The organism is Spirochaetota bacterium, from assembly GCA_004297825.1.
Classification (GTDB): domain Bacteria; phylum Spirochaetota; class UBA4802; order UBA4802; family UBA5368; genus FW300-bin19.
The window spans coordinates 1-57,671 of record SCSX01000090.1 but is presented as its reverse complement, the minus strand read 5'-3'; the positions used below and the strand labels follow the sequence as shown (position 1 = coordinate 57,671).

General features: G+C 61.2%; 48 protein-coding genes (1 of these 48 running past the window's edge). 15 read left to right on the top strand and 33 right to left on the bottom strand.

Annotation, left to right across the window (positions count from 1 at the left end; translation table 11 throughout):
- The 8 genes from EPN93_20340 to EPN93_20305 form a co-directional block, all read right to left on the bottom strand.
- Positions 1 to 69: the beginning of an MFS transporter gene (locus tag EPN93_20340; GenBank protein ID TAL30175.1), read on the bottom strand. The gene continues 1,305 nt to the left of window position 1, outside the view; 69 of the gene's 1,374 nt are visible here — the first part of the coding sequence; it begins with the start codon at positions 67 to 69; its stop codon lies beyond the left edge, outside the window.
- A gap of 118 nt (positions 70 to 187) precedes the next feature.
- Positions 188 to 784 (bottom strand): hypothetical protein, encoded by a 597-nt coding sequence (locus EPN93_20335; protein TAL30174.1) that lies wholly within the window; start codon positions 782 to 784, stop codon positions 188 to 190.
- A complete protein-coding gene (locus EPN93_20330) occupies positions 785 to 2,191 on the bottom strand; it encodes a Do family serine endopeptidase (GenBank protein ID TAL30173.1) in 1,407 nt (468 codons plus the stop codon). It abuts the gene before it with no gap.
- Between the two features lie 384 nt (positions 2,192 to 2,575).
- Positions 2,576 to 4,096 carry a hypothetical protein gene (locus EPN93_20325; GenBank protein ID TAL30172.1) on the bottom strand — a complete coding sequence of 507 codons (1,521 nt, stop codon included), beginning with the start codon at positions 4,094 to 4,096 and terminating at the stop codon, positions 2,576 to 2,578.
- Positions 4,097 to 4,177: 81 nt separating this feature from the next.
- Complete coding sequence (locus EPN93_20320) at positions 4,178 to 4,648, bottom strand: hypothetical protein (protein TAL30171.1); 471 nt, start codon at positions 4,646 to 4,648, stop codon at positions 4,178 to 4,180.
- A gap of 187 nt (positions 4,649 to 4,835) precedes the next feature.
- Entirely contained in the window at positions 4,836 to 9,047 is a 4,212-nt protein-coding gene (locus EPN93_20315) for a carboxypeptidase regulatory-like domain-containing protein (GenBank protein ID TAL30170.1), read from the bottom strand.
- Positions 8,915 to 12,472 carry a hypothetical protein gene (locus tag EPN93_20310; GenBank protein TAL30169.1) on the bottom strand — a complete coding sequence of 1,186 codons (3,558 nt, stop codon included), beginning with the start codon at positions 12,470 to 12,472 and terminating at the stop codon, positions 8,915 to 8,917. The genes EPN93_20315 and EPN93_20310 overlap by 133 nt, the downstream gene beginning before the upstream one ends.
- 402 nt (positions 12,473 to 12,874) lie before the next feature.
- Entirely contained in the window at positions 12,875 to 13,171 is a 297-nt protein-coding gene (locus tag EPN93_20305; protein ID TAL30168.1) for an anti-sigma factor antagonist, read from the bottom strand.
- A gap of 260 nt (positions 13,172 to 13,431) precedes the next feature.
- Between EPN93_20305 and EPN93_20300 the strand changes: the two genes are divergently transcribed.
- A complete protein-coding gene (locus EPN93_20300) occupies positions 13,432 to 14,055 on the top strand; it encodes a TetR/AcrR family transcriptional regulator (GenBank protein TAL30167.1) in 624 nt (207 codons plus the stop codon).
- Between the two features lie 16 nt (positions 14,056 to 14,071).
- On the opposite strand, the gene EPN93_20295 is transcribed toward EPN93_20300, so the two are convergent.
- The 5 genes from EPN93_20295 to EPN93_20275 form a co-directional block, all read right to left on the bottom strand.
- Positions 14,072 to 14,659 carry a hypothetical protein gene (locus EPN93_20295; protein TAL30166.1) on the bottom strand — a complete coding sequence of 196 codons (588 nt, stop codon included), beginning with the start codon at positions 14,657 to 14,659 and terminating at the stop codon, positions 14,072 to 14,074.
- A 128-nt stretch (positions 14,660 to 14,787) separates the two neighbouring features.
- Positions 14,788 to 16,065, bottom strand: a complete 1,278-nt coding sequence (locus tag EPN93_20290) for a DUF1343 domain-containing protein (protein ID TAL30165.1) — start codon at positions 16,063 to 16,065, stop codon at positions 14,788 to 14,790.
- 363 nt (positions 16,066 to 16,428) lie between these two features.
- Positions 16,429 to 17,166 carry a 23S rRNA (guanosine(2251)-2'-O)-methyltransferase RlmB gene (gene rlmB / locus EPN93_20285; GenBank protein ID TAL30164.1) on the bottom strand — a complete coding sequence of 246 codons (738 nt, stop codon included), beginning with the start codon at positions 17,164 to 17,166 and terminating at the stop codon, positions 16,429 to 16,431.
- Positions 17,148 to 18,572, bottom strand: coding sequence for a cysteine--tRNA ligase (locus tag EPN93_20280; GenBank protein ID TAL30163.1), 1,425 nt, complete (start codon positions 18,570 to 18,572; stop codon positions 17,148 to 17,150). Before EPN93_20280 ends, rlmB begins: the two co-directional genes overlap by 19 nt.
- A 26-nt stretch (positions 18,573 to 18,598) precedes the next feature.
- Entirely contained in the window at positions 18,599 to 19,141 is a 543-nt protein-coding gene (locus EPN93_20275) for a hypothetical protein (protein TAL30162.1), read from the bottom strand.
- Positions 19,142 to 19,336: 195 nt separating this feature from the next.
- On the opposite strand from EPN93_20275, the gene murB reads away from it, so the two are divergent.
- A complete protein-coding gene (gene murB / locus EPN93_20270) occupies positions 19,337 to 20,263 on the top strand; it encodes a UDP-N-acetylmuramate dehydrogenase (protein ID TAL30161.1) in 927 nt (308 codons plus the stop codon).
- 1 nt (position 20,264) lies between these two features.
- Positions 20,265 to 21,092, top strand: coding sequence for a hypothetical protein (locus EPN93_20265; protein ID TAL30160.1), 828 nt, complete (start codon positions 20,265 to 20,267; stop codon positions 21,090 to 21,092).
- A 21-nt stretch (positions 21,093 to 21,113) separates the two neighbouring features.
- Here EPN93_20265 and EPN93_20260 read toward each other — a convergent pair whose 3' ends face one another.
- Complete coding sequence (locus EPN93_20260) at positions 21,114 to 21,416, bottom strand: ArsR family transcriptional regulator (protein ID TAL30159.1); 303 nt, start codon at positions 21,414 to 21,416, stop codon at positions 21,114 to 21,116.
- 83 nt (positions 21,417 to 21,499) lie between these two features.
- Positions 21,500 to 21,814 (bottom strand): anti-sigma factor antagonist, encoded by a 315-nt coding sequence (locus EPN93_20255; GenBank protein ID TAL30158.1) that lies wholly within the window; start codon positions 21,812 to 21,814, stop codon positions 21,500 to 21,502.
- Positions 21,815 to 22,082: 268 nt separating this feature from the next.
- Here EPN93_20255 and EPN93_20250 point away from each other — a divergent pair, with 268 nt between their 5' ends.
- Positions 22,083 to 23,795 carry an aminotransferase class V-fold PLP-dependent enzyme gene (locus EPN93_20250; GenBank protein TAL30157.1) on the top strand — a complete coding sequence of 571 codons (1,713 nt, stop codon included), beginning with the start codon at positions 22,083 to 22,085 and terminating at the stop codon, positions 23,793 to 23,795.
- Positions 23,782 to 24,855, top strand: a complete 1,074-nt coding sequence (locus EPN93_20245) for a hypothetical protein (protein ID TAL30156.1) — start codon at positions 23,782 to 23,784, stop codon at positions 24,853 to 24,855. Before EPN93_20250 ends, EPN93_20245 begins: the two co-directional genes overlap by 14 nt.
- A gap of 67 nt (positions 24,856 to 24,922) precedes the next feature.
- On the opposite strand, the gene EPN93_20240 is transcribed toward EPN93_20245, so the two are convergent.
- The 5 genes from EPN93_20240 to EPN93_20220 all read right to left on the bottom strand — a co-directional run bounded on the left by EPN93_20240 (position 24,923) and on the right by EPN93_20220 (position 34,761).
- Complete coding sequence (locus EPN93_20240) at positions 24,923 to 25,807, bottom strand: hypothetical protein (GenBank protein ID TAL30155.1); 885 nt, start codon at positions 25,805 to 25,807, stop codon at positions 24,923 to 24,925.
- A gap of 96 nt (positions 25,808 to 25,903) precedes the next feature.
- The gene (locus EPN93_20235) at positions 25,904 to 27,973 is read right to left on the bottom strand and encodes a hypothetical protein (GenBank protein TAL30154.1); all 2,070 of its coding nucleotides are present in this window, start codon (positions 27,971 to 27,973) and stop codon (positions 25,904 to 25,906) included.
- 2 nt (positions 27,974 to 27,975) lie between these two features.
- Positions 27,976 to 33,375, bottom strand: coding sequence for a hypothetical protein (locus tag EPN93_20230; GenBank protein ID TAL30153.1), 5,400 nt, complete (start codon positions 33,373 to 33,375; stop codon positions 27,976 to 27,978).
- A 55-nt stretch (positions 33,376 to 33,430) separates the two neighbouring features.
- Positions 33,431 to 34,045 carry an AMMECR1 domain-containing protein gene (locus EPN93_20225; protein ID TAL30152.1) on the bottom strand — a complete coding sequence of 205 codons (615 nt, stop codon included), beginning with the start codon at positions 34,043 to 34,045 and terminating at the stop codon, positions 33,431 to 33,433.
- The gene (locus EPN93_20220) at positions 34,042 to 34,761 is read right to left on the bottom strand and encodes a hypothetical protein (GenBank protein TAL30151.1); all 720 of its coding nucleotides are present in this window, start codon (positions 34,759 to 34,761) and stop codon (positions 34,042 to 34,044) included. The genes EPN93_20225 and EPN93_20220 overlap by 4 nt, the downstream gene beginning before the upstream one ends.
- Before the next feature lie 114 nt (positions 34,762 to 34,875).
- Between EPN93_20220 and zapE the strand changes: the two genes are divergently transcribed.
- From zapE to panB, 3 genes are read left to right on the top strand one after another with little or no spacing between them, the layout of a single operon-like run.
- Positions 34,876 to 35,724 carry a cell division protein ZapE gene (zapE, locus tag EPN93_20215; GenBank protein ID TAL30150.1) on the top strand — a complete coding sequence of 283 codons (849 nt, stop codon included), beginning with the start codon at positions 34,876 to 34,878 and terminating at the stop codon, positions 35,722 to 35,724.
- Positions 35,721 to 36,194 (top strand): 2-amino-4-hydroxy-6-hydroxymethyldihydropteridine diphosphokinase, encoded by a 474-nt coding sequence (gene folK / locus EPN93_20210; protein TAL30149.1) that lies wholly within the window; start codon positions 35,721 to 35,723, stop codon positions 36,192 to 36,194. The genes zapE and folK overlap by 4 nt, the downstream gene beginning before the upstream one ends.
- Positions 36,178 to 36,972 (top strand): 3-methyl-2-oxobutanoate hydroxymethyltransferase, encoded by a 795-nt coding sequence (gene panB, locus EPN93_20205; GenBank protein ID TAL30197.1) that lies wholly within the window; start codon positions 36,178 to 36,180, stop codon positions 36,970 to 36,972. The genes folK and panB overlap by 17 nt, the downstream gene beginning before the upstream one ends.
- Before the next feature lie 103 nt (positions 36,973 to 37,075).
- Here the strand turns inward: panB and EPN93_20200 are convergent, their stop codons facing one another.
- A complete protein-coding gene (locus tag EPN93_20200) occupies positions 37,076 to 37,780 on the bottom strand; it encodes a hypothetical protein (GenBank protein ID TAL30148.1) in 705 nt (234 codons plus the stop codon).
- Positions 37,781 to 37,927: 147 nt separating this feature from the next.
- Here EPN93_20200 and EPN93_20195 point away from each other — a divergent pair, with 147 nt between their 5' ends.
- The 3 genes from EPN93_20195 to EPN93_20185 all read left to right on the top strand — a co-directional run bounded on the left by EPN93_20195 (position 37,928) and on the right by EPN93_20185 (position 39,210).
- On the top strand, positions 37,928 to 38,626 hold the full coding sequence (locus EPN93_20195; GenBank protein TAL30147.1) for a hypothetical protein: 699 nt from the start codon (positions 37,928 to 37,930) through the stop codon (positions 38,624 to 38,626).
- Between the two features lie 5 nt (positions 38,627 to 38,631).
- Positions 38,632 to 38,844 (top strand): hypothetical protein, encoded by a 213-nt coding sequence (locus EPN93_20190; protein TAL30146.1) that lies wholly within the window; start codon positions 38,632 to 38,634, stop codon positions 38,842 to 38,844.
- Between the two features lie 84 nt (positions 38,845 to 38,928).
- Positions 38,929 to 39,210, top strand: coding sequence for a hypothetical protein (locus EPN93_20185; GenBank protein TAL30145.1), 282 nt, complete (start codon positions 38,929 to 38,931; stop codon positions 39,208 to 39,210).
- Positions 39,211 to 39,219: 9 nt separating this feature from the next.
- Here the strand turns inward: EPN93_20185 and EPN93_20180 are convergent, their stop codons facing one another.
- The 5 genes from EPN93_20180 to EPN93_20160 form a co-directional block, all read right to left on the bottom strand.
- Entirely contained in the window at positions 39,220 to 39,720 is a 501-nt protein-coding gene (locus EPN93_20180) for a DoxX family membrane protein (protein ID TAL30144.1), read from the bottom strand.
- Between the two features lies 1 nt (position 39,721).
- Positions 39,722 to 40,225 (bottom strand): rhodanese-like domain-containing protein, encoded by a 504-nt coding sequence (locus EPN93_20175; GenBank protein TAL30143.1) that lies wholly within the window; start codon positions 40,223 to 40,225, stop codon positions 39,722 to 39,724.
- Positions 40,222 to 41,160 (bottom strand): hypothetical protein, encoded by a 939-nt coding sequence (locus EPN93_20170; protein ID TAL30142.1) that lies wholly within the window; start codon positions 41,158 to 41,160, stop codon positions 40,222 to 40,224. The genes EPN93_20175 and EPN93_20170 overlap by 4 nt, the downstream gene beginning before the upstream one ends.
- Before the next feature lie 3 nt (positions 41,161 to 41,163).
- Complete coding sequence (locus EPN93_20165; protein TAL30141.1) at positions 41,164 to 43,209, bottom strand: GAF domain-containing protein; 2,046 nt, start codon at positions 43,207 to 43,209, stop codon at positions 41,164 to 41,166.
- Positions 43,210 to 43,314: 105 nt separating this feature from the next.
- Positions 43,315 to 44,586, bottom strand: coding sequence for a glycosyltransferase (locus EPN93_20160; protein ID TAL30140.1), 1,272 nt, complete (start codon positions 44,584 to 44,586; stop codon positions 43,315 to 43,317).
- A gap of 570 nt (positions 44,587 to 45,156) precedes the next feature.
- Here EPN93_20160 and EPN93_20155 point away from each other — a divergent pair.
- The 4 genes from EPN93_20155 to EPN93_20140 all read left to right on the top strand — a co-directional run bounded on the left by EPN93_20155 (position 45,157) and on the right by EPN93_20140 (position 51,426).
- Positions 45,157 to 46,599, top strand: coding sequence for a flagellar hook-length control protein FliK (locus EPN93_20155; GenBank protein TAL30139.1), 1,443 nt, complete (start codon positions 45,157 to 45,159; stop codon positions 46,597 to 46,599).
- Positions 46,600 to 46,764: 165 nt separating this feature from the next.
- Complete coding sequence (locus EPN93_20150; protein TAL30138.1) at positions 46,765 to 47,397, top strand: hypothetical protein; 633 nt, start codon at positions 46,765 to 46,767, stop codon at positions 47,395 to 47,397.
- A 33-nt stretch (positions 47,398 to 47,430) separates the two neighbouring features.
- Positions 47,431 to 48,804 (top strand): flagellar hook protein FlgE, encoded by a 1,374-nt coding sequence (flgE, locus tag EPN93_20145; protein ID TAL30137.1) that lies wholly within the window; start codon positions 47,431 to 47,433, stop codon positions 48,802 to 48,804.
- A 90-nt stretch (positions 48,805 to 48,894) separates the two neighbouring features.
- Positions 48,895 to 51,426, top strand: coding sequence for a tetratricopeptide repeat protein (locus EPN93_20140; protein TAL30136.1), 2,532 nt, complete (start codon positions 48,895 to 48,897; stop codon positions 51,424 to 51,426).
- Positions 51,427 to 51,551: 125 nt separating this feature from the next.
- Here EPN93_20140 and EPN93_20135 read toward each other — a convergent pair whose 3' ends face one another.
- The 7 genes from EPN93_20135 to EPN93_20105 all read right to left on the bottom strand — a co-directional run bounded on the left by EPN93_20135 (position 51,552) and on the right by EPN93_20105 (position 57,243).
- Positions 51,552 to 52,799 (bottom strand): (Fe-S)-binding protein, encoded by a 1,248-nt coding sequence (locus EPN93_20135; protein ID TAL30135.1) that lies wholly within the window; start codon positions 52,797 to 52,799, stop codon positions 51,552 to 51,554.
- A 2-nt stretch (positions 52,800 to 52,801) separates the two neighbouring features.
- Complete coding sequence (locus EPN93_20130; protein TAL30134.1) at positions 52,802 to 53,518, bottom strand: hypothetical protein; 717 nt, start codon at positions 53,516 to 53,518, stop codon at positions 52,802 to 52,804.
- Between the two features lie 191 nt (positions 53,519 to 53,709).
- Positions 53,710 to 53,952: a sulfurtransferase TusA family protein gene (locus tag EPN93_20125; GenBank protein ID TAL30133.1), complete on the bottom strand. Its 243-nt coding sequence runs from the start codon at positions 53,950 to 53,952 to the stop codon at positions 53,710 to 53,712.
- A 171-nt stretch (positions 53,953 to 54,123) separates the two neighbouring features.
- Positions 54,124 to 54,663 (bottom strand): NADH dehydrogenase FAD-containing subunit, encoded by a 540-nt coding sequence (locus EPN93_20120; GenBank protein TAL30132.1) that lies wholly within the window; start codon positions 54,661 to 54,663, stop codon positions 54,124 to 54,126.
- A 182-nt stretch (positions 54,664 to 54,845) separates the two neighbouring features.
- The gene (locus EPN93_20115) at positions 54,846 to 55,589 is read right to left on the bottom strand and encodes a hypothetical protein (protein TAL30131.1); all 744 of its coding nucleotides are present in this window, start codon (positions 55,587 to 55,589) and stop codon (positions 54,846 to 54,848) included.
- A 6-nt stretch (positions 55,590 to 55,595) separates the two neighbouring features.
- The gene (locus tag EPN93_20110; GenBank protein TAL30130.1) at positions 55,596 to 56,540 is read right to left on the bottom strand and encodes an alpha/beta hydrolase; all 945 of its coding nucleotides are present in this window, start codon (positions 56,538 to 56,540) and stop codon (positions 55,596 to 55,598) included.
- Positions 56,541 to 56,721: 181 nt separating this feature from the next.
- Complete coding sequence (locus tag EPN93_20105; protein TAL30129.1) at positions 56,722 to 57,243, bottom strand: DUF2892 domain-containing protein; 522 nt, start codon at positions 57,241 to 57,243, stop codon at positions 56,722 to 56,724.
- Between the last annotated feature and the right edge of the window lie 428 nt (positions 57,244 to 57,671).

Below are 57,671 nucleotides of genomic sequence, written 5' to 3'. Positions count from 1 at the left end.
GAGCTTGGTGCCGAACGAGACCCTTTCCGCTGCCAGGGTCCGCCCGTTCGACTGGGAGGTTTCCTTCATTATTTCCCGCCTTTGCCTGCGTAGTAGGCGGGAATGCCGAATGGTCCGTGCGCCCCGCCCCGCTCAGCATCGCACGCATCGGCGCGTGTGTCAATGCGCGAAAATCTATGCAGGCGAATCAGACGCTGCGTTCCAGTATCTCGCCGGCAAGGCGCTCCGGCGTGGAGCCGCGCCGGAGCGCCTCCGCCTCGAGAAACGGGCGGAAGCTGAGGACCGCGCACGTGGTGAGATAATCCCAGTCCGCCGCCCGGGAAGCATCCCGCGCCGCGGGACGGAGCCAGCGGAAGGTTCCGCAGCGCCTGCACTGGTAGAGGAGGCCGGCAGGGGAGCTCGCGACAGGGTTCATCTGCGCCCCCGCCTCCCCCGGCTTCATCCCGAGGCAGAGATCGCAGCCGAAGGTTTTTTTCGACGCGATGTAGTCCCGCCCCATGGCGTGAACGATCTCGTCCTCGCCCAGGCCCGACGCGGCGGATTCCGATTTAAGCCATTCGGGGAAGCTCGCCCTGATGTTTTCCGGGGCACACTGCGCGGCGGACGCGTTTCCCCGCGGGTCAACCTCGACGATAACGTGCCCGCCGCACGTGCCGCACGCGACGAGCACCTTTCCGGTCTCCCTGTTGATAGAAACGATTTCGCGGCCCCGCGCCATGGGCCGGGGCCACGGCGCGCCCGGCACGATATCGCCGCAGTCGCAGGGGCGGTACGGAGCCGCCACCTACTTCTCCTCTTTCTCGATCACGATGAACTTGTGGGTTCCCCCGCGCGAGATCAGGAAGAGAAGCTTCTTCTTCTCCTTGAGCGTCTCCACCGCGTCCGCGTATGATTTTGCGGTATCTATGGGCGCGCGCTCGATCTCCTTGATAATGTCGCCCGCGATGAGTCCCGCGCGGTCGGCCGGTGAGCCGCGCTTAACCTGCGTGATCATGACGCCCCGCTTCTCGGTCGAGCGGAACTTGTAGGCGAGATCCTCGTCGATCTCCCTCACCGTGATGCCGATCTCGTCGCCGTTTTCCTGGCTTTCGCTCTCGGCGACGGGGGTCTTGTCGGGCAGGGTGCCCACGGTGAGATTGACAGCCTGGTCCTTCGCGTCGCGGTAGACGGAAAGCTTCACGGTCGCCCCCGGTTTTTTCCCGGCGATGAGCCTGCGCAGGTGATTGATGTCGCGGATTTTTATCCCGTCGACCGAGGTGATGATGTCGCCCTTGCGGATGCCGCTGCCCTCGGCGGGGGCGCCCTTCATGATGTCGGAGACGAGCGCGCCGCCCTCGCCCTTGTACTTGAACGAATCGGCCATGTCCTTCGTCACGTCCTGGATGAACACCCCAAGCCAGCCGCGCACCACCTTGCCCTTCGTGATTAGTTCGCTCAGGATTTCCTTTATCATGCTGGTGGGGATCGCGAAGCCGATTCCCATGTAGCCGCCGGTCTTGGAGAATATGGCGGTGTTTATGCCCACGAGGTTTCCGTCGATGTTGATGAGCGCCCCGCCGGAGTTGCCGGGGTTGATCGCGGCGTCGGTCTGGATGAAGTTTTCGTAGTCGGCCAGGCCCACGCTCTGGCGGCCCGTCGCGCTCACGATTCCCATCGTGACCGTGTGCGTGAACCCGAACGGGTTCCCGATCGCGATGACCACCTCTCCCACCTCGAGCTTGTCGGAGTCGCCCAATTGAATTACGGGAAGGTCGGCCGGGACCGCGCCGTCGATCTTGATGATCGCGATGTCGGTCGCGGGGTCCGTCCCCATCACGGAGCAGGGAAATTCACGCCGGTCGGAGAGCGTGATCTTGATCGCCCTCGTATCCTTGATCACGTGATAGTTCGTGATGATGTACCCGCGCTTGTCGACGATGACGCCGCTGCCGGAGGCCCTGGGTTCCACGGGCGGCTTGAAGGGGAATTTTTTTTCCTGGCGCCCCTGGTTGTCGTATTCGTAGACGTCGTTGTGGGGCGCTTCCTTCAGGGCCGAAATGTTCACCACCATGGGAACGGCCTTTTTGGTAATCTCGATGATCTGGTCGTTGAATTTCTTAAGCGCCTGGTCGTTTTTATCCGCGGCCGAGGCCGGGATGAACCCAAGAGCGGCCGCGAAGCAGACCGCGGCGACGAGGTATTTTTTTGACATTGAAGCATCTCCTTGGAGTGCATGTGCAATTTCCCGCGCGATGGGGCGCCGCGGGCGCGATTCCTTCCGGTGCCGGGCAGTTATTGAGCCACGCGCGTCCCGCGTTCGCGCGAAAGAGCGCTCCGTAATAAGCGCTCCCTGATGCAATTATTGCCCGGGGTCCGCGAGAACTTCAACTACATTTTCCGGGGTCCGATACGACCCCGGCGTATCGGACCCTCCACCGCAGATATACACATTATCCAGAAGTTAAAAAACGCCCCCCATACCCCACGGTGGGGGGCGAACGGCATTCCCGGAGACCGGAAACCGCTTCCCCAACAGGAAACGCGGCAGTGAATTCTGCCGCGTTTTTTCCCGCCCGCCGATACGCTGGTCCGGGGACTATTCTTTTTTATCGGCCCCCTCGTCTTTCTTCCCCGCCTTTTCGGGCTCCGCCTGGTCCGCGGCGATCTGGCTCAGGAGCGAGTCGAACGAGTAGGTGAGCGCGAAGGCGAGCGACACCGGCGTGCTGCCGTCGTTGCCCGAGAGCGACTGCGCGGTCGCGTTGCCCGATACGAACTCCGGGCCCCTCACGAAGAGGTCCACGTTCGCGAGCCAGTCGAGCCGGAGGTTGCCGTATTTGTACGAGAGCCCCAGGTTGAGCTTCGTGGTGGCCGAGTCGTCGCCGTTGATCGTCCGCGTAATGTCCGAGGCCGTCGAATCGTGCGCGCTGGAGTCCTCGCTCGTCGCCGGGTTGTAGATTATGTGCGAGAAGCCGAAGCGCAGGCTCCACCCTTCCGAAAGCCTGGTCTCCAGTCCCAGGAGTATGGGAATGGAAAACGCCGAGGCCTTGTTGGTGTACGTGCTGTCGGACGACGGCGCCACCGTCTGCGTGCCGGTGAAACTGTAATCCATCGCCAGGTAGTTAACGTTCATGCCGATATAGGCCATGAAGTCGCCTGTGAGCCGCATCTCGTCCGCCACACCGAAATTAATTTCCATGCCGGTTCGGCCGTAGGTGTCGCTCGCGTTCACCGGCCCCGCGCCGGTGATGACGTCACTGCCCTTTGTCGAGCGGTTGAGGGAGGTGAACCCGGCCTGGATGTGGAGCTTCTGCATCCTGGTCGCCTGCCAGTTATAGCGCATGGTTCCCCCGATGTCCATGGCCCCGTCCGATTCGTAGCTCATGGTCCTGGCGGACGCCGCGGCCGTCATGTCGTACGTGTTGGCGAGGTCGTACATCGTGAAGCCCAGGACCGTGTCCAGGGTCATCCGTTCGTTGATCCGGAACAGCACGGAAAGTCCCACGTTGTACTGGGTGCTCGAGAACTGGTACTCGTCCTTTTGCGTGCCCGTGGTATTGTCGTAGGTTTCGCCGTTCCATGCCGTGGCGTATCCCAGGCTGAAACCGAGCGTCCAGCGCGAGAACTCGTACGAGAGCAGCGCGATCACGTCCTTGTTCGCCAGGAACTTCCGGTAGGGGGTCGCCCCCGCCCCGTTGCCGTCGGGATCGTCGAGGTCGAGGATCGTGGGGCCGGGTTTCACGAGCGTGGGATTCATGAGCGATCGGGGCGTGTAGTTACCCATGTAATAAAGTCCCGCCGCGCCCGTGGTGTTCCAGGTGCCGTCATCCGCGGCGAGCCCGCTAAAGACGCCCAGGGTCAGTTTTTTCGCGGGGTTCCAGATGAAGCCACCCACGTTGTCGCCCGCGTTCGCGCCGATCCTCTCGAAGAAGATGGTGTTCCTGAACTGTCCCAGGTAGCTCGGGTTCGCGTAGATGTAGCTCTGCAGGCCGTCCACCATCCAGGGATGATCGGCGAGTCCCAGTCCCGAATCGAGCGTAATGGTCGCATGCGCCGGTGCGGCGGCCAACGCGAGTATGCACCCGGCCGCGATGAGCGCCGTAATTAATCGTGTTCTCATGAGATTCCTCCTTGATCGACGAGTCTTGTTCCCCGGGTGCGTCGTGCGGCGAGCGTGTGTTGGCTTCATCGTCATGCCTTCCTAGTCGAACCGGTATCCCGCGCACAGATATGCGCCCAGCGAGGACGAGCCCGTTTTTTCGAAATAATACAGGTATTGCGTTTCCAGACCCACCGCGTATCGGCCCCCGAACGTTTTCCAGATTCCCGCGCCGGCGCCCACGGTAAAGTCGAGCGAGGAGCGTTCGACTGAATCGGTTTCCCGCGCGATGACGGACCGCACGAGGGTCAATCCCGCCGCGGCGCGAAGCTGGATATCGAGCGACGAAACGGGGGTGAATACCAGTGCGAGCGAGGGCAGGGCGCTGATATACGTTATGCCGCCCGCGTTCTCTTTGTCTTTAAGCGGCGCGAAATCGAGTTCGAAGCCCACGGCGAGCGGGTCTCCGGGTTCCCGGCCCTGGATGAAGGCCCTGAACGAATACCCGGGATCGAGCACGCCTCCAATATCGCCTAACGCACGGAAATAGCCGCCGCCCGCGCTCACGAGCATCGTTGCCGCCCTCTCCTCGTCGCGGGGCTTTTCCCCGCCGGCGACCTTGGTGCCCTCGTCTCGTTTTTCCACGCCGCCGAACGCGGCGTCCTGCGCACGGGCGATCGCCGGCAAAAAGAGCGCCGCGCCGATAATTACGAGCGTCAGGAGGAACTTATAAGGGATGGTGTCTGGTCCGGACATATTCCTACCAGTTCATCGAAGATTTCGAGTCGTAGGTGAGAGTTCCGAACTGGTTATACACGGTAATCGTCCTGTTCGCCCGCCCTATGCCCTGGATGTTGATCTTGATCGCCTTCCAGTAGCGGTCCGACGGGGCCCCCGACGGGAAGTTGATCTCGCGCGCCATTCCCTGCGAGTCGTACACGCGCATGGTAATGGGCGAATAACCCCAACTTCCGCCGTTGGCGGACCAGCGGTGTACGGTGTAGGTGTACACGCCATATACGTACTGGTTGCCGCCGTACCGGAAGAGATTGATCGCTTCCGGGCCGAAATAGGTGGTGTCGTCCTGCACCAGGCTGGACGTCGACTGTGTGCCGGTCAGGTCGCCCATGGCTCCGGCGATGTATGCGCCGGTGTTCTCGTTGAAGGATTTACTGTTGCTCCAGTATATGTGGAACCTGTTGTTCGGCGCGCCGTCCACGGATACGGTCTTGTTCGTGGGGCCCACCAGGTGCAGGTCAAGGTCGCTCGGGTCCGTGGGCGAACTCGTTCTGCCTCCCCAGAGGAGGATTACGCGCACCTGCGGCTCGTCCAGGACCTCGCACATCGCCTGGCTTCCCAGGTTGAAGTTGCCGGCCACCGTCGCGTTGTCCGCGGTGAGATCGAAATAGCGGTTCATGGTGATCGTGATCGAATACGTTCCGGGATCGAGCGTGGACGATTCGAACTTTCCCCTGTGGACATATCCCGGGGGATCGCCCGCGGGGTAGGTGTTCGGTTCGGGGTCCGTGGTTGAGCTCGAACTCGTGAGGGTCTCCACGATCGTGTTATCCCAGCGGCGAATCACCACCGTCGCGCCCGCGATGCGGTGCCCGTCGTTCGCGTCAACCACGGTGCCCGTGATTATCCCCTGCGCCGCCGAGGTCGAGACCAGGAAGACGGAGCCCACGTCGGTGACCGCGCCCGCGCTTACCGTGATATTGTTCTTGATTGCCGCGTTGAAACCGCCCGCCGACACGCTCGCGTAATAGGCGCTGGTGCCGATGGGTGCGTTGCCGAAGGTAAAAATGCCGTTTGCATCCGTCAAAGCGCTCGATACGATGGAGTCGTCGGAAACGCGCTTGAGCGTCACGAGCGCGCCCGCAATCCCCGTGCCCCCGCTCGAATTCTTAACCTTTCCCGTCACGCCCCCGGTGACATAAATCCCGTTGGAGGCGTCGCCAAAGCCGGACCAGTTTCCCGCCGCGTCGCGGACCTTCGCGCGCGCGAAATACTGCGCCCCGTTAGCGGGGTTGACGATGTAATTGAAGTTATGCGCGTTCCCCACGGATATCCCGTCATCGCCGCCGTACACCGGCGCGGTGAACGACGGGTTTGTCGAGACCTGGACCTTCGCTTCGACCGTGCCGGCGGGGTTCGTCCAGCTGAACTCCAGCCTCAGGTCGCCGTCGTAGTCGCCCGCGTCCCATGTAACGGGGGCCGATGGAGCAGAAAGGTCGACGGTCCACTCGTAATTCGTCGCACCTGCCTCGCTCTGCCAGTTGCCCGCGAGGTCCCTTCCAATCACGTAAATCCGGTGCGTCGCCTCCGATATACCGGGGATAGAGATCAGCGTGGCCGTGGATATCTGGCTGCTCCAGGATTCATTGTCGAGCTTGTACTTGTAGGCAACCACCCCCGGTCCGCCCACGGTAATGGAGATCGCGGTCTCGCGTGTGGGATCCGACGGCTGCCCGGAAAGGACCCCCGCAGGCGCCGTACGGTCGATCGTCCACGTCCAGGTCGTGGCGTTTAGCTCGGCCTGCTCGGAGCCCGAGTCCTTGCGCCCGCGCACGTAGAGCGTGTGCGCGCTCTCCGCGAGCCCGGTATAATATATGGAGGTCGCGATATCGGTCCACGCGAGCGTCCATTCGCCACCGTCAAGCTTGTACTTGTACTTGGTGATCCCGGAACCTCCCACGTCGATGTCTATCGACGTCGACTGCGTCCAGGTCGAGGGCGTGTTCGAGAGCAGCGCCGTAGGCGCGGAGAAGTTTATGGTCCACAGGTGCGCGGTCGGCGCGCCAACAGGCTGCCAGTTGCCCGCACCGTCCCTGGCGATAACCTCAATGGTGTGATTCGTTTCCGCGAGGCCGGTGCGTGCGATGGGCTGAGCCGTCGTGCGCTCCGCGCTCCAGGCTTCCAGGTCGATCCGGTACTTGTAGGCCGTCACGCCGGTTCCGCCCACGATAATGCCGGTAGAGGTGCTGTTCGTGGGGTCATTGGGCAGGTTCGAGAGCTCCGCCTCGGGGGGTGTGATGTCCACGGACCAGGAGTATGCAGTCGCGTCCGCGATCGCCTGCCAGTTGCCCGCGGTGTCCTTCGCGATCACGAAAAGGGTGTGCGCCCCCTCCGTTATACCGGGCACCGCAATGTGGGCCGCCGCGGAAAATTCCTCGCTCCATACCCCGCCCTCGTCTATCTTGAACTTATACGACACGACATCGCTGCCATTCGCGAGGACGTCGATCGCATCGTCGGAGGTCGGATTCGCGGGCGTCCCGGAGAGCAGGGCCGCGGGCGCGTCGAGGTCTATCGTCCAGGCGAACGCCGTGGCGCTTTGCGCGTCCTGTTCGTTGCCGGCGGCGTCCACGCCGACCACGCGGAGCGTGTGAGCGCCCCCCTCTATACCGTTAAGCGAAATAGGATTGGCGATCGCGATCCGTCCCGACCACAGGCCGCTGTCGAGCTTGTAGCGGTACTGCACGACGCCGCCCGCGCCCGAGACGGCGATGTGCACGCCCTGGTCGCTCGTGGGATTCTCGGGGAGCGACAGGAGCGTCACCGCCGCGGGGGCGGTCGTATCCACCGTCCACGTGTACGCCGTCGCGTCCGCGTCGTCCTGCCAGGTGAAGGGCGGTATCGCCCTGCGCCCGCAGACGTACAGGGTGTGTTCGCCGTCGGCGAGCGCGGCGAGCGAGATGAGCTCGGTGATGCTGGCCTGTGCGGACCAACCGCCCGCGTCCAGCCTGTACTTGTACGCGTTGATCCCCGTTCCGCTTACGGTAACCAGGGCCGCATTTTCGCTCGTGTAGCCGGATGGGAGCCCGGACAGCTGCGCGGCGATCCCGGCGCTGTCCACGGTCCACGAGAAGGTCGTCGCCGCCGCCTCGTCCTGCCAGTTGCCGGCCTCGTCCCGCGCGATCACGTACAGCGTGTGCGCGGCGTCCGCCAGCCCGTCGAGCGCGATGTGCACGGTGGAAGCGGTCTCGTCGCTCCACAGGGGATCCGAGTCCAGCCTGTATCGGTACCCGATGACCTGGGCGCCGCCCACGATGATTTCGGCGGAGGGGCTGTCGGTGAAATTCTCCGGCAGGTTGAAAAGATCCGCGACTGGCGCGGCCGTGTCCACGGTCCAGCCAAACACGGTCGGCTGCGCGATCTCCTGCCATTCGCCGCCCGCCGCGTCGTCCTTGCCGATTATCCTGATCGTGTGGTACCCGTCCGAAAGGCCGTTAAGCGATATCGGAATGCCCGCCGCGGTTTCGCCGGACCACGCGCCGCCGTCCAGGCTGAACTGGTAGGCGATGATCCCGGCGCCCTCGACATGGATGTCCGTCGCGGCGGAATTCGTGTGCGCGGGCGGGGTCCCGGTCAGCTCGGCGACGATGGAACCCTTTCCCGTGAACTGCGAGAGCAGGTTTGCAATCGCGTTGCGTTCCGTGTCGGCGACGTTTTGGACCAGCATCGTGTACTGCTTGCCGTTCAGCATGCGGTGTTCCGTGTCCCCGGCGACGTCGAGCATCACCGTCTTGCCGTCGGCCGCCAGGGCCGCCCCGGTGATCTCGATGCGGTTTGGTCCCTGCACGTAATAATTGGTTATCTGCTCCGCGCTCGTCCTGTCCAGCGCCTCGGAAAACTCCACGTCGATGCGGGTGCGCGAAAGCGCCGTCACCGCGGCGATCGCCGGGGACTCGGTGTCGGGCGTGGGCCCCGTGGTGTCCTCCACGTAGCGTTCCTTCTGGTACTGGTTGAAGGCGTCGCCGCTGCAGCCCCCCAGGAGGGAGGCGGCGAGGAGGAAGACGGCGGTATTTTTCATCGCGTGCATTGCGTACCTTCTCTCTAGTAGCGGCGGACCTTGAGATCGTCGATCAGAATGTTGTTCCCCACGTCGCCCGCGGAAACGGCGCGTATGCGCAGATTCACGACTGCGCGCAATTCGGGCGCCGAAAGGTCGATGTCGTGCGTAATCCATGCCGGCGAGCCCGCGCAATACGCGTCGAAGCGCAGGATCGCCGAGTCCGTTACGTACTGGAAGCCGTTCCCGGTATCGGCCCAGAAATCGATACGGTCCTGCGCGTTGTACATGTTTTCATGAACCATCTGGAACGAGAGCACATAGATACCCGGCGCGCTCATGTCAACGGGAGTAACGGTTTCGAGATACGTCGAATCACCCGGCTGCCACTCGAGCGTCGCCGCGCGGGCCATGAAGCCTCCCTCGGCAGGATCCTTGCGGGGATTGTTGCTGGAATAGGCCTGGTTCCACGCACGGCCGCCCAAGGGCACATTAATAAGCGCGGTAAAGAACGGATCCGCGTAGGATTCGAAAGTCTCGGCCAGGATCGGGGTGGTATCCGTCTCGCTTCCCGTCGTAAAATCGAGCACGCCGTCCGCGAGGACGGGTACGCCGTCCAGTGGATTTCCGGCTGTATCGGCAAAGCCCGAGAGCGTCACCGTGTGATCCGTGTTTTCATCCAAGGTGCCCGATACGGCGAAGCTCACCGTGCGGTTTCCCTCGGACCACACGCCCGCGCCCAGCGAAACTCCGGCGGTTCCCGCGAGCACGGCGCTTCCCGCCGCCGGGTTCATCTGATCGTTGAACCTGATCACGATGCGCGGTATGTTCCTGTTCACCAGGAGGCTTCCCTCCGCGGGGATCGTGGACTTCACCTGGGGTGCGGTCCCGTCCGCGGCGGTGGTGAAGTTCAGTCTGCCGTTGCCCAGGTAGGGCGTACCGTTGAGCAGATTTCCCACGACGTCGGCGAACGAGCCTCCCCAGTACGAGAGGTACACCTCGTATTCCGTGTTCGTGGCAAGTTCGCCAATGATCGGGAAAACCGCGCGCGTATAACCGTTTTCCCATGCCGGGGTGCCCAGGCTTCCCGTTACCTGCCCGCCCGTGCGGTTCATCAATATCGCCCGGCCCTTATCAGGATCCATGGCTTCGCTGAATTCGATCGTGATTTCGGGCAGGTTACGTGAGACTCCACCCGCGCCCTCGGCGGGTACGGTGAGGCTCGTCGTCGGAGGCGTGGAATCGTCGGTCGTGGTGAAATTCCAACTGAGCTGCACGAGCTGGTTCTGGTTCACGGACGTGTCCCGTATGGCGTTCGTAAGCGTGACCGTGTAGACCGTGTTCACCGCGAGGCTCGCGTTCGGGTCCAGCGTCGCGGTTCTCGTCGCCGGGTCGTAGACGACCAGGGCCGGAACCGCCGTGACGCCTTGGCGCAGGTAAAACGAGGTACCGCTCACACCGGAAACAGGCTCGTCGAATGTCACGACGACGTTCGCGCTCGTGCGCACGCCGTTGTAATCCGCCTCGGGCGAGCGTGAGCTCCACATCGGCGGGGCGCTGTCCGCCTGGGTCGTGAAGTTCCACGAAGTCTGGACGAACATGTTGTCGGCCACGTCCTTAATGGCGTTGGTAAGCGTCACCGTGTACTGGGTGTTTTCCTGGAGCGGTTCGTTCGGATCGAGGGTCGCGGTAAGGATTAAATCGTCATAACTTACCCCCGCATTTACCTGCATCCCGTCCGAAGTCTTGACCAGTGTGAAGCTCGTGCCGCTTACGTTTCGAACAGCCTCGTTAAAGGTAACGGTGATGGAATCTTCCAGCGGCACCGCGTCCGCCGGCGGCTCCGGGTATTTGGAATCGATACCGGGCGCCGTGATATCGGCGCGCTGGCCGGTGGTGAAGTTCCACGAGAACGGGACAAGCGCGTTGCCTGTCGTGTCCTTGATGCCCGCGGTAAGCATCACCGTGTACCCGGTGGTTTCGGCAAGATCGTCCCTGGGGTCCAGCACCGCCCTGAATGTACCGGCGTCGTAGGTGATATCCGCGGGAACGGGCTCCCCGTCGCTCACACGCACCAGGGTAAAGGTCGAATCGCTCACGCCGGTCACCGGTTCGGAAAAGGTGACCTCAACGGTCGCGTTGGTGCCCACGTCTACCGCGTCCGTTCCCGGGTTCCGGTCGGTCAGGGACGGGGGCGTCTGGTCGCCGGTCGTGAAATTCCACGTGAGGGGCGCGTTGAGCAGCACGTTTCCGGTCAGGTCGGTGATCGCCCCGGTGAGGGTCACCGTGTACTGCGTGAGCTCGGCGAGCGTGTTCTTGGGTGCCAGTGATGCCTTCTTTTCGGCGTCGTTATACGAAATGGTCGCTTCAACCGGCTGCGCGTCGCTGGTCCGTACGAGCGTGAACGATACCGTGCTCACACCCACGACCGATTCGTTGAATTTCGCGTACACCGGTGTATCGAGCGGGACGTCCGCGGTTTCGGGATAGCGCTCCGTGTCGAAGGGCTGCGCGGTGTCCTGGCTCGCGCCGGTGGTGAAGCCCCAGCTTGTCTGCGCAAGCTGGTTGTGATTAATGGAAGTGTCGCGTATCAGGTCGCTCAGGTAGATCGTGTATCCGGTACTCGGGTCAAGGTCGCTTTCCGGGTCCAGCGTGGCGCTGAAGGTGACCGGGTTGTATGATACGATTGTGCTTATCGGCGCGTTATCCGCCGTTCTCCGGAGCACGAAACTCGCGTTGGTGACGTTCATCACCTGTTCGCTGAAGCTCACAGTGATCACCGTGTTCGTGCCCATGCCCGAGTCGCCCTCGTCCGGGGCGCGCGCGTTTACGAAGGGAATGGTCCTGTCTTCGGTGAGGAACGACCATTGCACGGGGGCGCCCGTCAAAATATTTCCCGCCGTGTCCCTCACGGCCGCCGACAGCCCGGCGGTGTAGTTCGTGTTTTCCTCGAGATCGACGGTCGGGTTGAGCGTCGCCGTGAGGGTCTGCGGGTCGTACGACACCGTCGCGCTTACGGGAAACCCGCCCCCCTCGCGGGTGAGGGTAAAGCTCGCATCGTTCACCGCGCTCACCGCCTCGCTAAACCTGACGGTCACGTCGGTGCCCACCCAGGTATTCTGCGCGGCCGCATCGGGATTCTTTTCGACCACCGCGGGATTTGTAAGATCGGGCGCGGGGCCGGTGGTGAACACCCAGACCACGGGCGCGCCGTCAAGGGCGCTCCCCTCCACGTCCCTGACGCCACCCGTCACGGTCGCCACGTAATGGGAATCGGGTTCAAGGTCCGCGTCCGGATCGAGCGTCGCGGTCCGGGCTGCCTCGTCATAATTCACATGGGACTGCGTGTCGCTCGCCGCACCCAGCTTTTTCAGGGTGAAGGCGCCCCCGGTGTTGTTGATGCCGGTCACCGGTTCGCTGAAGCTGACCGAAATATTGGTGTTGAGCGGAACATCGGTCGCGTTTTCGTCCGGCACGCGAAGATTAAGGACGGGCGGGGTCGCCCGGGGCGCGTCCGGGACGGCCGTGCAGGACGCGGCGGCCAGGGCGATCGCCCACGCGCCCAGAACAGCCTTTAGTCTTGATTTCGTGTCCTTCTTCATAATCTACGTTCTGCCGAAATCGTTTCCTTTATCCAAAAAGGGATTTCCAGATAACCATAACAATATACCATCTATCGGCAGAATTAGCAAACAAAAAAAGCCCGTTTGGGTTTTTTATTTAAAAATTTTCGTTCTCTAATTTAAACTTATTAATTGTAATAGTTTATACTATAAGGGACATAATGCGGGATGTGACAGATTACAGTTTTCATGGTCCGATAATGCTGGTTTGCATACGGACGTCCAGGCGCATAGCAGGGCATCAATGAATCCCGGAAATTGCAATGAGGGTGCCCGGCGGCATCGGGTGTGTCGGCATGGAACGGAGTTTGCGAGCCGGCACGCGTAATGGGAACGCGGCTCGATCCGCCGATACGTCGACTGGCGTTTAAAGCGCGGCGATCAGCTTATTACTTCCGCAAGGGAGCTCAGGTTGAGCAGGCTGGTGACCATGGGGGTCGCGTTGAGAATCCTCATGGACTTCGCTTTCTGTTTCTGGAGCTTGTAGAGCATGATGAGCTGGCTGATGCCGGTGGAATCGATGAAGTCGATGCTTCCAAGGTCGACCTCGATGTCCTGGGCGGACGTCTTGACCATCTCCACGATCTTTTCATGGAACTCGACGAAGGATTGAGCGCCGTTTTCCCTGTCGACCGAAAGCCTGATCACTTCCGCATTTTCCAATATTTTAAAATTCATCGTTCCTGCGCCACATACGCCATCGTGTTCTTGTTGACGTATACATTGAAAGATGGTAACTACCAGATGTCAAGAGCAAATAGTCGGACGGGCGGTCAATTTACAGAAATGCCGAATCGCGCGTACAGAGGCGTACCGGAGGCATGGGTCCGGGAGGGGAACCCATGAGCCGAGGGGCGGTGCGCATCACCCCGGGATGTTCCCGCGGGTATAATGTGGATCAGTGACGTGCATAAAGATGTGGAGTGAGGGAAGGAACGATGCCCAGGATAAACGAGGACAAAAAAGAGAGAAAAAACCGGGAGAAAAAAAGGCTCATCATCGACGCGCTCAAACGCTGTCTTGACCGGGAGGCGTACTCGTATATATCTCTTCAAACGGTCGCCGACGAGGCCGGCGTATCGAAGGGGGGCCTGCGCTACTATTTCCACACCAAGGAGGCGATGTTCATGGAGCTCATCGGGAGTTTCTTCACGGACATCGAGAAAGACCACCTGGGCGTCATCGGCAATATCGATCTCGCCCGCGACAGGGCGTTCCTCTCGACCCTGTACGGGATCGAGAGATTCGTGCTCAACACGCGAAATATCAAGATATTCCTGAACCTGGTCCTCTACGGGCTCGAAGACAACAAGATCATGGGTCCCATCCGCGAATTTTTCCGTAACCACCTGAATCTCTACGAGGACATCGTGCGCAGGGCGCAGTTCGGCCAGGCGGGGCAGGGGGACAATGGGTTCGATTACCAGTTCAAGGCGCGCATCGCACAGATCATCTTCCTGAGCGCGGGCTTGCTGGAGGAGGTCGATCCCATAGGGATGGACCCGTCCAGGCTTACCCGGTACGTGATTTCGCTGTTTGGGGATTCACGCCCGGAGAATTGACGCCCTGCGCCCCGCCTTATTTGAGCTCCAGTATTCCGGGCAGATAGACCTCGATGAATTTCCGGTCCTCCATCCCCGTGAGGTCGCGGTAGAGATCGGACCCGATATCGATGAGCGGTTCCCCGCAGCTGCACCTGAAGCCGGTCGCGCCGGCATGTTCGTGGCAGAAATATTTCCTCTCGTCGCTGAACCGGGGGAGGACCGAGTCGAGCGCGCCCCCCACCAGGTCCTTCTTGCGCATTTCGACCTTGCTTTTAGTGAGAACGATCGCCTCCATCACCCCCTTGTGGCAGGTGATGAAGCGGGAGTATTCCTCTTCGCTCATGGTGCGCAGCATCTCCGCGATGCTTTCGTCGCAGGCTTTTTCGGCGCATTGTTCCCTGGTGAAATACTTTCCGAACGAGATTGCCCCGTATCGGCCCCCCACGTATTTGCCGTATACGAAAATCTTCTGCTTGATGGAACCCATGCAGATGTAGATCGCGTCGGCGGCCTCTCCCGATACGGTTGCGGATACGTAATCGAGCTCCCTGCCGCAAGAGACGCAATGGATTTGGTCGATTCCTTTGGTTTCGCTCGAACACATATTATGGGAATGGCTCATGGGGCGCTCCGAAGCTGGGGTAAAATCGGGACGAAAACTACGAAAAACCGGTCCGTCCGTCTGTCCGGTCCGTTTATACCACGAGTATATATAATGTCAATTAGATAAATGCGGTTTTTTACCGGGGGTTACTTGTAGAGCAGGTATTTTTCCCGTACCCTCTTGAACGATTCGAGCCGGGGCTGCCACGCGGCGATTATTTTTTCAGGGGCGAGCTTCTGCCAGGCGAGGAGGTTCCAGGTGTACCTGTCCCCGGTCTCGTTTACGAAGCCTTCATACGCCATGAACCGGTCGGGATGAATCTCGTACATGGCCTGCAGCATGTGAAGCCCGGCGGCTATCGAATCCAGCGTCTCGCGGTCGGTGATTTCAGCCTGCACCCCGCTGCACAACTGGTAGCGGTAGGGGTGATACGGCGCCGTGGGCGTGAAGGTGCAGGGCTTGAATTGAATGCCCGGCGTCGATCGCTTTGAAAGATTATCGGCGATACGCTTTCCGTCGAAGAAGGGGGCCCCATACATCTCGAAGGGCTTATCGGTCCCCCGCGCCACCGATGCGTTCGTGGTTTCCGTCACGCCCAGACCGGGGTACAGTATGGCGCCGTTCAGGGTCTTCATGTTGGGGGAGGGATTCAGCCACGTGAGTCCCGTCTGGTCGAAATACATCGAGCGCTTCCAGTTCTTTACCGGCACGACCTCGAGGGTACACCCGATCTTGAAGTGACCGTTGAACAGAAGGGCAAGCTCGCCCGCCGTCATGCCGTGCCGGGTGGGGATCGGGTAAATCGAGGTGATCCCGCCCCACACGCCGTTCTCGGGCACCGCCCCCTCGACCTTGACGCCCCCGATGGGATTCGGCCGGTCGAGCACCACGAACTTGATGCCCGTTTCAGCTGCCGCCCTCATGCACAGGGCCATCGTCCCTATATACGTATAGAACCGCGTGCCTATGTCCTGGATGTCGAATACCAGCACCTCAATTCCGCGCAGCATCGCTTTCGAGGGTTTGTACGACTGGCCGTAAAGGCTGTATATGGGAAGCCCCGTCTTTTTGTCAACACTGGAAGCCACCGATTCGTCCGCGGTGCCCCGGATTCCGTGTTCGGGGGAAAAGAGCGCGACGAGGGTGCATTTCCCGGAACCGTGAATCGTGTCGATCGTGCTCGCGCCGCTCCGGGTGATCCCGGTGTGGTTCGTAACGAGCCCTACCCGCTTGCCGGCGATCGAATCGAAACCCCGCTCTGCCAGCACGTCGATGCCCGGCAGCACCGGGCCTGCCGGCTCTTCCTCGGAGAAGCCGCTCATCAGGAGGGTGCCGAATATCAGCACCACGGCCAGGGCGATCCCGACAAATATGCCGGTGTGCGGGCGCACGGGGGTGTGTTTGAACGGACTTATGGTCATCATTGGTCGGCTTCCTCTATTGAGTCCCGGCGGTCATCGTGCGGATCCCCGAATTGCCGGGAAACCCCGGAGAAGGGGGATTATCCCCCCGGGGCCCTCCGATGTCAATAAAAAAGGGCATTTCACATGCTAATCATCCAGGTGGACATTATTTTCCGGGTAGTGTGGCGTAGATTATAAGTCAACCAAGGTGTGTCTCCAAAAATCCCCCTCCCTTGATGGGAGGGGTTAGGGGAGGGTGATGCTTTCCCCTCTCACCCGACCTCGATGTACAGGATGTACGAATGCCGCGGAGGACACGGATGTCCGTGAGCGGCCCCCATCGAGGGGGAGGAGTTTGGGCTGGACCCGCTATATAATTTACATTTAGTCGTCTTCCCGGAGGAGCTCCCACAGGAGTATGCCCGCCGCGACGGACGCGTTGAGCGAGGAGATGTGCCCCCTGAGGGGGATGCGCACGAGGTAGTCGCACTTCTCGCCCGTGAGGCGGCGCATGCCGCTTCCCTCGCTTCCTATCACGAGGACCGCGGGCCGCAGCTCACGGAGCTTTTCCATGCCCGTGTCACCCTCGTCGGAGGTTCCGATAATCCAGAAGCCCGCCTCGCGCGCCTTCTCGAGCGTCTGCGCGATGTTTCCCACGTGCATTATCCGGATATGGGCCGTCGCTCCGGCGGAGGTCTTGATAATGGTCTGGTTGATCTCCGGCGCGTGCGCCTTCGTCATGATCACGCCCCCGGCACCCAGGGCCTCCGCCGTGCGTATGATGGAACCTATGTTATGGGGATCCGTAAGCTGGTCCAGGGCGACAAGCACCCCCGACCGGGCCGCCAGCTCCGCGATGAATTCGTCGTCGCGTATCTGCGGCCCCCGCGACACGATGCGCAGCATTACCCCCTGGTGGCGGGATGAGGAATCCACCCGGGAAAAGAATTCCCTCTGGGCGTAGGTGATCTTCACCGCGGCCCGGCGGGCCTCCGCGGCGATAATCTCGATGATCTTCCCGTGCGCGGACTCGGAGATGAACAGCTCGGCGTCCTGTCCCGGCTCCAGGGTGCGCAGGTATTCCAGGACTGGGTTGCGGCCTATTATTTCTTTTTTTTCCATCGTGTCCCGTCTTTAGTATCTTCAAGCACGATTCCCTCGGCCTCGAGCGCCGCGCGGATCTCGTCCGCCCGTGCGAAGTTCCTCTGCTTCTTCGCGTCCTTCCGCTCGGCTATGAGCGCCTCGATGCGCGCAGAGTCCTCGGGGGCGCCGGCGTCGGCCGGGAAGAAGATCACCCCCAGGACCGAGTCGATCCTTTTCAGCGCTTTCATGACGAGGGCCTTCCCGGGGCCGGACAGCGTTCCCCCGTCGATATGTGAATTCACCGCGTGGATGAAATCGAAGAGCGTGCCCAGCGCGCCCGACACGTTGAGATCGTCCTCCATCTCGATCGAGAATTTTTCGATGAAGCGCTCGATCATGGGCGCACAATCCGGGGTTTCCCCGTCGCCGCCCGGGACGTCCCCCAGGCGCACGAGGAGGTTGTCGATGCGCTCGAGCGCGGCCCCGGCCTGGTGGAGCCCCTCGAAGGTGAAATTGAGCTGCTTGCGGTAGTGCGCCGAGAGCAGGAGATAGCGGATCGCGCGCGCGGTGTAGCCCTTTTCAAGCAGGTCGCGCAGGGTGTAAAAATTCCCCCTGGACTTGGACATCTTGGAGCCCTCGACAAGCAGGTGCTCGACGTGTATCCAGTAACGGACGAATCGGTCCCCGTATGCCGCTTCGCTCTGTGCGATCTCGTTTTCATGATGCGGGAAGATGAGGTCGACCCCGCCGGTATGGATGTCTATGGTGGAGCCGAAAATCTTCCTCACCATCGCCGAGCACTCGATGTGCCATCCCGGGCGGCCCTTGCCGAAGGGCGTGTCCCATGAGGGCTCGTTCTCCGGCGCGGACTTCCAGAGCGCGAAGTCGCGCACGTCGTCCTTCTCGTATTCGTCGGTGTCGTAGCGAAGGCCGGACTTGATCTCGCGCGTATCCAGGCGGCTGAGCGCCCCGTAGCGCTCGAACTTGGCGATGCTGAAGTACAGGGAGCCCTCCTTCTCGTAGAGGATGCCCTTTTCACGGAGCCTTTTCATGATATCGATCATAGCGTCTACGGACTCGGTTGCGCGCGGGTTGTGCTCGACCGGCTCTATGTTGAGCGTTTTCAGGTCCTCGAAAAAGATGCCGATATAGCGGTCCGTGTATTCGCGCAGCTCCACGCCCTCGCGGTGCGCGCCCGCGATCGTCTTGTCGTCCACGTCCGTGATGTTCATGGCGTGATCGACCCGGAAGCCGCGGAACTTCAAATAGCGCCTGAGCAGGTCGTTGAACATGAAGGTGCGGAAGTTCCCGATATGGGCGTATCCGTAGACGGTGGGGCCGCAGGAATAGATGGTCACGGGGGGGTACTCGGCGACCGAGGCCTTTTTTGATCCCCCGGGGATAAGTTCCTCCCGGAGCCCGGTGAGCGTGTTGTGGATTTTCATGGCGGTGCGCCTCTCGCGTCTGGAAGTTACTGGGTGCCGGGCGCGATCTCTTCTCCCTCATCGTCCAGGAGAAGCTCCTCGACCTCGCTGTACGCGAGCGTCGGGATTTCCTCCGGACGCTCCCCGGCCTCGGCCGGAGCCGCCCCTTCGCCGGGCCGATACAACTCCGGCGTGAAACGGAATTTGTCGATGTGCTCCGGGCTCAGCTTGTAATACGCAAGAAGCACGTGAAGCTTCTTGATGTATTCAATCAGTTCTTTGAGCTTTTTGTTTTTCCTGTCAATTGTTGTTTTACTCTCGATTATGAGTTTTTTCAGGAGCTCGGTGCGCTTGGTGAGCTTGTTCTGGAGGTTCTGGACCGTGTCGTAATACTCCTTGTTCACGCGCTGGAAATCGATGCGCGCGAGCACGATCTCGCCCTCCTGGCGGTCCTTCTCCACGCTTTCCAGTATCTGGTTGAGCTCCTTGACCGAAAACAGGTCCTCGGTGGAGGTCTGTATCCACCGGGTGCCGTCCGCGTCGGTGAATTCCGTGTTCAGCGGTGCGAGTGGTTTTTTGGCCTTTTTCATTGAGCGCTGCGTTCTCTCTTTTTGGGGCATCGGGCCCCGGTACTCGGGCGGGAGGCCTCTTTACACTATCGGCAGAATCGGCCCCCCCCTTGCCTGTCTTTATTATAGTAAATAATAAAATCCGGGGTCCGGCGTAAAGCCCAATTTTACTTTGACAAAAAGCTCTCATGTCACGATGGTGTGCGCTAGAAGGCCATGCGAAACCCCATTACATCCGAATTGATCGAAAAGCTTGCCGCCCAGGGCTGCGCCCTCGCGAATGAGCCCATGAGCAGGCATACGACGTTCAAGGTGGGCGGTCCCGCCGAGCTTCTCGTGTGCCCCTCCGGCCCCCGGCAGGCCGCCGCCGTGGTAAGCCTGGTGAACGAGGCGCGCATACCGCTCACGGTCATAGGCGGCGGCTCGAACCTTCTCGTGGGAGACCGCGGGATACCCGGAATCACGCTCTCCCTGGGCCATGACGGCGCGTGGAAGGGCGAGATGCGCCGATGCGCCGACGGCACGGTCTACGCCGACGCGACCGTCCCCAAGGAGCGCTTTATCGACTGGTGCCTGGATGAGGGCCTCGAAGGGGCGGATTTCATGGCGGGTATCCCCGGCTGCCTCGGGGGCGGCATCGTGATGAACGCCGGGACCTTCATGGGCAACTTCATCGATATTCTCACCAGGATCGAGTATATCGACCGTAAGGGCGCGTCGAAGAGCCTCGAGGTGCGGCGCGAGATGGCCCATTACCGGCGTATGGACATGGAGGAGGGGGCGGTCATTACCGGCGCGGTGTTCCGTCTGCCCGAATCCGCCGATATACGATCGGCCCGGGCGCGCATCCGCGCGATACTCGACGATCGCGGGGCGAAGCACCCGCTCCAGTATCCATCGGCGGGATCGGTGTTCAAGAACCCGGACGGCCATTCGTCCTGGAAGCTGATCGACGAGGCGGGACTCAAGGGTTACCGCATCGGCGGGGCAATGGTCTCCGAGCTTCACACCAACTTTATAGTCAACGTTGACGGCGCGAGCGCGGGAGACGTGCGCGCGCTCATCGAGCACGTGCGTGATACCGTTTCCCGGCGTTTTTCGATCGCCCTGCATCCCGAGGTGCGTATGACGGGGGAGTTCTGATATGCGGGAACGCACCGAACCGGCAGCGGAAATGAGGCTTAAGGACGCCGTGTACTGCGCCCTTGATTTCGAGACGACGGGTATCAACCCCGTCGCCGACGGGATAGTGGAGATCGGGCTGATACGCTTCACCCTGGGCGAGGTACTGGAAACCTATTCGACGTTCGTGAACCCGGGGCGCGACATGCCCGAGGCCGTGATCAAGATACACGGGATCACCGGGGACATGGTCAAGGGCGCCCCTCCCATCGCGGACCTCCTGGACAGCCTGGCCGGGTTTATCGGCGACTCCCCGCTCGTGATCCAGAACCCGCGGTTCGACCTGTCGTTCATGGAGGTCGCCTTCAAGCAGAGCACGCGCGATGTCCCGGCGTTCCGCGCCTACGACACGGTGAGGATCGCGCGCCAGACCTTCGCGAACCTGCCCAACTACCGGCTACAGACGCTGTGCGAATCCCTGGGCGTCGAGATCCGGTATCATCGCGCCCTGTCGGACGCGCTCGGCTGCATGGAGGTGTTCCGGCGGGCGGTGGCCTTTCACGACCATGAAGGAAGCTGGACCTTCAACGACCTGCATCGTATACACGGACAGCCTATCCGTCCCCGGCTCTCGCGAAGGGAAAAGGAGCGGCTGCACCTGAACAACCGGATAGTCATAGGCGACGAGGTGCAGATACGTTACATGGACGAGACCGGGAAGATCAGCATACGGCGCATCCTGCCCAAGGGCCTGGTGCAGAACGGGGGAAGAAGCTACCTGTGGGCATTCTGCTATCTGCGCAACGGCGACCGCTACTTCAATACGCGACGAATCCTGAAGGTTTTTTAGGCTCCCGGCGGTACCGGGCGGTTACTTGAGGGGGCAGAAGAGCTTCTTCATGGTACCCAGGAGCGTCAGGACCTTGTCGTCCTTCACCGAGTAAAACATGAAATTCGCGTCCTTGCGGCGCTTGATGATGTCCATCCGGCGCAGCACCGTGAGGTGCTGCGAAATGTTCGATATCGTGGAGCCGAACTCGCGCTCGATCTCTCCCACCGAACGTTCCCCTTCTATCAAAAAGCACAGTATCTTGAGCCGTGTCGGATGCGCGATGGACTTCAAAATGTCGCTCGTCGAGGTGAATTGTTCTTCTGTGAATGATATATCGGCCATCCGGGACGTCTCCGCAGTCGGTTGTATTTGAGAATTCAATTATGCAGTAAAAAGATGAACAGCTGTCAAGCAGATTTCAAGCCCTATTGGAGAAGGGGCTCCTTCTCCGGCGCGGCAGGCGCGGTCACGATGGGGAAGTAGGACGCGAGGTCCAGCATGGCGAGTATCTTGTCTATTTGCGGGGATGTCTTGAGGATGAGATGCATCCCCTGGGCCTCAAGGTACTGCTTGGTATGTATAAGGAAGCCCACGAACGAGGAATGGATGTGCTTGGTCGCGCTGAGGTCGAACACCACCGTGTTTTCAATGACGGAGAGCTCGCGGATGCGCCGGCTCAGCTGGGTGGCGTCCTCGAACTCGATTTCCCTTGGAAACGACCATGTAGTGTGTCCGTTCATACGCCCCCTTCCGTGAAAAGCCGCTATCTGTCCGCATTCTAATTGTCGGCACGGCGGGGTTAAAAATTAGAAAAAATCACGGGGTATTTCGGGATTTTGCCGCGACCGGCGGGTATACTGTACCACACGACGGGCGAGGGAGGGAGCAGGCGTACTACGCGATGACGGCATGGAGTATTTTAATTTTCATATTACATTAATTTGAATTTATAGAGATAAAGTTCTTGCAAAAGAACATTCATGGACTGAGATGAGGCGGGAAAGCGTGATGAAACCGCAAAGGATCGACATCCGGAAGGGCGCGGAGGTTCGGGCGGACCTGGACCACCTGCAACGGCTATTCATCATGCCCGATTCCCCGGACAAGTTCCTCGAGTTCGGACACGAGCTGCTGGACCTCATCCACAATTTCTTCAAATCGAAGGGCGGCATCCACAGCGAGATCTCCATCCAGGAGCTCGCCAAGATGTTTTCGATAATCGACATTCCCCGGCACCCCTATCTTCTCAAAGATATACTCGCCGAGATAAAGTCCAAGATCATAGCCCATTCCGTGAAGGTGGGCAATCCCTATTACATAGGCCACATGACGAGCGCGATCCCCTACTTCATGATCCTGCTCGAGATGATCATAGCCGCGCTCAACCAGAACCAGGTGAAGATCGAGACCGCGAAGGCCTCCACCTTCGTCGAGCGCGAGCTTATCGCATGGATTCACCGGCTCATTTTCAAGAGGTCCGTCAACTTCTACCGGACGCACGTCCAGAATCACCGCATCGCCCTGGGAAACGTCACGCTGGACGGCACGATGGCGAATCTGACCGCGATGCTGGTGGCGCGCAACCAGGCCTTTCCCTCCGACGGGCGCTTTCCCGGAATCCGCAAGGCGGGCATTTATGACGCGTTCCGGCACTACCGTACGAAGCGCGCGGTGATACTGGTGAGCCAGCGCGGTCACTATTCCTTCGAGAAGGTCGCGCGGATCATAGGCCTGGGGAACTGCAGCGTCATCAAGGTGCCGGTCGACGATAACGACAGGATCGACATGGCGCGGCTGCGCCAGGTGTGCAGGCAGATCCAGGACGCGAACGCGGCATCCGAGGAAAAAATCAAGATCATCTCGCTCGTGGGGATCGCCGGTACGACCGAGACCGGGAACATCGACGATCTCCTGGAGATGCGCAGGGTCGCCGACGAGAACAAGACGTTTTTCCACGTGGACGCGGCGTGGGGCGGGTCGCTCCTTATCGTCGACAAGTACCGCGACATGTTCAAGGGCATCGAGGACGCGGACTCGGTGACCTTCGACGCGCACAAGCTCATGTATTCGCCCCTTTCGATGGGGATGATACTCTTCCGGAAGGAGACCGCGCTCAACTATATCAAGCACACCTCGAATTACATCATACGCCCCGACTCGGTCGACCAGGGGCGCTTCACCGTGGAGGGGTCCCGGCCGTTCTCGTGCCTCAAGCCGTGGGTTACCTTCAAAATTTTCGGCGTCGAGGGCTTCAGCCTTCTCTTCGAGCACGCGTTCGAGATCACGAACACCCTGAAAAACCTCATCGACCTTCATCCGAATTTCGAGCGCACCAGCAATCCCGAGATTTTCATCATGAACTACCGGTTCGTGCCCGCGCGCATCCAGGAAAAGCTGAACCTCCTGCTCGCGCAGGTCGAGAGCGCGAAGGTGACGCAGGAGGTGGTTCGCCTCCTGAAACGGATACACGCGATCAATGAAACCCTCAATGAATTGAACATCGAGCTCCACCGCGCCATCCGCCAGGAGGACAACAGCTTCGTGTCCCGCACCACGCTGGAATCCACGAAGTACAGCCCCCAGAAGATCGTGGTCCTCCGTTCGGTGACGATCAACCCGCTCACGACGACCGAAATCCTCCAGGAGATCGTGCATGAGCACAACAGGCTTGGTGAAAAGATTTACAGGGCCGATTTCGCGCACCGTCTTGAAAAACTCTGACCGCCTCCCCGCAGCCTTTATCGCAAGCGCGCTTGTCATGGCCTGCGCCGTCGATATCGCGTTTTCCGAGACGAAGCATGAAGCCGAGACGCGCCCCGGCCGGCTTCCCTTCGCCTGTGTGCTCCTTGACGGGAAGGTGTACGCCCACGCGGAGGACGGGGTGAAGGCCCTGCCCCTAGGCGGGGTGATCATGGCGCGCTATGCCGACGGGATACTGTGGTACCTGCGCGCTGATGAGCCGAAAAAGGGCCAGGGCGGGTACCGGAAACTGACGGCGGGCCGCATGGACGTACAAACGGAAAAGGAGACCGAGTACGCCTGGAAGCCGGACCGGGAGGTGACCCCGGTCAAGATCGCCGGGAACCGCGGGACGCTCTTCGTGCTTACGGCGCCTACTGCCGGCGATGACGGCAGCCAGGGCACGCTCTACCGCATCGACCTGAACGGCGGGGGCGCACCACTCGCGGAGGCGGCGATGGACTTCGCGCTTTCCGGGGATGGACCGTGCATCCTGGCAAAGGGGAAGGAGGGGACTTTCGTGAGCATCAACGGCCGGAGGATCCCGCTCGCGCTCGGGGCGCCGGCGCGCTTCCAGGCCGTGGTCGATGGCAGGATACTGTTCGCCGCGGACGGGGCGGCCGTCGCGGTGGTGGACGCCCATGAGGCGCGGGTGATCGCCGCCTACGCCATCGATAAAAGGCTTGCGCGTCCTGGCGAATACAACCTTGAGATACTGTGCACGGACGATTCCCCCGCGGGCGATCCGTCCGCGACCGTGTTCTATAAGATTTTCGTGGACGGGACGGAGGCGGGACGCACCGAGAGCGGCCCCGCGGGGACGGTGCGGCGATTCCGTACGAAGGTTGACGCGGGGTCCCGCCACGTCGTGCGCGCCGAAAGGTGGGAGCTCAACCGCGTGAAGGAAAAATACGAGCGCGCCAACAATATCGACCAGCCGGCCCCCTTGAGGCTCACGGTGCCGCCGGACGTCGTCTTTAAAATCGAATGGTCACGCGGGGAATTAGGCTACAGTGCGCGGGGTTCGCTCGCGTCGGAATAGGGGCGGGCCAAAATGAAACGCGGCGGGTTTCCCCGCCGCGGTTTTAACTCTGGATCGGTTCGATCGCTTACTTGAAGTCGTTCAAGCGCTCCGATTTCTTCTCGTCCATCTCCACGATTTCCCGCAGATGCTTGTACTCGATCGATTCCGCGCCGAACTCGATTTCCACCGCCTGCAGCATGTAGCGGTTCTTGAACTGCTTGTACTGAAGCTGCGTCGCCTCGGGCGCCTGGCTCGACTTGCCCACCACCGTTTCGAGGTAGCCGTAGCAGCTCGAAAGGTACTTGTAGGCCCACACGTCCTTTTTATTCTGCTCGTTCAAAGCGATATAACGCTCGAGTATGGGGATGCAAGGCTTGAAGTTGTACAGGTCGTACTGGGAAGAGACGTACACCTGGTACAGCCGGCTCTGGAAGGTCTGGAACTTCGGGTTGTTCCTGACCTCCTGGAACTGCACATTGTCCATGTGGTTGATCGCGCGGGTGAAATAGGTGACCGATTTAAGCTTGGCGTCGTATTTCAGTTTCGCGACCTGGCGCTCTTCCTGGTTCTTCCGGTCGATTTCCTGCCAGTACCACCGTTCGTTCAGGTTCTTCTTTTCCTTGTTGGCGGTGACGAGCTTGGTCACCTCGTTTTCCATGTCCTCGAGGATGTCGAGTCCCGTCGAGTATTCGTCGATCGCGAGCTTCAGCATGTTCTCGGAATAGTCCTTGCTGAGCTTCTGCAGCTCCTGCATGGCCTGTATATAGGGTTTGAAATCCTTCACCCGCCAGCCCGTGACTTCCTTGGGGGCTTCTTCCTTTTTATCGGCCGCCTTGACTTCCTTGGCGTCCTTGGGGGCGTCCTTCGCGGCGTCCTGGGCGTTTACTGTCGCGACGACGGAGAACAGCCCCAGCAGGGCAACACAGACTGCCAGGCAGAGCGCGGTGACGGAGATATTTCTCAGCTTCATGGAGTAACCTCTTCAGTACAATGATAATACGAGAATTGGGAACAAGTAATCTTCTTTAGAAATATCGGAGGGAAAAGGGGGAAAACTGAAGTTTTTTCAACGGGCAGGGGGTTCCCGTCCTAAAATCCTGAGCCCCCACCGGGCGGCCAGGTGGCCGTTCCCCCGCGCTACGATGGTTATGAGCCCCCTGTCCCTGTCGCCCCCCAGGAACAATCCATAGGAAAGGTACCGGTTCGTTCCGGCCATGACAGTCGAGGTTTTCCCCCAGCACGATGACGACGGGACCATGCCCCCGGGCTCGTCGTCGCCCTCCAGGGGCCCGCGGCGAAGGGGTTCGATATTCTCCCGCGCGCTTCCGTACGGTTCGCTCTCCCCGGATGCCGTACCCGTGCGCACCGTCTCGGCCAGGGCCGCGCGGATGACCTCCAGGCCGCCCGCGGGCAGCGATCGCCGGAATTCATCGACTGGGCGGTCCGATACCGCGACGGGAGAGACGGTCATCGCGACCTTCACGAGATCGCGGACGGTCAGCTTCACGCGGTAATCGAGGCCGCACAGCAGGCGCGCGAATCCGGCGTCCCCGTCTATGTCCGGGAGCGCGAGGGCGATTCCCGGCCGGCGGGACAGGGAGGCGATGAATGACGCGAAATCGGCGCGGTCGATGTGCGCGTAGAGCGAGGCGAAGTAGAGATTGCACGAGCACGAGATCGCGCGGGAGAGATCGGTGTCGCCGTGCCCGCCCGGCTTCCAGCATTTTTCGGGCATGTGCGTATCGGCGCTCGCGCCCTCGCAGGTATAGCGATAACCGCGCGCGAGGTCGGGGCGGCGCGCGACGAGGTAGAGCGAAACCAGCAGCTTGAAGACGGAACCGGGTGCGACGCTGCGGGAGAGTATCTGCGCATAGCGCGCGTCCAGGACTTCCCCCGTTACGAGCGAAAAACCGACGTAAGAGAGATAGGGACTGTCCGGCTCGCGTTCGTGCGCGCCCCGTACAAAACCGATCCCGGGAAAGTAATGGCATAGAATTTCGTAGCGTGAAAAGCCGCGCATCGCGAGCGCGAGGGCGCCGTGCTGGCACAGTCCCGCGTTGTGCCCCAGGCCCCGCCCGGAAAACAGGTACGCCGCGCCACCCGCGTCGTCGCCCTTTCGAACCTCGTAATTGTTGCTTTTCAAAAAACTCCACCCCTTGACCCGGTTGATCCTGAGGCGGAAATCCTCGGGCGCGAACTCGAGAGGTCCCCTGTCGGTTCGAATTTCGAGCCGGCACGCCGCGCGGTCGTAGACGATCGCGGCGATCTCGCCCGTGTCCCCGCCCAGGATGGACCTGAGCTCGCCGGCCGGAAGCGCGGCGGTCCATCCCTCCCGGCCGTTCCGGCAAAGGTAGACGCCCTCGCCAAGCAGCCGGTCGCGGACCCCCGGAGCACGCTTTTCGCCCAGGCTGAAGACGCCGTCGCCCAGGGTCGCGCCCCCGCAGCGCGCGTGGAACACGGGTTCGCAAAAAAGCGCGGTCGCGTCGATGCGCCACGGGAAATTTGCTTCGCCGATACTCGTGTCGGCGCGGTCGAGGCGCCCCCGGTAGACCTGGCAGTGGCTCAGGTCGCAGACGTGCGCGTTCCCGTGTACGGGGCGGGCGCGCGCGCGCTCCGCGCGCGCGAGGACGAGGAGGGAGAGCGCTTCGAGCGCCTCCGCGCCCGATCGGGGCTGGGGGCCGTATTCGGCGGCGGCGCTGTCGCGCGCGTAGCGTTCGGGCTCTTCGCTCGCGACGATCGAGATTTCCCGGGGCGATGCGTCGATGCGCAGGGGAAGGGGGTAGCGCCTCGAATCGTCCCTGAAGCGCACCCCGACCGTGAGTCCGGGGGCGCCCTCGATCGTAAGGCTCACGCGATCGCCGGCCGCTTCCCCGTCCAGGAGGACCCGGAAGGCGCCGTCGCGGTGGGCGATCTCGATAGTTTTCACCGGGACGCGCGTCCCGCCGTCCGCGCGGACGCAGGAGACGTTATCCGGAAGTTCAAACAGGATTCGATCCAGCTCGCCCGCGGCCATCGACTTCAGGTGCCGGGAGAGGATGGAGACGCGTATCGGCCCCCCATTGCGCGCAACGTCGCTTCCGGCCCATGCGGGCGCCGGAAGCAGGCTTGCGAGCAGGAGGAGCGCGGCGGCGCGCATCCCTACTTCTTCTGGATCACGAACCGGGAGGGAGATGCCCATCCCTGTATGGAGGGCTCGTACATGCACTCCATGCGCGAGGGCCGGGCCAGGAACTCGCCCGGAAGCTCCGCGCGCATGATGTAGGCGATCTCGTACACCCGGTTCTTTTCAAGCCCGGTGAAGAAGAACACCATGCGGTTGTCCCACTGTTCGGCGTGGGAAAAGGGCTGGTACTCGCCGTAGGCGTTCTTCATCACGACCTCGAAACCGCTGGGCAGGTAGTCCTCGAGCACCAGGTACTCGAAGTTGTCCTGGGCGCGAAACTTGATCTTGACCAGAAGCTCGTCGCCCACCTTGAGCGCGTTCCTGTCCCCGATCTCCTCGGGTACGAAGTACTCGCTGTTGTTGGCGTCGCGCACGCGCATCACCGAGTAATACCGGCGCGCGAGCGAGATGCCGTTCTCGAGCGAGCGGACGCTGCGGTCCTCGCTCTTGAAAAGGGAGAGGAAGCCCGTGTCCTTGAAGTTGAGGTTCCCGTTGAGCGCGAGCTCGAAGAGCGCGTCGGGACCGGCGCTGCCGCGCGCGGCGACCTTGAACGCGCTCCCCGCCGACCCCGGGAGCTTGACCGTCACGGAGAGCTTTTCCCAGTCACGCATGGTCTTCGTGTCATAGGCGAGGGTCGCGATGTCCTTTCCTTCCAGGGAAAAGGTGATGTTCCCGGCGGACGAGAGTTCACCCGTGCGCGCCTCGAGGTATTTGCAGAAGGCAAAGAAGACGTGCGCGGTCTCCTTGGTGCTCGTCCACGCGCCGCCGCGCATCCTCTTGCAGATCGAGGCCACGATCGAGGCGGGGATCGTCCCCGTGTCGCCCGATTCGACGAGCGCGGCGAGCACGTGGGCGCTCATTTCGGTCGAGGCGCCCTGCCATGCCCAGGGGTTTTCACCCGGGGCCCAGTAGGCGCCCTTGCCGTCCGTCTGCTGGCGGTTCTTTAATGCCGCCACCTGCTCCGGAAGGAGCTTCGCGATCGCCGCGCGGTCCTGTGCGGGGATGGAGGCGATTCCGGGAGCGAGCGCCATCGCCCGCACGAGGAAGGCCTGCGCGTAGTTCGAGAGCGCGGATTCCTTAGCGAGCGCGGCGTACGCCGTTTTGCTCCATTTCCCGTAAAAGGCATAGATGTATAACAGGTACGCCTTGCCGTCCGGCGAAAGAAGCGATTCGTTTTGCAGCATGCGCTCGACGGCCTCCAGGCCCTGGCGCGCGCTTTCCCCGTCGATGGGATAACCGAGGCCTTTGGCGGTGCGAAGCGCGTAGAGCACGTAGCCGGTTATGAACTCGTTGCCGCGGTCGCCGCTCCACCAGCCCCAGCTCCCGTCGTCGTTCTGCATCTGGGTTATACGCTGGATGCCCACCGAGATCTTCGCGTCCAGCTCCGGGTCCACCGGCACGTCCTTCATGCCGCGCTTCGCGAGCAGGGCCTTGAAGGCCAGGTTCGGGAGGAACCGGCTTATGGTCTGTTCCACGCAGCCGTACGGGTACTCGGCGAGGTACTTCGACGCGCGCATGAGCTGCGCGATCGGGTCGGGGTGCACCGTGATGGTAAGGGTCTCGGGCCGATACTCGAAGTCGTCGGTCGCGCCCAGGGGCGAAAGCGTGACCTCGCGATTCCCGGACATATCCCCCAGGCCGTAGAGCTTGTAGGGCACGCCCTTTGACTGCACGGGGACGGTGAGCTTGAGCGCGTCCTTCGCCTCGGCATCGGCGCGCGCCTGGAAGTAGAGGTCGACGGATTCCCTGTTCCCGGGGACTTGCACCTGGTAGTGCGCGCGGGCCGACCCGAACGCCGGAAGGCTGATCTTCGCCTTCTCCTCCGGGGAGACCGCGGTTCCGTCCATCTTGAACTCGGTCGCGACGGCCTCGAGGCCGCGCGCCGTGTTGCTGTTCACGATGCCTATGAGCGAGAGCCTGTCCCCCTCGGTGAAAAAGCGCGGCTTGCCGATGCGCGCGACCAGGTCCTGGGTCACGAGGATCTCGCTCTTTTTTTCGCCCACGCGCCCCTCCCTGTCATGGCCGCGCAGGGTGAGCCGCCAGGTCGTGAGGTTGTCCGGGACCGTGAAGGAGAGCTCGGCGTTCCCGTCCGCGCCGGTACGTATGTCCGGCTTCCAGAACGCGGTGTCCTTGAAGTTTTCGCGTACCTTGATCTTGCCCTCTTTTCCCGCTCCCGCCAGAATGGTTATGGGGTAGGAATAATTCGTGAGTACCCAGTTGGAAATCTTCGAATAGAAAAAGTCGCGCATGCGCGGCGTGTGGTCGTAACGGATCTGGTAGATGGCCTCGTCCACGACGCCCAGCGAGATGTCCGCCTGGACGGGGCGCCCCGCGGTATCGGCGGCCTTCACGGCCAGCTTGACGGTGTCCCCGGGCAGGTATTTTTCCCGGTCCGCCTTCACCGCTATCGTGAGCCCCGTGTCGGGATCGGGAATGGATACCCCGGCCGAGGACATGAAGAGGGCGCGGTTGCGCTGCATGGTCGCGGTGATGAACAGGTTGGGGGCGTAGCGCGCCTTGATGTCGAGCTTGACCGGGGTGATATTGCCGGTCATCTTTACCACGCGCGACTCGTACACGTCCCTGCCCTCCAGGGTGATGCACACCCAGGCGTCGTTGAACCGGCTCTTGAGGAGGCAGGTGATTTCGCCGGGCTTCTCCAGCTCCGCGTCGTTCACGGCGAGCTCCAGGTTCTTGAAGCGCGATTCGATCTTGTATCCGAAGTTGGAGTATATCCACACCACGCGGTTCGCGCTGATCACGTTTTCCTTTTTGTCGCGCCCGGTCGCGACGATGTCGAATTCGCCGTACACGTCGAGCTTCCCGGGAAGCTCGAGCTCGGCCGTGCCCTTCTCACCGGTCGTGAGCTTCTTCTCGAACACAGGCTTCGCGTCGTGCACGTACACGCGCTGCCAGGGCTTCCACACGTACCGGTAGACCTTGATCTCCACGGGGGCGCTCACGGGTTTGCCGTCGTGCGCAAGCGTCTTCACCTGCACGATCTTCTTCTCGTCGTCCGAGAAAAAGTTCTGCGCGGGATTAATCTTTATGTAGTACTCGCCCCGCCCGATCTTCACGCTCTCGCGGCTCGTGATGCTCACGTTCGAGCTGTCGACGATGGTGGTCTCCAGCGTGATCTCGCGGTCGTAGGGGTAGTCGCCGCAATGGAGCTTTAAGGACGCGATCCCATTGTCGTCAAGGTACTTCTCGCCCTCGAGCTTGATCTTGTTGTACGATTCGCTGCGCCCGTAGTCCTCCTCCCACCAGTAGGTGGTGTCGGTGTCGCGCAGGCGCGATTCGTAGAAGCGGTAGCGCACGAGCGCCCCCTTGAGCGGCGCGCCGAAAAAGTAACGGGCCTCGACCTTGAACTCGGCGGTGTCGCCGTTCGTGAAGAACGCTGCCGTGGGGGTGAGCTCGATCTTGAATTCGGGCTTGCGGTACTGCTCCACGTAGAAGCGCCCCGCCGCGTAGAGGTCGTCGGGCGACGTCCCCGCGCGCAGCTCGTATTCGCCCAGGCGCACCTCGGAGGAAAGCTGGATGTCGCCGTGAAAGGTTCCCCATTCGTCGAGCGGGAAGCTCCCGGAATCTATGGTGTCGTCGGTGTCGATATTGCGGATCTCGTAATGGTACGTGTCCCGGCCCAGCGGCACGAAGCGCTCCGCGCGGTGCTTGCCCAGGATCTTGTAATGCACCTTGTCGCCCGCGCGGTACACGGGACGGTCGGTATAGATGAAGAACTTGTTCTCCTCGCGCGCGAACTGGTTGGGCGAGCCCGTGCTGCAGAACGAGTAGCTGCCGTCGGTTCCCACGGCGAGGATGGAGACGTGCATGTCCGATTTGAGCGGCGCGTGGTACACGCCGGTCACGTCGGTCGCGCCCTTCTGCACGACGGCGACGGGAAGGTCCTCGATGCGCTCCGGGGGCTTGTAGGCGTACTCGGACTCGCGGTACTCCTGCTTCTCCGGCGTGTTGTCGAAGAGTGCTATGGCCGCGCCGGGCACGGGCGCGTTGGTGACGAGGTCCGTCACGTACGCGAAGACCGATTCGCGCGAGCGCTTCACGACCACGCCCACGGAGGTCACGCTGAAAAACTTGCGGCTGGTGACCTTGTCGGCGCCGGTCACCTCGATGCAGTAACCGCCGGGCGGGAGGGGCTCGTTCATTTCGACGGACTGGTAGCGCCACTCGTAGGGTTCGAACTCGCGTATGGTATCGTCCCACTGCCGCTCCGCCCTGAAGCCCGACGTCGCGGGGTCCACGGCCCCGGGCTGTGTTTTGCCCCGTAAGAACACCGCGACGGGAACGCGGTAGACCGTGAATTTCACCTTTTCGAGCCTGAACGATTTGAGGCTGAACTCGACCTTGGAGCCGGGCGCGAAGGTGTAGCGGTTCGAGTAAACCTCGAGCTCCGGGCTTTTAGGGCGCATGGTGAAATCGGTGTGCGCACGGTCGTCGCCCTCGCGCACGGTAATCACCGGCGTCTCGATCTTGAAAAAGCCCTGGTGCGAGAGCGAGAGCTTGTAGGTCCCGGGCTTCACATCCTCGAGCTGGTAGCTCCCGTCCTGGTAGCTCTGGGTCGAGTGCGCGATTTTTCCGGAGGCGAGCGTCGCGTCCACGTTGATCGCCGGGGCGTCTATTCCCTCGATAGAGAGCCTTCCCGAAAGACGCGCCGGGCGAAGCATCTGCATGGGAAGGTTGAATTTTTCGCCGCTGGACACGTGCTGCAGGCGCGCGGTCTCGGTGATGTAGCCCTGTTTCTGGAAGGTCACCGCGTAGCTTCCGCTCGTGAGCTTGTCGAACCGGTAGAGGCCGCGCGCATCGGTCGCGGTCACGAAGGGTTTCGGCTTCGCGCGGCCGGGTTCCTCCTCCTCGCCGGACTCGGCGTCGTCATGGGGATGGTTGAGTCGAACCTCGACATCGCGCATCGGCCCCCCCGCCGAATCCTTTACGGTTCCGGAGATTATCGCCTCGGGGGTGAGCTGGATATCGTAGGTGCCGGCCTGGATATGCTGTGTGTGCCGGTAGGTCACGAAACCCTCCGCGCGTACTTCGATCACGTACCGGACCTGTGTGATGAAGTCCTCGACGTGGAAATAGCCGTTGCCGTCGGTTTCGCAGCGGTAATAGCCCATGCCCATGTTCGCGTTCTTGATCTCGACCACGGCGCCCTTCACCGGCAGGGTGTGATAGCGGTCGTTTTCGTAGTGTTGATACCGCACGTGACCTTCGATGACGTTTTTCTTTTGTAGCGCTGCACCGTCCTGCTTCGCGTAGACGGCGCGTCCGTCGGGGAGCACCTGCCTGCCCGGCACGCCGCAGGCGATCGCGAGGGACGCCGCGCACAGGATGAGGGACGCCGCGAATATTTTTTTCATGGTTGACCGCCTTTATACGTTCGAGTTGCGACGCCCGGGAGGCGAAGGGCGCGCGTCACCTTATGGAGACCGCGCGAAATGCCGTGATCTGAACGACCGATTGCATCCTAACGAGTTTTTTCAGATAGTCAATACTTTTAATCTCGGAGGGCACGAAGAGAAGCCGCTCGCCGCCGTCCATCGAGAAGACGAGGCCGCTGCGCGCGAGGTCCACCGCAGCGAGGTCGTCCACGGGAAACTCCATCCCGGCGACGGTGATGATCACCGAGGCGCCGTCGAGCTCCCCGGGTTCAAGCGGCGCATAACGGGGATCCCGCCGGAGCGCCCCGCTTATGTAGTCGCGGAGTATCGCCTCGAGGCTCTCGGAGGCGTGATGGAACGCGCCGAAGCACCCCCGGACCTTCCCCGCGCGCACCAGGGTGACGAACACCCCCGCACTGCCGTATAACGGGGGCGTGCCGCCGGGGATGACGGCCTCGCACCGCGGCCCCGCAAGCTCCCCGCGCATGACGCAGTGCGCCCATTCGACGAGCGCGCGGGCCCGGGCGGTGCGGGAAAAGCGAGCCCATTCCGCGAGCGTGTCCCCCGCGGGGCGCATCCCCGGGTCGAGGGGCACCATTGCAAGGGTCGCGCAGGCGAGCAGGGCGCAGAGCACGGGGGCGCGGTTCATTTCACGTAGACCGGCGGGTAGTAATCCTTGTAAAGAAGGAAGCTCTCGATAAGCTTGTTCCCGGAGTATTTCTGCCGGTAGACCTGGACGGTGACCCCGCTGCGGACGCGCCTGTTCTCCGTAACGATGGGGACCTCGAGCTCCTCGTCCTCGGTGACGATCTCGTAACGGTGGGGGAGGGCCGAATCGGCCTTTATGTGGATGGTGAGCGTCTTGTCGTTTTCCTCCGCGCGGATTACGAGCTTCCGGTCGTAAGGGTTCTTTATCACCAGGTTTTTCTTTCCGAACTTGATCGTCGCGTCCAGGCCCAGCGGTACGTAGGTCACCGGCTGCATGTGGCGGTGCCGCTCCACGATCGCGCATCCGGCGAGCAGGAGCGCATTGTAGAGCGTGGACGAAACCTGGCAGAGCCCCCCGCCCGGCTCATAGCGCACCTCGTCGCGGTAGAGGACGCGCCCGTTCACGAAGCCGTTCTTCGCCGTCGCCTCACCCACCGTGTCGTTGAAATTGAACGACGACTTGGGCCCGATCACGATGCCGTCGAGCTTCCCGCACGCGATGTGGATGTTGCGCCGCACGTTTTCGTCCTGGTCCTCCACCGAGGTGGAAAACGATGCCACGGTGACGAGGTCGGCGGCGGAGCAGGGGAGAGAGCATCCCCAGGCGAGGAAAGCGGTGAAGGCAATACGGATCATCTTCGAAGCGATTGGTTTCATGCCGGCAGTCTGAACCGGCCCCGTGAAAAAATCAATACATTGTGCACGGGAGGCGCCCAATTCGGCCGCAGCCCCCAATATTTGGTTGACAGCGCTTTCTTCATTTATCCTCTAATGTATCCATTGGTGAGGGATACGATCATGGCCGGTGAAAAGCCGAAATCCGCGAAGCAGCCCGCGAAGGAATTCTGCTCGTACTGCGAGCACACGGGCATCGTCCGCGATCCCTACTACGAGCAGACGGGGGGCATCCCGCTCTCGCCCTGCCCCAAGTGCGTCCTGGTGAAGTGCGCTTGCGGGGGCGTCGCGCCGTATTTTCTCTACGTGGACGAGACGATCCGCGACTGCGAATGCCGCGGCATCCGCACGAAGATAGAGCGCATCAACGCGGTGTACGCGCGCTCAGGGATAGACAAGAAGTTCCGCTGGCGCTCGTTCGATTCCTACGAGTCCATTCACAAGCTCGCCTCCGACGCGAAGAGCGCCGCCTACGACATTGTCAAAAAATTTCCAAACGTGGGGAAGGGCCTTTTCCTGTGGGGAAACCCGGGGACGGGCAAGACCCTGCTCTCGTCCATCATTCTCACCGAGCTCATCATCCGCCACGCGATCGAGGGGCGCTTCATCAAGATATCCCGCACCTTCTTCCAGAGGCTGCGCGCCACCTTCAACGAGTCGTCGGACACCTACGGGGAGGCGGGCAAGATCCAGCAGGAGATGGAGGATGTCGATATCCTGGTCGTGGACGATTTCGGAGTCCAGCGCGACTCGCCCTGGGAGGTCGAGACCCTCTACAACCTGGTGGACGCGCGCTACGAGGGCGAAAAATTCACGATCTTCACCTCGAACAGCAATCCCTTCACGACGCTGCGCGAGCTTTCGGACGGCCGCATACTGTCGCGCATCAAGGAGATGTGCCGCATCATCGAGGTCTCGGGCCCGGATTACCGGGACCGGCTGTGACCGCGCGCGTCTTTATAGGACTGGGCAGCAACCTGGGGGACCGCGCGGAAAACCTCGCGCGAGCCCGCCGCGCAATCGGCGCGCTGGAGGGAACCGAACTGCTGGGCGAGAGCTCCTGCGAGGAAACGGACCCGGTGGATTTTCTCGCGCAGCCGCGCTTCCTGAACCAGGTCGTGTGTATCGGCACCCCCCTTTCTCCGCCGGAGCTTCTCGATGCCCTGCTGGGGATCGAGCGTTCCATGGGCAGGACCCGCGGCGCCCCGAAGGGCCCCCGGATAATTGATCTTGATATTCTTTTATTCGGTGATATAATTCTCCGCACGGATACGCTCACGATTCCCCACCCGCGCATCTGGGAGAGGGACTTCGTGGTCCGTCACCTCGTACAGCTCGACCGGGATTTGCGCGACCCGGTGAGCGCGCGATATTTCAGGGAGGGAACCCATGGCACGGATACGCACCATCAATGACTTCAAGACGGCCCGCAACGAAAAGCGGCCCATCTCCATGATCACCTGCTACGATTTCGCCTATGCGCGGCTCATCGAGCAGACGGAGATCGACACCATCCTGGTGGGCGATTCCCTGGGGAATGTCTTCGCCGGTTATTCCACCACGGTGCCCGTCACCCTCGACCAGATGATCTATCATACGGAGATCGTGCGTCGGGGCGCTCCCTCCATGTTCGTCATCGCCGACCTCCCGTTTATGAGCTACCATGTTTCGATTGAAGACACCATGCGCAATTGCGGGCGCGTCATGAAGGAGACGGGGGCCAACGCCGTCAAGCTCGAGGGCGGGCGCGATTTCGCGAAGACCATGGAGGCGATCACGAAGGCCTCCATCCCGGTCGTGGGGCACCTGGGGCTCACGCCGCAGTCCGTACACAAGCTGGGCGGGTTCACCGTGCAAGGCCGCGAGGAGGACAAGCGGCGCATCATGATCGAGGACGCGAAGACGCTGGAGCAGGCGGGCGTCTTCTGCATCGTCCTGGAAATGGTGCCGGAGGTGCTGGCGAAGGAAATTACGGAGAGCATCTCCATTCCCACGATAGGCATCGGCGCGGGGCGCTACACGAGCGGGCAGGTGCTGGTGATCAACGACCTGCTGGGCGTGGACGAGCGCTTCAAACCCAAGTTCCTGAAGAAGTACGTCAACCTGGCGGACATTGTGAAGGGCGCGCTCGCGGGATACCATGACGATGTCGTCGCGGGACGGTTCCCCGCCGAGGAGCACGCGTTTAAATAATGGCCCGCGCGGGAAATCATTCGCGCGGGAGCCGCTTCCGCTCAAGGGCAGAAAAAAGACCGCCGTGTTTGGCGGTCTTTTTTTCAGGGGCGCAAAAGGTTTTTCAGATGCAGCCGGTTTTTTTCTGAACGTGATGACCTATCTGCCAGACGATGTCCTGCGCCGCGTAATCGAGCTGCTCGTACTTGTTTTCCTCGGTGAGGAGCGCGACGGGGATGTAGTAAAATCCCAGGATGCATCCGCACCATGCGTACTTGCCGGTTTCCAGGTTGTAGCGGCCCGTTCCCACGATCGTGCCGTCCTTGGTGTCGATGATCCGGAACTTGAACACGAGCTTGGTCTTGGGAATGAACACGTTGGTGAAGCTGCGCGCATACATGAACTCGGTCACGCTGCCCACGATTATGTAGTCCGTTTTCGCCATGCGGCCGATATCGGTCATGGCCGCGTCGGTAAGGCCTGTGGCGTCAAGCGATTTCTCCTGTATGATCTTCGAGAGCTGCGACCTCTCCACGATATTGAAATTCGCGATCCTGATTAATTCGCTTGTTATCGCGTCCGCAACGGCCGTGCCCGAGCCGACCGCCTCCGGGGCGTCGGTAAACGGCATAACGGCGACCCTTACCTCCTGCTGGAAGGCCTCCTTGTTCTTGATGAAGACATCCTTTTGAACGGAGGAGCATCCCATCGCGAGAAGCAGCGCGCATGAGAAGAAAACCGGGGAAAATTTATTCATAGCAACTTCCTCGAATTGCGGGATTAATTTCACCCGATCAGACTTTACGTCTGAAACCCATTTATCAAGCATTTTTTATAGCGGAGGGCCGCTTTGCGGGGTTTTCACCCGGAAAACATGGCCAGTTTTTGCATGCCCACGATATGGCGAGACAGGAAATAAGCGCATGATAAATTAAATCCTGTATTTCAATATCCCTTCACTAAAGGATGTCAACTTATGGGGTTACTCACGGCTGGAAAGGAAAAAGCGGTCGCCAGGCAGAAGAAAAGCATCGAATCGGAAGCCGATGCAGCGGGATGTGCGGTTCTTGATGTCGTCGATCTCTCGGCCAATGGAAACGGCACCGGCGGGGTGGTTACCGGGATCTTAAAAGATATTTTCGGCGGGAAGAGCGCCGTGGACTCGGTCTACCTGTTCAGGATGAAAAGGAACAGGTCCGAATTCTGGTATTTCCAGCCCTTTGACGGGTTAAGCCCGTTGCCGGGGGAATTCCACGAAATCCTGGATGTCGTTATACCGGGTCCGGCGGTTCTCAGGGAAATCGGCATATTCTCCAAGCGAAAATGGACGATGGCAAACGAAAGCGAATTCGAGAAATTGTTGAACACCCGGGATTTGATGAAATCGGCCGCGAAACAGATCGAGTGGAGCTGGAAATCGGGATTCACCAGCATCGATCTTAAATGGACCGTCCAGCTCAGGCCGGTGGACGGAACCAGGACGCATCTCGTGATGAAGACGGGGCGGTACGGGGGATTTACGTCGTACAACGTGGGGTTCGCCGTTTACCTGTCCCTGGGCGAGGCGATACGAAAATCGGTGGGCGGAGAAAAATTCGAGGGAGCCTCGGCCTTTATCGAGCCCACGATGTTCGGGCACGTCTTTGATAATTACATTGAAACGAAAGGGAGCTGAATTCGATGAGCACGTTCATGCTGGTGTTTGTTGTTACGGGAATGATCGCGGGACTCGTATTCCTGCTGGCGGGCATCTTCAACTGGAATTCATTTTTTAAGAGCGGCACTCCCTATTATTTGAAAAAAATGCTGGGTGATGCCGGCGGCAGGGCCGCATGCGGCATTCTTGGAATCTTCGCTTTCGCGGGCCTGTTGTACGTGCTTTTGACGCAATAAAGGGAACACCCCGGATCGGGGGTAACAACGCAGGCTTTCAAAAAAAGTAATACGCAACAAAACGATTTATTGAAGGAGCGAATCATGAAAAAGTTGATTGTCGGGGTGGTTTTTCTGTCGGCCTTATTGCTGTCCGTTTCCGTCTTTATCGGCGATGCGCCCGTAATGGGGCCCGCCTTCGCGTCGAATTGTTTCCGATCGGATGTCCAGGAACAATGCTGCCCGGCGGCATGCCAGGTTGAAAAAAAACAGGGTCGCGACAAGGCAAACCAGGTGCTGAAAAACTGTATGGCCACGGTGTTGGGATGCGCCAGGAGCGAGATCGATTCCGCGGATACTTTCAGCAGGTGTGATTGCAACAAGTAGCGCGCACCGCTAGAGGGTGCTCAGTGTTCTCTTTTCAAGTAAATAATCGAGGGAGAAAAGGTGCCGTCGCGCCTGAAGCATGAGCGCGAATACGGTGAACAGCAGCGCGTCGCGCGCCACCAGCAGCCAGCCGATCCGCTCCGGGATCCCGAAACGGGAGAGCTCGAAGCACCCGCAGTCGAAATTCGAGCCGCGCGCGATGTTGACGATGATCGCGACGGAGAATACCGCCATAAGGCACATCGAAAGGAACGAGGCGGCGCGGATGCGGAAGCCCGCCATGAGCAGGGCGCCCAGGATGAGCTCGAGCGACGGGATCACGATCGCGGCGTAGGGGACGAGCGCCGACGGCAGAATCGCGTACATGTCCACCACCCTCCCGAAACCCTCCATGTCCAGCACCTTGAAGATGCCGGAGTACAGGAAGAGCGCGCCGCACAGCATGCGCAGGAAGGCGGTTAATAAATTTCCATAGACGACCGATCGCGCGAAATTGCTCACCATGCCCATGTCACTCTTCCTTGCGCTCCCCGGCGGTTTCAAGCGGAAAGTTTTTTTCCACCCAGGCGGGAAGTCCGCCCTCCAGCACGTATATCGTCCGGGTGTATCCCATGCGTATCAGCCGGCGCGCGAGCGTCTCGGACGATTCGCAGGAGCCCCCGGCGCAATATATCACCAGCTCGCGGGGTCCCTGGAGGCGATCGAAGTGAAGCTTGATCCCCTGAAGGGAGAGCGAGTCCGGTTCCGCGGGTATGCCCAGGGCCCCGGGGACCCGATTTCCCCCGAACTCGGCCGGGTCGCGCGCGTCGACGAAGAGCGCCGTCCGTCCGTCGTATTTCAATTTCGCCTCGGCGGGCGAGATGAGTACGATTTTCCGGTAGGCAAGCGTCTCTTTGCCCATGAATGCGTACCCGCCCGGCAGGAGCAGGTTGAGGCACACGCCGAGCACGCACGCGGCGCAGACGATCAGTGCCGATTCTCCTACAGTCTGTTTCCACGCCTTCGTGTCCGTCATTGCCTGAACCTCAGTTTGGACGATTCCGCTTCCGCTTTTTTCTCGTACTCGCGTATCAGCGCGCGAATCTCCGGGTCGTCATCCGGCTGCGTGTCGTCGGGCAGCCTGAAGGAATTCCTGAACGAAACGATTTTCCCGTCGCGGACCGTGAGCTCCAGGATCCCGATGTGCGCGCCGTTCGAGCCCGCCTGCACGATCAGGGAGCCCGCCGCCGGGAGCGGCGTCCCGATCATGGTCTGGGAGTGCCCGCCCACGATGAGTCCCACCCCGGGCAGCGCCTTTTGCAGCGCGACGTCGTTCTCGTAGCCCGAGTGCGAAAGCAGTATGATGAAATCGGCGCCGGCGGCGGTCAGCGCGGTGATGTCCCTGCGTATCTCCGCAAGCTGGTCGATCACCCGCACGCGGTCGGTGATCTTCGCGGGGTAATATCTGAACGAATCGGGGTGCATGCTGCCGATTATCCCGATCTTCAATCCCCCGCGCTCCACCGCCGTCGCGCGCCTGAACAGGGGCTGCCAGGCGAAGAGGTCGTACACGAGCAGGTTGTCGGACAGGAGCGGCAGCGCATAACGGTGCGCGGTGATGAGCTCGATCCCCCCGGAAAATTCCTGGTCGCCGGGTGCGATGGCGTCGTAGCCGATGCGCGCGTAGGCCTTCACCACGTATTCGGCGAGAAGGGGATCGGTCTCGTAGGCGAAAAAGTCCCCCGTCTCGACGAGCAGCGGGTCGCCGTAGCGGGTCCGCAGGGCCCGGATCTCGGTGGCGCGCTTCACGAGGCCGCCCTTGGGGTCTTCCTTGCAATGGCAGTAGTCAAGGTGCCCGTTAAGCGAATTGGTATATACCACGGTGAAGCTGCCTTCCTTCGACCGCGCGTCGGGGACGCACAGGAAGAACGCGATCGCCAGGGCCGTGAGCATGGTGCGGTTTATGCGCATGGACTACTCCGCCTGCCGGAAGAGGTCTTTGTGGATTTTCTCATATATATGGTACCGGATCATGAGCTCGACGAGCGCCGCGTCGAGCTTGTTGCGCGTGGCGTCCGCCTGCATTATGGAAAGCGTCTTCTCGAGCGGCACCGCCTTCTTGTAGGGGCGGTCAGTGGCCGATAACGCGTCGTAGATGTCGGCGATCGCCATTATGCGCGCCTGCAGGGGGATGGAATCGGCGCCCTTGAGGCCCGACGGATACCCGGTGCCGTCGAGCATTTCGTGGTGCTTGGCTGCGATCTCGGGAATGTTCCTGTATTCCGGGGGCCACGGTATCCGGCTCACGAAGTTGTAGGTGTGCGTCACGTGGCTCTCGATCTCCTTCCGCTCGTCGGGGTTCAGGCTTCCCCTGCGTATGCTGAGATTCGTTTTCTCGTGGTCGGAGAGTATCGGGAGCGGGGAGCCGTCCGGGTGCCTGCACTCGATCGATTCGATCTCCGCCAGTATCTGCTTCAATACGACCGCGGGGTCCTCGTCGGTCACCGTGGGCTCGTTGAGGCGGATGAGCCGGTCCTTTACGCCCAGGATTCTCGCGAGATCGGTTCCCCGCCGCTCCCTGAGCGCATCGATCCCCTCGGGGGGGCCGCCGCGGGCGAGCGCGTCCGCAAGGAGCGCGCCCTCGCGCATCGAGTACTGCATCTCGGTGTAACGGTACAGGTAGTCCATCTTGAGCACCAGGTTCTCGAGCTCCTTGGGGAAAAGCTTTTTGGCCTTCTGGAAAATGGCGAGGTCGATATAAACCTTCCCGAAATCGTGCAGGAGCGCGGCGAACTCGATCTCCTTTATGGCGCTTTCCGAGAACTTGACGTCCGCGAACACGCCCTGGGTCTCGCTGTTGATGGCGTACGCCATCTCCTTGCAGAACTCGGCGACACGAAACGAGTGACCCGAGGTGGCGACGTCCCGCGATTCGATCGCCATCACCGACGCCTTCACGAATTCCTCGAACTGGGTCTGGATCTGCTTGAGCATGCGGTTGTTCTCGATGGCGATCGCGGCCTGGCTCGCGACGGCCTCCATGAGCTTCTCATAGCGCGGCGAAAACGCGACGACCTTGACGTCGAAATCCTCCGGCGTGGAGAGCAGGACCTCGAACGCCTCGTTGCCCGTCATCTTTGTGCTGTTCGCGTACTCCTTGCTGTTGATGAGCTGGATGACCCCGATTATTTCATCCACGTGATTGCGCATGGGAATGACCAGCATGGACTTGGACCGGTAGTTATGCACCTTGTCGAACGACGAGTTGAACGTGACCGGGTCGCTCTTGGATAATTTGTAGACATCGGGGATATTCAGGGTATTGCCTGTTACCGCCACGTACCCCGCGATGGAATTTTTATTCATCGCAAGTACGAATTCTTCGTAGGGGAGGTTCTTCGAAAAAGTGTGGGAATACTTGAACCTGAGCTGTTTCCCCTGGCTCTCCCCCTCCTCGACGACGAAAATTGAGCCGGCGTCCGCGCCGGTGATCTTCTTGCTCAGCATGAGTATCGAGCGCAGCAGCCTGTCGGGGTCTTTCTCGGTGGACAGCGAACGGCCTATGGTGATGAGGTCCTCCTGGTCCTGCCGCATGTCCGTGAGCGTTTCCAGGTACTGGGCGCGCTCGGCGCGAAACCACTGCTCGCCCTCCATGATCGAAAAGGCCTTCTGGATGAGAAACGACGATTCCGCGGCCCCGGCGGGCCTGGTGAGAAAATGCATGATGCGCCGGCGATCGGACTCGTCGGTCCGCGAAAGGTCTTCTTCGGTTCCGGTGAGGATTATTTTGTAGCAGGCATCGGCGTGGCCCAGCGCGGACTCGATCGCGGCGGGGGAAATCGCGTCGCCGGTGTGCATAATCACCAGCAACAGGGCGCCATCGCCCGGGGACGCTTCCCCGGGAAGTCCGGCGGGATCTTCCAGGCGCTCCACGCGGTATCGCGGGAATTCCGCGTCGTCGATGAACCCCCGAGCGCCGTCGGTTATGAGGATCGCATGGTTAATTGTCGCCGTCTGCATGAAAAACCGCCTGGGGGCCGGCCGCGGCGCCGGCCCCGATCACTATCTAGTGCAGATCGGGGTGCGCGTAAAGTAAAAATCCGCCCCGGTGTGATTTTTTAGCGCCTAGTGTACGGGGGCATGGAGCATCTCCGGTTCGGCACGCTCCTCGTTCCATTTGCGCATAAGGTAGTCCTTGTGGTCTTCGAATATCTGCGCCTGGCGCTCCACGACGCCTTCCGCCTCCAGCGAGTTCATGAGCCTGGTTTCGTTCACGAACTGGGCGACCCGTCCGTAATACAGGGGCACCATGAGGTTGATAAGGCGGACCCTGTTCACCTTCCAGTAATGATACGTCGACGCGAGCTCGTAGAGGGCCTTAACCCATATCTCGACGGGGTACGCGAACGCATCGACCGAAAGCCCCGAGGCCTCCTCGAGGACGCGGTAGACCTCGGGGGAGAAGATGGCCTTGTAGAGGGTCTGGAACTGCGAAAAGCCCACCCGGTATTCGTGCACCAGCTTCTCCATGTTGATCGCGACCGCCTCCGGCTCCGTCTGATCCGACGAGCCGAACAGCGGAACCGCGCGGCTGCCCGTGACGTTTTTCCAGAACGGCTCGTAGTGCTCCATGAGGTTAAAGAGTGTCCCCACCACCTGGACGAACATGGGTCCCAGGGACTGCGCGGGGTCCTTCGCGTCGTGGATCTTCACACCCAGGTTCGACTGGCAGATCTTGACGTTGCGCGCAATGGCGTTGATGGTCATCCAGATGTCGATCCCGAATTTCGCGATGTCCGTCGACCAGACGGGCTTGTCCAGGAAGAAGGCCGCCAGGTCCCGCGAGAAGGTGAAGTCGCCGCCTATAGGCTGACGGATCCGCTTCCCGTACACCGCGCGGGTGAGGTTGTAGACAATATTGTTGGTGATGGTGCCGTCGTACTTGTGCCGGGTGTAAATGGGGGCCACGAACTCGTATTCGCCCGACAGCGCGGGCTCCAGGAGCAGGTGCACCCATTCCGGCGAAATGCTCCTGAGGTCCGAGTCCACGACCATGCACGCCTTGACGTCCAGCTGGACCGCGGCCTCGAAGATCGCCCGGAAGGCGCTGCCCTTCCCGGAAACACCACGGTAAATCTGGATGATTTTCTCCTGCCACGGCATGATCTCGATCTCTTTCGCGATGTCGCGCGTATCGTCGGTCGATCCGCCGTCCGAGATGAAGATCACCGCCTTCGCGTCGCGGTAATGGGCGTGCAGTCCCTGCGATACCATCTCGATCACGTTCTGTATGGTCGCCTGGTTGTTATAGCACGGTATGCCTATGAGAATATCGGCCCTGCGCACCGCCTCGAGCCTGCGCAGGGTGAACGGCCTAAGCGCGGTTGAAAATTCCATGTTCATAGTTCCCTTAATTAGTCCCGAATACATCTAACCATTTTTTGCGGCGGAATGCCAGTTTTTTTCCGGACCCCCGCCTTATACGCCGCGGTGAAGGCGCGGATTCGAATCCGCGCCTTCACAAACCGGGGCCACAAAAAAAAGCATCCCGGCGGGTGCCGGGATGAATGTCCAAGAGGCCTCCTGCTCCGGGGCCCTGTTCGGGTTTCCCGGCTGGAGGGAATGCAATAAAGAAAGTATCGCCGGCGCTGATATTAGTATCGCCCGTGACGGCGCTGATTTTTTCACACGCGCACAACAACCGCATGAATCCTGTTCTAAAGGAGAAAGTTTGACAATAAAAAAATGAAATAGACAGATAAAAATATTTGATACCATCCGGACGGTCGACATTTCAATAAAAGAGACGAGCAATACGTGTAAAATGAACGCGTGTTCATTCCGGGATCGGTCCCGGAATGAAATCCGGATTAATTTTCCATTCAGTTTGGGCACCGCCGTCTCGATATTAATACAGGATTTCTGTTATCAAGGCCATGGAGGGCGACGTATGAACAGGATGAAACTATGCTTGGATTACTTGTTAAGCCGGGTTCCCTTGATGGTTTGAAGGGCGCCGCCCTGCCGGTCGATCCTTACAGGGCAGCCGAGTCGCCCGACTCGCAGTCTTCCTTCCGCACCATGCTGGATGCCGCCGTGTCCAGCCCCGTCGAAGTCGAGAAAGCACGCACCAGGGACGAGGGTATGAGCGAATCCCTGCGCCACACGGAGCGTACGGAAACCTCCGCGGAAGCGGAGCACCAGCCCGGGCGCGGGCAGGCCGATCGCGCCGACCGCGCTCCCCGGCAGGAGGCGGCGCGGGAAAAGACCGAGAAAAAGGACGCCCCGGACGTGACGCGGCCGGACGCGAAGGCCCTGGAGCGCATGGCCGGTCATCCCGAAAAGCCGGAAAGCGGGGCGAAAGCCCTCGCAGTGAAAGAGGCTGCCTCCCGGAAGAAAACCGCGCAATCCCGCGCGGAACGTAAAGAGGAAACCCCGGTCGCCGAAAAGCCGCGCGCGAAGGACGACAAGACGAAGCCGCTGGGCCAGGTAATGCAGCAGATCGAGATGGCGCTGCGCGCCGTCCCGGATTCCATAAAGGATGCGAAGGGTATCCGCGAAACGCTCAATGAAGTCAGGGACGCGCTTGCCGGCAAATCCCGGGACCACGGGGCGGAGCCGCTCGAATCGCTCTACCGGCGGCTCAGGGATTTCGTGAAGAGGCTCGAGTCCGGCCGTGAGGACGCGCGCGACAACCGTGAAAAGGCGCTCCTGCCGTCGCTCGCCCGCGAGGCGGCGCGGATCGTGGACGCCCTGGAAAAGCACGTGAAACGCCCGGAGAAGGGAAAAGAGGGCGCACACACGACCGAGGCCCGGGGGGCCGATACCAAGGAACACGGCGCCGAAAAACATTTCGCCGTCCCCGTCAACGGAAAAGAGGACGCGAAGGAGCCGCTGCACGCGAAGGGGGGAGGCCAGCAGGCCCAGCCCGGGATGCAGTTCGCAGGCGCGTCGCACGCGAGGGAGCGGGCCGCGCACCAGGCCGCGTTGCCGCAAAAATCCGTGCTGTTCGACGAGCAGCTCCAGCAGCTCATGCAGGGTGCGAAGCTGAGCGTGCGGGACAACAGGAACGCGACGCTTTCGCTCCGGCTGCACCCCGAATCGCTGGGCCGCATGAGCGTGAACCTGGGCCTGGAGGGCGGGACGCTGGTTGGGCGCTTCCTGGTGGAGAGCCCTGACGCCAAAAACGCGCTCGTGGAGCAGCTCGCGTCGGTGCGTTCCGACCTTGCCGAGGCGGGCATCATGGTGGGGGATTTCCAGGTCGACGTGCGCGGCCAGGACGCGCGCGGCGCGGGCGAGGGGAACTACGACCCGGTGTTCATTCCGCGCGGCGTGCACGAGACGGTCGCGGAAAGCTATGACGGAAATTCGGAGCGCGGTCACGACGGGGCGCTGGACGTGATAGCCTAGCGTAACAATTAACGGGCGCGAACGGGGGTCTTCTATCGGCGCCCGTCCGCAGCATTTTTTTGCGTTAAAAGTCCAGGGGTTCGATGCGCGGGGCCGGGTTCGGAAGCGCGTACCGGTGTATCGGACCCCGATATTCCGGACGGAACGATACGAGGAGCGGAGTCGATGGAAAAGCCGAGCAGCATGTCGCTGGAGGACCTGGCCCGCACGAAGGCCCTGGCCGAGCAGGTGAATTCGAGGATCAAGAAAAAGGACGGGTCGACCAAGGGCGACAACGGCAAGGACATGTTCATGAAGCTCTTGGTCACGCAGCTCCGGCACCAGGATCCCACGCAGCCCATGGCCGACCGCGAGTTCATCGCGCAGATGGCGCAGTTCTCGTCACTGGAGCAGATGCAGAACATCAACACCGCGATCCAGGGAATGAACAAGAGCTCCCGCACCGGGGAGGCCTACGCGCTCCTGGGCCGCAGGGTCGAGGCGATGAGCGCGACGACGGGACAGCCGGTGCAGGACGTGGTCTCGAAGGTGTTCTTTCGCGACAACGAGATACGGCTGCTCGTGGGAAAGACCGAGGTGGGGCTGGCCGACATCCACGCGGTGCTGCCGAACGAGGAGCCGGCGAAGCGCGCGGTCCCCTCCGCGGTGAAGGGGGGAGTCCGGGGTAATTTTTTCGTCACGGGCGCGATTAATGAGGCTAAAGCGGACGCGATTAATAACGATATTAATAAGGACGGGCCGCTCAAGGCCTACGAAAAGTCGGAAACGAAGGCGCCCGGGACCGATACGGGCAAGTAAATAAAAATCTACGCTGTCAGGAGTTGACGCCTTATGATGAGATCACTGTTTTCCGGGGTATCCGGTCTCAAGAATCACCAGACCAGGATGGACGTGATTGGACACAATATCTCCAACGTGAATACCTATGGTTACAAGACCACGCGGGTGACCTTCCAGGACATGCTCTCGCAGACGCTCTCGGGGGCCGCGAAGCCGGAGGAGAACAAGGGAGGCGTGAACCCCAAGCAGGTGGGCCTTGGCATGACCATCGCGTCGATCGACCGGCTTTTCACGCAGGGAAGCCTGCAGACCACCGGTAACCAGACCGATCTCGCGATCTCGGGCGACGGCTTCTTCATCGTGAGCGAGGGCGGGAAAAACTACTACACCCGCGCCGGCAACTTCGCGCTGGACAGGGACGGGAAGCTCGTGAACCCCGCGAACGGGCTGCGCGTCCAGGGCTGGCAGTCCCAGGTGACCGAGACCGGCGAGCGCAAGGTGTTTCCGACCGGCACGCCCGAGGACGTTATCGTCCCGGTATATGGCAAGGTGGACGCGCGCGAGACGACCTACGTCCGCTACAAGTGCAACCTCGATTCCAAGCTACAGGTGGTTCCGCCCACCGCCGACGGCAAGATGCGGGCCGCGGAGGGTGTCACGACGAACATTGACGTGTACGACAAGCTGGGCGATCCGCACCGCATGACGCTCAACTTCTGGAAGACCGGCGCCAACGAGTGGAGCGCCAGTGCGGCGATCACCGACGGCCAGGGAATAGTGACGCTTGACGTCCCGGGGGGCGCGAACCAGGCGGGCGGGGCGAACCTCTCGAGCCGCATGAACCTGCGCTTCAGCCCCGAGGGGAGGCTGACGTCCGTGTCCGACGACGCGAGCCCGGACGAATTAAACCAGGGAGATCTTGTGGTCAATTTGAACTACCGGGTGAAGGACGATCCCAACGTGCGCAGCATTCGCCTCGACCTGGGGAAGGCCGGCCTCATGAACGGGGTTACGCAGTTCTCATCCCCCGCGACCACCAAGGCCGTGGAGCAGGACGGCTACGCCATGGGTTACATGGAATCGTTCAATATCGACAACTCGGGCATGATCACGGGCGTGTATTCCAACGGTACGAAGCAGCTCGTGGGCCAGGTGGCCATGGCCGCGTTCACCAATCCCATGGGACTCACCGCCTCGGGTGAAAATCTCTTCGAGGTTTCGAACAACTCGGGACGGCCCATCGAGGGGCCCGCGGGCGAGGCGGGGCGCGGGAAGATCATCGCCGGGACGCTTGAAATGTCGAACGTGGACCTGTCGGACCAGTTCACCGACATGATCGTGACCCAGCGCGGCTTCCAGGCCAATTCGCGCACGATCACCACGAGCGACCAGATGCTCCAGGAGCTTATCAACCTCAAGAGGTAAGTATCGGTCCTGAACATCGCTTTTATATTTGTTGCTTTCTCCGAATGCTGATACGATAATCGTATCAGCATTCGTGCCTTGGAGACCGCCATGTCACCGCTTCCCGCCTCGTTCCCGGTTTTCATCGTACCCCCTCTCCTGAGCCTGCTCGTCGGATTGACGCTCGCGGGCGTAGCGGTGTTCAGGGGCGCTTTCCGGCGCGAAAACGTGCTCTTCGCGCTCGTGTGCGTCTGGTGGACGATGCTTTCGCCCATGTTCATCCTCCACCACTTCATCGCCGACGAGGGTCTCATGCTCGCCCTGGAGCGGGGGGCCCATTTCCTGTTCGTGTTCGTCCTGCCGGTGAACCTGCTCTTCTATCATAAAGTATTGGGGATACGGCGGCCGGCGCTCGAGGCGGCGGCCTTCGCGGTAAGCATGGCGGTGATGATCTCTACACCCACGGAACTGTACATACGGGGCCTGTACCGCTATCCCTGGGGCACAATCGCGGTGGGCGGCGTCGCCTTCCAGGTTTTCGGGGCGCTCGGGATCGCGGCGCTCGTATACGGCATTGCGATCTGCGTGCAGAGGCTTCGCGCGGAGCGCAATCCCGTGGCGCGCACCAAGGTATTCTTCCTGCTCTTTTCGCTCAACCTGATCGCCCTCCTGAATCTGTTGAACATTCCCGCCATGCTCGGGTACGATCTTTACCCTGCCGGGAATTTCATGTTCGTGCCGCTGCTCATCATGGCGTACGGCGTGTTACGCTACCGGCTCCTGGACGTGCGCAGCATCCTTCATCTTACCATTATCTGGGTCGTGACCTCGTGGGCGATCGTGCTTCCCAACGCGCTCGTCTTCGCGCTTGTCTGGCCGCTCGTCGCGGCGGCGCACCCGGCGTGGGTGTTCCTGCTCGTCGCCGCGACGTTTTTCCTGAATCTGCTGTATTACAGGAGAATCCAGCCGGTCATCAACAGGGTCTTCAACCGGCAGCGGCAAAACCTGCGCGCGATCGAAATCCGGTTTGTCGAAGACATGGCGTTCCTGAGGGGACTGACCGAATGGATGAGCGGGTTTGAGGACGTGCTCAAAAATGCGATCGGGTGCGGGCACGCGGACGTCTACCTTCGCCCGGTCGCGTCGCGCGGGTTCGTCAACGTCCGCGGCGGGGGTATCGAGTTGCCGGGGGTGATCGGGGAATGGTTTACCGGCGCGAACCACATCGTCATGAAGGACATGGTCGAGACCAACCCGTACTACGCCGCGGTGAAGGACGCGTTTCTCGACCTGTTCGGAGGGGCCTCGGCCGTATGCGCGGTCCCCCTGGTGCAGGAACACACACTGATCGGGATCGCGCTGCTGGGTGAAAAGCTCAACCTGAAGCCCTTTTCCATCGACGAGGTGCGCTTCATGAACGGCGTGCGCTCCGCGGCGACCATCGCCCTCGCGAACTCGATCATGTACCAGGACCTGAACGACATGAAGGAAAACCTCGCGCGGATGGTGGATGAGCGGACCGCAGAGCTGCGCACGAAGAATTTCCAGATGACCTTCGAGCTCAAGGTGGCAAAGGACGTGCAGAAGCTCATCCTCTCGCCCGCGCTCCCCGATGACGCGCGCGTGCGCGCGGCGGCGCGCGTCCTTCCCTTCATGGAAGTGAGCGGCGATTTCTACGACGTGGTCCGGCTTGCCGACAGCAGGGTCGCCGCAGCCGTGGTGGACGTATCGGGCCACGGGCTCCCCTCGGCCCTGCTTACCTCGATGATCAAGACCGATCTCGAGAACAGGCTCGAGAAGCCGGGCGCGACGACCGGGCAGGTCTGCACGCTCCTGAACGCGAACCTTGCCCCTACGCTCATCGAAACGGGCTTCTATTTCACCATGTTCCTCGCGATCATCGACATCGAGGGCGGGGTAGTCGAGTATACGAGCTGCGGGCATCCCCCCGCGGTCATCGCGGGCGCGGGAGGCGCCGCGCGGGCGATTACCACGGACGGGTTCCCGATCGGCGCGATGCCGGGCGCGGTGTACCGCAGCAACCACGCGACACTTACGGAGGGTGACAGGCTCGTGCTCTATACCGACGGGCTCACGGAGGCGCGCGGGGAGGACGGCGGGTTTTTCGGGGAATCCAGGCTGACGGGCGCGATCGAGGAAACGGGCGATCTGCCCGTGAAGGATCAGCTGAACCTGCTGCTGCGCATGGTTGAAACGCACCTGGGGGGCGGGTCCGCGCGCGACGACATTACGCTCCTGATCATTGAAACGGGAGATCCCGCGCGCCCCCGCCGGAAAGAGAGCGATATGGACAGGGCGAAGGCGCTCTTCCGGGACAAGGGCTACAAGGAAGCGCGGATCATCGTCGAGGAGACGGGACTGGCCGCGATGGACGCGCCCGACCGCCATTTCGCCGCGCGGGTCTACCTGGCCTGCGGGGATATTGAGCACGCGCTGTACTGCGTCACGCGCGCGCTCGAGCTGGACGGGGAAAGCCGCGAGTACCTCTACTTCAGGGGCATGACCCTCTACCGGCTGGGCCGCCGCGACGAGGCGCGTGAAGCGTTCGCGGAAATTTTCGAAAGGGATCCCGGATATAAAAACGTGGCGGAGCTTGTTGAAAAGCTGTCGGATGGCGCATAACCGTCGTAAAACCGGTCCGGTAGACGCCGAAAAACCGGTAGAGACGCGATTAATCGCGTCTCTACCGGTTTTTCGGCGCACCCATCCTATTTAACGGCGTCCCGCGGTTCACCCGCGCAATCGATTCACACCACCAGGTTTTCCGCGACGATTTCGGTCAGGTAGCGGACCTCCACGTCGAGGTCGTACCCCGACCTGATGGTCTCGAGCTGGGAGATGCAGTTTTCGCAGGCCGATACCACGACCTTCGCGCCCGTGGCGACGATCTGGTCGCGCTTGGGCTTCCCGGATTTTATCCTGAAATTCTCGTTGTCGAGCGCCACGAGACCGCCCCCGCCGCCGCAGCACCAGTTGAATTCGCGCGTGGGGCTCATCTCGCGGTAGTCCTTCGCGAGAATCTGGAGTATCTCGCGCGGTTCCTCGAACACGCCGCCGTTGCGTCCCAGCTGGCACGGGTCGTGATAGGTGACCGGGGCAGTGAGCGCCCCCTCTTTCAATTTGATCCTTCCTTCTTTCAGGTACCGGTGTATCAGCTCCACAATGCTCGTGACCTTGAAGGGCAAGGGGCCCAGCATGAATTTCGGGATGCGGTAGGCGGTGCCACATTCCACGATCACGACCTCCTTCACGCCCAGTTCCTTCGCCTCGTTCACCACGCGGTTCGCGATGAATTTCATCTTCTCGGGGTCTCCCAGGAACTGCCCGAAGTTCACGGCCTCGAAAAATGACAGGGTCCAGTCCTCTTTCGCGGCATTGAAGATGATCGCGGGATTCACGATGGAGCGCGCCCCGGCGAGCGCCACGTAGAGGATGTTCGCGTTCTTCTTTTCCATGGGGATCACGCCCTCGGGGGAGGGCAGTCCCAGGCGCTCCTGGACCTGTTTTTCAAGATCGTAGATGACAGAGCGGTAGCCGTCCTTGAACTCGGCGATGCTTTTCCCCTTCTCGACGGCCGCGTCGGATAACATGAGGAGCTCCTCGGGGGCGGTGCCGTTTTCGATGAGCAGCACCTTGGCGATGCCCATGATGAGTCCCGTATCGATGCCGAAGGGGCAATGCATCACGCAGCGCCGGCATCCCGTGCAGGAAAACGCGGCGTCCAGGAGCTCGTCCATCACGCGGTCGTCCAGGTCCGTGGCCTCGCCCCACGAGGGAAGAAATTTTCCGGACGGCCGGAAATATTTCCGGAAGACCTTGCGCACGACCTCGGCGCGCCCGACGGGGGAGTATTCGCGCTTGTGAATGCCCTGGATCACGTGGCAGGACTCGTAGCAAAGCCCGCAGCGGGTGCACAGATCCAGGTAGTAGCGCATCGGTTTGGTAAGGCGTCCCCGGATCGCGTCCTTCATTCCTTGCAGTTTTTCAGGTTCCATGGCTATTTCCTCTTGATGGAGAGTGCGGGGAAAATGAACGCCGCGTGGATCATCTTGGTAAAGGGGAACATGATGAGCACGAGGTTCGCGAAGAACAGGTGCAGGATGAAAATGATGAAATGCGGGGAGGCGGTGATCATCACGGGCATCCTGGGCTTGAGCGCGAGCAGGCTCGAGAAGTAGACGCGGTAGTCCCCTACCGGGATGTTGAGCGCCGTCATCCCGTAGCGGTCTGCCATGTGCAGGATGCTCCCGAACAGTATCGTGAAAAACAGCAGCAGGAGAAGCACATAGTCCTCCATGACCGATATTTCCCGGTGCGGGGTATGCAGCCGCCTGAACAGGAAATAGATGACGGAGACGCCTAGCGTGACGCCTAACGCGCCCGCGCCCAGGAACACCTCGTGCGGGATGGACCGAAGCACGGGGATGTCCCCCGCGAGCTCAAGGTGTCCCAGGAACACCAGGGTGAACGCGGCATGGAAGAGCACCAGGAAAAACCAGAACGGCTTCGAGCCGCGGAACGCGGCGGGTATAGTGAAGGCTTCCTTCAACAGGCCCAGGGTTTTCGACTTTTCCATAGGAAACACGGGCAACCTCCCCGGGATCCCCGGAGACCGATACACCACGATGAATTTGAAAATGATGCCCAGGATGAGCGTCGCGAAGGCGATGTACACCATTGGCACCATGACGAAATAGGAGAAAAATTCCCACATAGCTCCCCCCGTAATCCTGATAATTTGAATTTACTTCCCGCGGTCTCGCGATCGCGGGAAAATATGTGCCTATCAGGCGGAACGCAGACCGCTCACCCGCTGCGCGCAGGGCTTGATCAGCGCGTCGCCCGGATGGGAATGTTCTACCGGGAGCGAATCGCCAGTCCTTGCGGTTTGGCCTTCGCGGCCGGTTATTTCAGCTTCTTGATTATAAATTTTGCGGATTTTTCTTCTTTAACGATCTTCACGAGCTCGTTGCCGCTGGATTTCGCCCAGGCGGGGAAATCGGCATGCGCCCCGGGGTCGGTGGTTTCGGCTTCGATCACCTCACCCACCTTCATCTTCTTGATCTGCTGGCTCACCTTCACGACGGGCATGGGGCAGGCGAGTCCCTTGAGATCCATCTTAACGTCAATTTTGATTTCTTCGCTCATGATTCGCTCCTTGCGGTTATGGTTTGATCGGAATAATAATTCTTCGCTCGTATAATCTCACGGAACGGGGACCGGGTCATCCGGCACCGGCCGCTGCCGGATGCCGCGGATGAGAGATTTTCACCGTTGCCCGGATCAGGTCCCGCCCGTGGCGCGCGCAACTGCCCGTGGTCAGATAAACAACTGGATCTTGCTGTTACCCGCTTCCGCGAGGAACGAGGCGACACCCACGAACTCGACACCCGGGTAGTCTATCATTTCTTCAGGCTTGAAGCCCATGAGGCTCATGGACATCTCGCATATGAACACTTTCACCCCGAGCTCGGCGGCGAGCGACACCATCTCGTCCAGGGACGCCACGTTCTTCTTCTTCATGAGGTATTTCATCATGCCGGTGCCCATCCCGGCCATGTGCATCTTCCCGAGCTTGACCTTGCCGGTTCCCTTGGGGAGCATGAAGCCGAACATCTTTCCGAAGATGTCCTTGCCCTTCGCCTTCTTCTTTTTATCACGGAGCGCGGGGGTCGCCCAGAACGTGAAGAACATCACTACCTCCATGCCCATCGCGACCGCGCCGGTGGCAATGATGAATGCGGCCAGGAGCTTGTCCAGGTCGCCGCTGAATACGACCATGGAGAGCTTGTTTTGCGAGCCTTCCTTTATTTCTTCCACCTGCTTTTTAATAAGTTCGAGTTCCTTTGAGGGATCCATACGTCCTCCGGGGCAGATATTTAAGTATTTCAGATGATATTAATGTACTACACTTTTGCTGTCAAACAAAAAAAATAATGCCGAAAGGACAAAATTCAAGCGTTAGCACGCGATGGAGGTCCCCAATATTAAAGTGTGCCAATTTTAGGGGCTAAAGTCAAATTATTTCCGCGGCGCGTGTTTCAGGTGACAATCGACTGGCCGGCACGCACATAGGAGAGCGCCGGGTGGGCGGAGCTTTTATTCCGTTTGAGGTGGGTTCCATGGAACCGGGTTCCGGCGCGCGCGAGGGGCACGCCCTTTTCGACGAGCTCCGCCTCCGAAAGATGCACGGCGACCGGGTCGCCGGGCTCGCCGTTCAGGTCGACGATGAAGATTTCCGGTCCGCACGCTATGATCCTCTCCATGCTTTCGCACCAGAGCGTATCGGCGGAGTAGGCGAGCGGGCAGGATGCGCCCTCGTGCATCGTAAAGCCGTAGGCCTCGACGAAATGCTCCATGCGGTACAGGCGCGTCTCACGGCCCGCGAGGAGTATGGGGTTCGTGACCGATATATCGGTCCACATGATTCGCGCCCGAATCCAGTCGATGCACGGGTGCGCCGTGCCGAGCGCCATCTCCGTGAGCGCGAGCAGGTAGTCCCGTCCGCCCCCCGGGACGAAGACCGAGCGTCGCCGCGTGTCCCCGTCGCGTACGCTTTGAAAAAAAAGCCCCAGCGCCAGGAAGGGGAAGCCGAAGCAGTGGTCGCCGTGAAGATGCGAGATGTAGATGTCTTCAATGGCGGGGGGCGCGATGCCTTCCCGGTGAAGCGAAAGCATCACGTCCGGCGGCGCCTCGACCAGCGCGGTTCCGTCCACGAGGAAGGCGTTATATGGCAGGCCGTCGTTGACCGCGCCGCCGTTTCCAAGAATGAGTATACCCGCCATAGAGCGTTATCGGACCCCTTCCGCACCGCGCGTTCCCGCGCACAGGTGCCGCAGGAAAAAGTCGATCTCCATCCTGATAGTTTTCGCGAAAAGCCTGCCGCGGTAGACGTCGAAGTGCCCGCAGTCGAGCGCCGCGAACTCGCCGCGCGGCATGCGGGCGGCGGCCTTTTCCACGGCGGAGGCCGGGATAAGGGAATCACGGCGCGCGCAGATTACGAGCGCGGGACACGCGAGCCTGCGGGCGCGGCGCACGGGACGGTAAAAGGGAACCTGGAGCATGATTCGCGCGGGAGCCTCGTTCCGCCAGCGGGAATCGGCCGGGAGGAGGCTCGTATAGCCGGGCAGGGACTCGGGTGTGTTCATGAGGGCGAAGCAGCCGGGGCCCCCCACGATGGGGACCGTATGCGGGGCCCTGAGCGCCGCGGCCGCGCCGAGATCGCGCAGGCCGTGCAGGAGGCTGCGCGCGATGAATCCAGCGGAGAACATGCGCATGGTGGCGCGACCGTCAACGAAGGGAATCTGCGCGACGATGGCAGCGATATTCCCGTCGCGCACGGCCGCCTCGATCACGTGGCCCCCGCTGAACGAGGTACCCCAGAGCGCGATCCGGGAGGCATCGACGCCCGGAAGCGAGCGGGCGCAGGCGATGGCCGCGCCGTAATCCTCCACGTGGCGCCACGGGTTAATCAGGTTGCGCGGCTTCCCCGCGCTCCCGCCGAAATTCCGGTAATCGAACACGAGGACGGCGAACCCCGCCGCGGCGAAACGCCCGGCGTAGGCGGCAAGGCCGAACGAGCGCTCGGCGCCAAGTCCGTGTGCCATTACGATGACGGGCGGGTTCGTATCGGCGGGCGTATAGAGCGTCGCCTCGCAGGGGGCGCCCCGGCTTTTAAAGACAAGCGTGTTCGTGTTTACGGCCAGGCGTTTCCGGGGCGTACGGGGCGGGTTCATCGTGTGGCCTATGGTAGTATCGGCGCCCGAAAATCCCGGCGGGCGGAATCAGGGGCTTCCGGGGCGGGCCTTCCCGGAAAAATACGCGGGTTTGCCGTGCGATTTTTTCCGGGAAAAATAATAAAGGCAGGTCGCGCGCCTGCCTTTATGTGCGTCGTCGCGTCCATGTGCCGGGAACGGTTTAGTGACCGTGCGCCTGGGTGCCCGCGTCCGGGGCCTTGGGGGCCGCGCAACTGGTAATCCTGAGCAACTTGTACGGCCAGCAGAATCCGCCGATCGCGGTGAAGAACATTGCGCCGCCGGCCACGAGGAGTGCGAGCGTGCCCAGCCAGCCGGGCGAGAGAATGATTATCTGAAGCAGCAGTCCGATGCCCACGAGAATCCGGATATATTTGTCCGCGGGCCCTACGTTCATGGTCATATCGATTACCCCTTTCGCTGGATGATATTTATCGACAAGTGCTGGTACAAATAGTTGAAAACATGGCGATTTTCCGCAAGTACATTTTCTGCCGGCCACGGTCCATCCGGGCGTGCCCCGCGCGGCGGGCCTGGTGGATCGCGCGGTCTGCATCGTCTCCATGCGGTCGGCGTAGGTTTTCATCTGTTCGTCGAAGGCGGCTTTGTAGGTGCCCGTGGCGGGCGTGCCCCTCGCGACGATTGCAGCGTCATGCAGTTGCATCGCACATGCGCTCATGCTCATCTCGCTCTACTCCCGTCGCTCGGGTCGGGCTGCTGCGGGCTGCGCTTCGCTCCGGTCGCGGCTAACGGCTGCCGCGACTGCCCCTGCGCATGACGTACAGGATGTACTAATGCCGGCGTTGCGACAGGAGGTCGCGCCTTTAGCCGGCCCCTCACGCGTTGCGCGGGACGCCTCACGGCATATTCCCGTTACACACTGGCAGTGTATGCTTTCACGAGGGAGAAAGGCCTGCGTGGCCTCTCTCCCTCGTGGCTCCCACTCTCCCCGCTCCTCAAGCGGCGGAGGGCCTAACGCCCGAACTCGCCTCGCCGGCTATCGCCGGACTCGGCTCAAACAAGCGGGCTAATAAGGTTTGCCGCTGACGCGGCGATTTAGGTCTTTTCTCCCGTTCAACGATGTCACGAGTTCTGCTTTCAGCGGAGTTACCG

Bases quoted from the DNA above. Each gene is read 5' to 3' on its own strand.
- EPN93_20330 (TAL30173.1), bottom strand. From the start codon at position 2,191: ATGTCAAAAAAATACCTCGTCGCCGCGGTCTGCTTCGCGGCCGCTCTT.
- EPN93_20325 (TAL30172.1), bottom strand. From the start codon at position 4,096: ATGAGAACACGATTAATTACGGCGCTCATCGCGGCCGGGTGCATACTC.
- EPN93_20320 (TAL30171.1), bottom strand. From the start codon at position 4,648: ATGCTCGTGAGCGCGGGCGGCGGCTATTTCCGTGCGTTAGGCGATATT.
- EPN93_20315 (TAL30170.1), bottom strand. From the start codon at position 9,047: ATGGATTACGCACGACATCGACCTTTCGGCGCCCGAATTGCGCGCAGT.
- EPN93_20310 (TAL30169.1), bottom strand. From the start codon at position 12,472: ATGAAGAAGGACACGAAATCAAGACTAAAGGCTGTTCTGGGCGCGTGG.
- EPN93_20305 (TAL30168.1), bottom strand. From the start codon at position 13,171: ATGAATTTTAAAATATTGGAAAATGCGGAAGTGATCAGGCTTTCGGTC.
- EPN93_20300 (TAL30167.1), top strand. From the start codon at position 13,432: ATGCCCAGGATAAACGAGGACAAAAAAGAGAGAAAAAACCGGGAGAAA.
- EPN93_20295 (TAL30166.1), bottom strand. From the start codon at position 14,659: ATGAGCCATTCCCATAATATGTGTTCGAGCGAAACCAAAGGAATCGAC.
- EPN93_20290 (TAL30165.1), bottom strand. From the start codon at position 16,065: ATGATGACCATAAGTCCGTTCAAACACACCCCCGTGCGCCCGCACACC.
- rlmB (TAL30164.1), bottom strand. From the start codon at position 17,166: ATGGAAAAAAAAGAAATAATAGGCCGCAACCCAGTCCTGGAATACCTG.
- EPN93_20280 (TAL30163.1), bottom strand. From the start codon at position 18,572: ATGAAAATCCACAACACGCTCACCGGGCTCCGGGAGGAACTTATCCCC.
- EPN93_20275 (TAL30162.1), bottom strand. From the start codon at position 19,141: ATGAAAAAGGCCAAAAAACCACTCGCACCGCTGAACACGGAATTCACC.
- murB (TAL30161.1), top strand. From the start codon at position 19,337: ATGCGAAACCCCATTACATCCGAATTGATCGAAAAGCTTGCCGCCCAG.
- EPN93_20265 (TAL30160.1), top strand. From the start codon at position 20,265: ATGCGGGAACGCACCGAACCGGCAGCGGAAATGAGGCTTAAGGACGCC.
- EPN93_20260 (TAL30159.1), bottom strand. From the start codon at position 21,416: ATGGCCGATATATCATTCACAGAAGAACAATTCACCTCGACGAGCGAC.
- EPN93_20255 (TAL30158.1), bottom strand. From the start codon at position 21,814: ATGAACGGACACACTACATGGTCGTTTCCAAGGGAAATCGAGTTCGAG.
- EPN93_20250 (TAL30157.1), top strand. From the start codon at position 22,083: ATGAAACCGCAAAGGATCGACATCCGGAAGGGCGCGGAGGTTCGGGCG.
- EPN93_20240 (TAL30155.1), bottom strand. From the start codon at position 25,807: ATGAAGCTGAGAAATATCTCCGTCACCGCGCTCTGCCTGGCAGTCTGT.
- EPN93_20235 (TAL30154.1), bottom strand. From the start codon at position 27,973: ATGCGCGCCGCCGCGCTCCTCCTGCTCGCAAGCCTGCTTCCGGCGCCC.
- EPN93_20230 (TAL30153.1), bottom strand. From the start codon at position 33,375: ATGAAAAAAATATTCGCGGCGTCCCTCATCCTGTGCGCGGCGTCCCTC.
- EPN93_20225 (TAL30152.1), bottom strand. From the start codon at position 34,045: ATGAACCGCGCCCCCGTGCTCTGCGCCCTGCTCGCCTGCGCGACCCTT.
- EPN93_20220 (TAL30151.1), bottom strand. From the start codon at position 34,761: ATGAAACCAATCGCTTCGAAGATGATCCGTATTGCCTTCACCGCTTTC.
- zapE (TAL30150.1), top strand. From the start codon at position 34,876: ATGTATCCATTGGTGAGGGATACGATCATGGCCGGTGAAAAGCCGAAA.
- EPN93_20200 (TAL30148.1), bottom strand. From the start codon at position 37,780: ATGCTTGATAAATGGGTTTCAGACGTAAAGTCTGATCGGGTGAAATTA.
- EPN93_20195 (TAL30147.1), top strand. From the start codon at position 37,928: ATGGGGTTACTCACGGCTGGAAAGGAAAAAGCGGTCGCCAGGCAGAAG.
- EPN93_20190 (TAL30146.1), top strand. From the start codon at position 38,632: ATGAGCACGTTCATGCTGGTGTTTGTTGTTACGGGAATGATCGCGGGA.
- EPN93_20185 (TAL30145.1), top strand. From the start codon at position 38,929: ATGAAAAAGTTGATTGTCGGGGTGGTTTTTCTGTCGGCCTTATTGCTG.
- EPN93_20180 (TAL30144.1), bottom strand. From the start codon at position 39,720: ATGGGCATGGTGAGCAATTTCGCGCGATCGGTCGTCTATGGAAATTTA.
- EPN93_20175 (TAL30143.1), bottom strand. From the start codon at position 40,225: ATGACGGACACGAAGGCGTGGAAACAGACTGTAGGAGAATCGGCACTG.
- EPN93_20170 (TAL30142.1), bottom strand. From the start codon at position 41,160: ATGCGCATAAACCGCACCATGCTCACGGCCCTGGCGATCGCGTTCTTC.
- EPN93_20165 (TAL30141.1), bottom strand. From the start codon at position 43,209: ATGCAGACGGCGACAATTAACCATGCGATCCTCATAACCGACGGCGCT.
- EPN93_20160 (TAL30140.1), bottom strand. From the start codon at position 44,586: ATGGAATTTTCAACCGCGCTTAGGCCGTTCACCCTGCGCAGGCTCGAG.
- EPN93_20155 (TAL30139.1), top strand. From the start codon at position 45,157: ATGCTTGGATTACTTGTTAAGCCGGGTTCCCTTGATGGTTTGAAGGGC.
- EPN93_20150 (TAL30138.1), top strand. From the start codon at position 46,765: ATGGAAAAGCCGAGCAGCATGTCGCTGGAGGACCTGGCCCGCACGAAG.
- flgE (TAL30137.1), top strand. From the start codon at position 47,431: ATGATGAGATCACTGTTTTCCGGGGTATCCGGTCTCAAGAATCACCAG.
- EPN93_20140 (TAL30136.1), top strand. From the start codon at position 48,895: ATGTCACCGCTTCCCGCCTCGTTCCCGGTTTTCATCGTACCCCCTCTC.
- EPN93_20135 (TAL30135.1), bottom strand. From the start codon at position 52,799: ATGGAACCTGAAAAACTGCAAGGAATGAAGGACGCGATCCGGGGACGC.
- EPN93_20130 (TAL30134.1), bottom strand. From the start codon at position 53,518: ATGTGGGAATTTTTCTCCTATTTCGTCATGGTGCCAATGGTGTACATC.
- EPN93_20125 (TAL30133.1), bottom strand. From the start codon at position 53,952: ATGAGCGAAGAAATCAAAATTGACGTTAAGATGGATCTCAAGGGACTC.
- EPN93_20120 (TAL30132.1), bottom strand. From the start codon at position 54,663: ATGGATCCCTCAAAGGAACTCGAACTTATTAAAAAGCAGGTGGAAGAA.
- EPN93_20115 (TAL30131.1), bottom strand. From the start codon at position 55,589: ATGGCGGGTATACTCATTCTTGGAAACGGCGGCGCGGTCAACGACGGC.
- EPN93_20110 (TAL30130.1), bottom strand. From the start codon at position 56,540: ATGAACCCGCCCCGTACGCCCCGGAAACGCCTGGCCGTAAACACGAAC.
- EPN93_20105 (TAL30129.1), bottom strand. From the start codon at position 57,243: ATGAGCATGAGCGCATGTGCGATGCAACTGCATGACGCTGCAATCGTC.